This is a genomic window from Peribacillus folii (genome assembly GCF_030271255.1).
In the GTDB taxonomy this organism is placed as follows: Bacteria; Bacillota; Bacilli; order Bacillales; family DSM-1321; genus Peribacillus.
Window position 1 is genome coordinate 173,015 of sequence record NZ_JASJOM010000002.1, and the last position, 57,671, is coordinate 230,685.

A 57,671-nucleotide genomic window follows, 5' to 3' on the forward strand; every position below is an offset into this window, starting at 1 on the left:
GGATATATTTCCTCTGCCGCCTTTTCAATTTTAGCAAGGGCGATTTTCATGATATGACGATATTCATCATCGCCAAAATGCTCATAGAGCTTACAGTAATCATTGTATAAATCCAAAAGTCCATCAATCATTTCCTTTTTTTCATCTTTTGTCATTGTCATATCTCGCTCACCTTTACCAGGGTTGTTTTGTTTAGCAATGATAGCAAGCTCATTATTCTTTTTAGAAAGGAGCAGCCCTAATTTTTGAATGATCCCGTCTGCACGCTTCGCATCGGCAATTAAAGTCAATTCTTCTTCATGCGCTTCAAGCCATTCACCGTCTGATATTCTTGATAATTCATAGATGACATCTTCCCACGCATTTTCCTTATAGCGCCAAATTTCCGTTCGATAGCCGATGATCTTGAAATAGTCTTGTTCATATCCATCTACCTGGACTAAGTCACCTAATAAAAATTTATATTCAATATCGATTTGTTCCTTTTGATAAAGGATTTCTCCTTCATATTCATTTATCGATTGCAATGTTTTTTCGATATAAAGACCTTCACTATAATTCACTTCATACACATAAGCACCATCGAGAAATTTTATATCGGTTATATTCCCGACTGTCCCATACATTGTTATTACGACTGTTTCGCCTAATTTAAATTTCGGCTGTTTTTTTTTGCCCATAAGAGACATCCCCCAATATGGTCCTTATCGTTGATTAGTAAATTATATGCACAAACAAACAGGGTGGTTAATGGAAAAGCGAGGGCGCTTTGCTCATTTAAATGTGCAATTTGCCACTCTTGATAAGGGGTAGGACCGATTATTTCAGTGCCTTGGCACCCTAAGACTCTCGGGATTTGCATTTGGCCCGGTGAAGTCACTCCCTTCTGAGGAACGTTTCCTTTCCCGGGGACTTCTCTTGAACAACCGGTCCATTCATTTTTTTACCGCTTAATAGAATGGCTACAAAAGGAAAGGATGGGATGCGCCACTGTTTTCGAGAGGCTTTGATATTCCCCCCTCGCTCCGATGTGCTCCTTATTACGGTATGGGCTAGAATGGAATGAAATAAAGGACCCGGAATGTATGATTCCGGGTCCTTTTTGATAATAACCTGCCGTCTCACCTAATGAACCGGTTCGTAATCGGAATGATGAGGGTGACCCTCGTTCCTTTGAAGGAGGTGCTTTCAATTATGAATTTCCCTTTCAATTCCTCCATGATCTGTATGCACGTCGCAACCCCTAAGCCATTTCCATCCGGCTTTGTCGTATAAAAGGGCATGCCGATCTTTTTTAAATTCTCAGGACTGATTCCTTTTCCATCATCACTTACCATTAATTTTACGTATTGGGACTCGGAGGTTTGCTGTATTTCGATCCGCCCCCTTGAATTGATGGCCTCGCAGGAATTATTCAGCACATTCAGGAAAACTTGCCGAAGCCGGTTTCTGTCAGTGTAAACAAAGACCGTTTCTGCAACACGATTAATTAATTCTACATGATAACTCGGAATTGAAGGAGTATAGGTATCCAATATTTCGTCCAGGAAATCCTTAAGATCCAGCTTCTCCCATTCCAATTGATGCGGTTTGGCCAAATCCAAGAGCTGGCTCACAAATACATTGACCCGGTCCACTTCAAGCAGCATAACGTCACTATATTTTTCTATTAATGTTTTGTCATGATCCTGACTCTTCAATAGTTGGAAAAAACCCTTTATTGTCGTCAGCGGATTCCTGATTTCATGGGCAACGCCTGCAGCAAGCTGGCCTACATACTTCAACTTTTCAGTCCGGACGATTTCCTTTTCGCGGTCTTCTATAGTTTCAATCATCCTCAAAAAAGCAACGTTTAACTTTTCCATTTCCTCAAAGCTTCTTTGGTCGGAAGCAATGAAATCCTTTCCATCAATGAAAGCCTCCGTTGCTTCTACGAGATCATGGACGGGCCTGACGATCGATCTTGTCAGAAGATAAACGGCAAGGATGATGAACACAAATACGAGGCTATAAATCGTTAGATAGCGTGTCAAGAGGTCATTCAAAGGCTGAAACACCTGTTTCTTGTCTGCCCCAACCACTGCAAACCATCGATTTTCCGTCTGTGCCCCCGCACGAACAGGCTGAATGGAATAGATTTTCTCACCATTCTCTGCACTGTACAGTTCATTCGATAACGAAGCTTTCATTAATTCCTTTTTCGTTATCCCCATCTCATCCAAAGCCGAATCGTGAAGCACACCATGCGGGTCTTTCTTGGAAATCATGATGCCGTCTTGGTTCATCATGAAAAAATCGACCGGGTATTTATCGCTTACTTCATTAGCCTTTTTTTCCATCATACTCCAAAGCTCTTCCAAGCGGAAAGCGGGCGACACAACACCGATCAAATTCCCCGAAAGATCATGCACCGGGGCGCTCAAGGTAATGATCGGATCCTCGTATGCGCGGGTTTTATAAACGTCGGAAAGGAATTCATGCCCTTCCAGAGCCTCTTTAAACCAAATTCTTTTGGAAAGGTTATCTCCAATCAGATTATTGGAGGTATCCACCGTTACATTTCCTTCCAAGTCGAGATATAACACTCCATTATATTTCCCTTTTGCTTCAATGAACTTCTTAAGTTCAAGCGACTTATCTTCTCTTGGAGAATGAGGATCAATGATGACCGAATTTGTGCTCATCAGCTTCACATCAGTAATGCGTTCTTTCAAATAATTATAAGTTTCATTTACAATATTCAGTGAGCCTGCGTTCAAGGCATTATTCGCTTCTTTTTCCAATAATGACCGTTGTGATTCATAGGAAATGGCCCCCAAGATCAGGACAGGCACGCTTGCAATAAGTAAGGAATAAAGCAAAATGCGGGTTTGAAGGCTTTTAAGCATCCTTCTGTTCCTCCCTACTCCTGATTTCCCAGCAGGAGTCCTTCTTCAATTTGGACATATTTTTCCCACGCCTGATCAAATACGGCCATGCTTTCGAGGTAGTCTCCATTCAATTCCAAATAACTGCTCACTTCATTATAATCTGTCGAATGCTTCGGAAAGCCGTGATCCTCATAAGCATGATTGGCAAATGTAGTGATGGCATCCATTTCCTTCGGCTGCCGGAACTTCATTAAATATAGATAAAATGGTCTCATCGTGTCGAGCCCCCCTAATAAACGTTGATTTCTGATTAAATATATCGGAATCTTCCCTTTCCGTCCACTCTTTTGGAGTACCTTGTGATTTTCGTTCATGATATTAAACGGTTTCACCGATGGTCCGGGCTCCCATCAGTCCCTTCTTGAGCCAACGGTGGGAGAGCCTGACCGCTTTTGGAAGTTGCCAGCTCTTTTGAAAGGGAAAACCCCTCATTGGGGAAGGAATGGACGATGGACACTCCTTTTGTCCTAATGAGGGGAATTGCCAATGTGCTTATTCAGCCTCTTTATGAAAGGCTGTTTTTACAGCTTAGTTGTTATTCACCAGAAGTAATGCGGCGTGATGGATTACCCCTCCAATGTTTGCTTATGAGAGTTCTCGCCCTTCCGCTCCACAATTCCCCTTAATGGTTTCGTTTTAGAAACAACATCTTTACGAGAAGTCGAAATAGTTGCGTTTCAGCAGCCTTTTCATGCCCATTAGTTCACTGAACTTCGTCTGTTTTTCTAGCTGCTTCGAATCGATCAGGAATAGTTGATCCTCAATTTCCTTGACGATTTCATCACTTTGAAAAAGAGCATCGCAAAGCTCACAATGGGAGGAAGGCGTTTCGGTAATTTCTATCGCTCTCGTGCCATCCGGTAATTCCCAGTATACGGTGGCTTTAATCGCCTTCAGCCTTCCTTCCTCGCACCACGGACATATCTCCATGCTATTCATCCCCTTTTGGTGTGCTCTTATTTTGCTGGGCCTGGAATTTCTTTTCCTTTAACAAATCCCGTTTTTCCCGCTGGTTTTTCAATGAAGCGTGCTCTGGATTTGTCACATATTTCTCCCGTCGATTCATCCGTTTCAGTCCTTCAGGCACTAGATTGAATTGCTTGTCGGTCATTAAGCCGGATACGCCAATGTCAGACCGTTTTTCTTCCATATCCGGATAAACCCTTTTGAAATAATCATCCGCCAAACCAGGAGTATACTTTTCGGGTTCTGGATAGGTGGTTATCACACCTTCAAAATTGCGCAGGACCGTTTTCGTTGGAGATTGCGAAAGAATATAATTCGGTTGAAGCGTGATTTTCCCGCCACCTCCTGGCGCATCGACGACGAATGCAGGCACCGCATAGCCGGATGTATGGCCCCTCAGCCCTTCAATGATTTCAATTCCTTTTGAAATCGGTGCCCTGAAGTGCCCGATCCCTTCCGAAAGATCGCATTGATAAATATAGTAAGGACGGACACGAATCTTGACAAGATCATGCATCAGCTTCTTCATGATTGCGACACTGTCATTTATCCCTGCCAGAATGACGGCCTGATTGCCCACGGGGACACCTGCATCGGCAAGCATCTCACACGCTTTTTTTGACTCTTCGGTAATTTCTATTGAAGTGTTGAAATGGGTGTTCAGCCAAATCGGATGATATTTTTTTAAAATGGCACATAAATTCTCCGTGATTCTTTGCGGAAAGACGACAGGTGCGCGGGTACCGATCCTGATTATTTCAACATGAGGGATATCTCTTAAGTTTTTGAGGATATATTCAAGGATTGTATCATTGATCAGCAACCCGTCCCCGCCTGATATGAGAACATCGCGCACCGCTGGTGTGTCGCGTATATAGCCGATTGCCGCATCTAATTGTTTTTTTGGCACGCCCATGCCGATTTGACCGGAAAAGCGTCTCCGCGTACAATACCGACAGTACATGGAGCACTGATTCGTCACCAGGAAAAGAACTCGATCAGGATATCGGTGGGTCAAACCGGGCACAGGGGAGTCTTCGTCTTCATGTAGGGGATCTTCCATATCGTATTTGGTTTTATGCATCTCCTCCGAAATCGGGACCGATTGCATTCTGATTGGACACCGCGGATCTTCTTTATTCATTAATGAGGCATAATATGGCGTAATGTTCAGCGGAATGGTTTTTGTGGAAATCCTTACTCCTTCCTCTTCATCCGGAGTGAGATCGACCACTTTCTTTAAATCATCAACGGTACGAATCGTATTGGTGAGCTGCCACAGCCAGTTGTTCCATTGTTCTTCAGTTACATCTTTCCATAGCTCAATATCTTTCCAGTCACGTTCTGGCTTATATAAGTTAAATAACATGGTCATACCTCCTGAGTTATGATAGTAGTATTAAATGCAAGCGAGGTGCCAAAATGACCCAGAAATTTTCCATTCCCCATAAAAAAACCGGATTGCAGCGATTGCATCCGGTTTTTCGCCTTCAAATATGTTTCCTGATTTTATATTGCAGCGTCTGCCGCGGAATCTGCAATAGCTTTGATGCCTGAAAAACATTCCCATTCGTTTGATGGAGAGCAGCGGTAATCAATTTTGTTTCCATCTGAATCATTGCTTCCCGGAGCGGCAGGATTTCTTCATGTAAAACTGTTCGTCTCATCAATTGAGGTAGATCTTCATAAATCAAGCTTTCCCCATCTGTATGGTTCATCATGAATTCAATCGTATGTTTCAGCTCCCTTACATTGCCTGGCCATTGGTACTGCCTGAAAAAAACAGCGATCTCCTCATCGACACCTTTAATACCCATTCCTAATTTGCTGTTGTGAATGGAAATGAAATGCGCCGTAAGAAGCTCGATATCCTTTACTCGCTCCCTTAACGGAGGCAGCTCATAACTTAATACATTCAGCCGGTAAAATAAATCTGGTCTAAGTTTATTTTCCGTAACGGCCCGTTTAGGATCAACATTCATCGCTGCCATGATCCTGACATCCACCTGCACGCTTCCGGCGGCCCCGATTCTCCTGATGGTTCCATCTTCCAGCACGCGCAATAGCTTTGCCTGCAGGTCAATCGGCATCGACTGCAGTTCATCCAAAAACAAAGTTCCGCCATGGGCCAATTCAAATAATCCTTTTCGCTCCAAAGCACCCGTGTAACTCCCTTTCGCTGTACCGAATAGGAGTGATTCCAACAGTTCCCCGGGTAATGCTGCGCAATTTTGGGCAATGAAGGGCTCGTTTCTCCGTGCGGATTCCCGGTGGATGCTTTGGATAAAAAGCTCTTTTCCCACGCCACTCTCCCCATAAACCAAAACCGCAGACGAGGAGCGGGCAGCCTTCTTCCCTTTCGATATCAAGCTTTTGAACTGGTCATCGCATGTTAAGATCTCCGAAAAAGAATGCAAATGGCCAGACTCCGTTATCTTTTCAGGATGCTTACTGGTCTTGAAAGAGCCTTCCAGGTCCGCTACCCTTTCTGATAATCGCTTTATACTTGAATAGTCCTTGGCGATTTCAATGGCTCCTACGGTGACCCCGTCAACATTTAACGGGAGTGTCGTATTTTGCGTTTCAATGATCCGTCCATGTGCATTTATATATGATTGGTTATAATTGTAGATAGGTTTTTCGGATTTGATGACCCGCAGTAAGGTGGATGATTTATGATTCAATGAGGGAAAGGCTTCCAGCAATGGTTTTCCCAGCACTTCACTTCTTTTCATTCCATCATGATTGGCTGCAACACCATTATAAAAGATGGTATGACCTTTTGGATCGATCACATGAATTCCTTCATCTATGGTATTTAAGATAGCTTCCAATACTTCACGTGTATTATATGATTCATCCGGCAACATATCCCTCCTCATGTACATGCTTGCTACATGTATATGTGGAAATGCCGAAAACTTGCCAAGCCCCGCCTAAAATTGAGCAATCACGTATAATTTTTCACCCACAGGTTCATGTCTTCAAGTTTGTCGAAGATGTAGCAATTATTGGCCAAGCGCCCCCGATATGCATAGCCATGCTGATGCAGCGCCGCATTCATCCCAAATGAGAGCGACCTGGCAATCGAATAGATGCAATAAATTTCATGGGAAATTAGGTGCTCTTCGATATGGGCAATCAAATGCTTCATCAACCCATACTGCCGATGTTCCGGCAATGTCGCACAATCCGTGATTTCTGCATTATGGTAAAAAGCATCGATTTCAGCGGAAGCGGCACTTACAAGCTTGCCTTCATGGAGATAAATATAAAAAACCGTTCCTTTTTCCATGCATTTTCTCACATATGCCTGGTCATTCATCGGTGTGGGATACACTTCGAAAACCTTGCCATACAACTGTGCAAGCTGGCCGGCATCTGACAGTTCCGCTTTGCGGACTTGATATGCGGAAGGCGGTTCATCCAGCCCTGCCTTAATCGGCTGCTTCAAAATATCTGAGAGGATTTTATCTTCCTTTTGCCATTCGTCACTGTTACGCCGTTCATTGCTCATATATTTAACCAGGAAGAAGCAGTCGCTTCCCAAAAAGAACTTATCGATGCTGCCTTCGTATAAAAAACCATTAGAAATTAATTCCTGAAGGTTTTCTTTGCGTGCCTTGAATATGATTTTCTCTGCTGCCATGTCTTTGGCTGCCTTTAAAGCCTCCGCGATGCATTCTTGAAAATGACCGAGATAATCCTCCACCCTGACCCGCTTATTAAAATGATCAAGCGTCAACTGTATGGTGCAGCGCTGTTTTTGAATTTTTTTTTCAAAGATCCCCGTTTCCATTCCTCCCGCTCCTTTCACACCCAATTCCATTGTACCAAAAGGCCTGACTCTTATAGGAATCAGACCCTCGAAAAATGATTATTTCTGCTCGGCCCCACACCAATCGATAATGGTCAAGGCAATGATTTCCGCAGCCTCCATCATTTTATCCACTTCTATATATTCATTGGAATCATGAGCCAGCTTCGTTTCTCCCGGCCCAAAAACGACGACTGGAGTCGATCCCACCGTTGATAGATAGCCCCCATCCGTCGCCCATGGAGACGCTTCAACGATCGGCTTTTCCCCCTTCACCTTTTCATAATAAGTTCCGATCGTTCTCATCAGCGGATGCTCCGTTTCGAGACTTCCAGGCAGCCACCTGGCGCCAAACCATTCCACTGCAATCGGCTTTTCCTTGAACCATTCATCACCTTCATTGATGGCCTTTATCCGCTGTATCAGCGACCTTTGCGCATCCTCCATGGTCTCTGTAGGAGCAATCCCCAATCGCCCTTCAAGAACGGCGGTATCGGGCACGGAAGAAGGCCAATTGCCGCTTTTCATGCTTCCTATGTTAATTGGAATCGGGATGGGGACGTTTTCATAAAGCGGATGATGGAGTGTCTCATTTCGTTCTTGTTCAAGTTGCTTGATTTCCCTCATGACGTCCACCGCTTTATCAATGGCGCTTACTCCCTCATATCTTGTACCGCCATGGGCAGACTTCCCAGTTACGATCAGCCGAAACCACATCGATCCCTGCTGCAGCGGAAACAGCTTCATATTGGTGGGCTCCGGAATGATTGCCCCATCCGCATTGTATCCGCGCACGACTGCTGCCAATGTCCCGGCACCGCCGCTTTCCTCTTCAATCACACTCTGAAAAATTACATCCCCCTTCAATTGAATGCCCGATTCCACGATTGCTTCGATTGCCATCAATAAGGAAACATTGCCGCCTTTCATATCGGTCGTTCCCCTTCCGAACACCTTTCCCTCCAGCAGCCTGCCACTAAACGGTTCGTCTTGCCAAGCCGTATGATCGCCTTCTGGGACTACATCAATATGACCGTTTAAAATAAGAGACTTTCCGTTACCTGTTCCTCTTTTTATCGCGACAAGATTTGGATTTCCTTTAAAATCCTTGCGATCACAATAAAAATGAGGATGATTCCGCAACTGCTCATCCCCGATTTCCCACAAATCTATTTCAAGTCCAAGCTGCCTGCACTTCTCGACGACTATGGCTTGTGCACTCCCTTCCTGCCCTCTCTTGCTCGGTTCCTGGACCAGCTTTTGCAGTAATTGTATCGCCCTTGTCCGCGAATCATTCAGCCACGTTCTTATTTCGTTCTCGTACATATCCATTCTCCTCTCTCACTCTTGTAAAATATGGATGTTATCAGACACAGTAAAGGACCCTGCGGTCTTATTCCTGATTTCACTTATGCTTGAGGCTGCGAATATATCGGTCAATAGGAGGCCCGCTCTCGTTACAGAAAAAACGCCAAGCTGCGTGATGATCATATGTACGCATTTTTGTGCCGTTAACGGTAACGTACATGTTTCGACTATTTTAGACATTCCCGTATTATCCGTATGCTCCATCAGGACAATGACCTTTTTAGCCTTTGCCGCCAGTTCCATGGCACCGCCCATTCCCGGCACCCGGCTGCCGGGGACGATCCAATTGGCTAGGTCTCCCGCTTCACTGACTTGGAGGGCTCCAAGAATCGTAATATCCACCAAGCCGCGCCGTATCATGCCGAAGGCAATCGTGCTCTCGCAGTAGGAAGCCCCGTCCCTGATGGTGATCGGCTGTCCGCCTGCATTGCAAAGATGAGCATCTTCCTTTCCCTTGTCAGGGGCACTGCCCATTCCCACAAGTCCGTTTTCTGCATGAAACATCACATCATGAGCATGAATGAGATGATTCGGGATAAGCGACGGAATGCCGATCCCCAAGTTGACCAGCATTCCATTGCTTATTTCAGCTGCTGCCCGCTTCGCTATTTTATTTCTTTCTTTTATTCCCAAGCCCACTTCCAATCGACTCCTTTCGATGGAATGATATGATTGACAAAAGCTCCCGGTACAATGATGTCTTCGGGATCCATTGATCCCACCGGAACGATATGCTTGGCTTCGACAATCGTGATTTTTCCGGCCATGGCAACGATCGGATTCGTATTTCGGGCTGTTTTGTCAAATATCAAATTCCCATAGGAATCTGCCATTTCTGCATAAACGATGGCAATATCTCCTGTCAATGCCGGTTCAACCAGATAAAGTTCATCACCGAGCTTGACGGTCTGTTTGCCTTCCCGGACGATATCGGCATCGATGCCGATATCCGTCAGTATTCCGCCAAGGCCCATCCCTCCAGCCCTGATCCGCTCGGCAAGCGTTCCTTGCGGGCAGAATTCCACCTTCAGTTCGCCTTTATTCATCAATGAACCAGCGTTGGGGTTGGAGCCGATATGGGAAGCAATGATTTTTTTGGCGCGGCGTCCTGTGACCAGTTTGCCGATTCCTATATCGGGGAAGCCTGTATCATTACCTATCAAGGTCAGATGCTTAATACCTGTTTCCAAAATCAAATTGATCAAGCCCGGAGGCGTCCCAACCCCACCGAAGCCACCATAGAGTATCGACTGATGATCTTTAAACAGATGGGCAACATCTTCAAAACGGCAAATTTTCCCGAATGTGTTCGCTGACACGGCGTCTCACTTCCTTGTTAGGATGGCAACTTGCACAAGGTCTCATTGAATTGCTGAAAAGTTATATCTATCCTCATTAACAATTCTGCGCATTCCTCTTCAGTTATGGTCAGCGGAGGGGATATGATAATCGCTGAACCGGTTACACCGTCAAGTCCTGCTGCTGCAGGATAGAGGAGGATCCCATTTTTCATGCCTAATTCAATGATTGCATTGGTTACATTTACAGGATTGGGAAATGGGGTCTTCGCAACCTTTTCCTGCACGAATTCAAGTCCAATCAATAATCCTCTGCCACGAATATCACCGATAAAGGAATATTTCCGCGCCAGCTGCTTCAGGCCCCTGCTCAGGTCTTTGCCTCGATCGGCTGATTTCTCGACAAGTTCATGCTCCTCGACATAGTTCAATACGGCTAATGAAACGGCACACGATAAAGGATTCGCACTAAGCGTGTGACCGCCCATGATGGACCTTGATCCCCCCAATATTGGCTCCATCACTTCCTTGGTCATGACTGCTGCCGCTATCGGGGTGTAACCGCCGCTCATCCCTTTACCGAAAGTTACAATATCAGGCTTAACATCCCAATGTTCACAGGCAAGCATCTTTCCGGTCCGGCCAAAGCCGGTCATGACCTCATCTGCTATAAATAATATGTCATTCTCCTCGCAGATTTCCTTAAGTTTACGAAAGTATCCATCAGGCGGTACGATAGCCCCTCCCGCAGCACCGATGACAGGTTCCGCTATGAAGGCGGCTATATTGTCGCTGCCGATTCTGCGTATCGATGCCTCCAATTCCGAAGCACAGGCCATTCCGCACGAGTGTGCATCAAGTTGAAGCGGGCACCTGTAGCAATATGGCGGAGACACGGAAGGATATGATTCTAGCAGGGAAGTGAATCGTTCACGGCGAACCGGATGACCTGACATCGAAAGCGCGCCCATCGTGATACCATGGTAGCTCATCCATCGCGATATGATCTTTTGCTTTCGGGGTTTTCCTTTTTCCTGCCAATGCTGAATGGCAATTTTCAAGGCAGTTTCAGTAGCTTCGGAGCCACTGTTCACAAAAAAGCTATACGTCAGGTCTCCCTTTGTCAATTCAGTAATTTTCTTGGCAAGCTCCTCTGCAGCCTCGCTAGTAAACTGTGACCGATAAACAAATGAAACCTGTTTGGCCTGTTTGACCATCGCCTCCATGACTTCCTGAACACCATGGCCAATATTGGCGGTAACAGCACCGGAGGAGGCATCCAGGTAATCCTTTCCTTCTTTGTCATATAAATAAACGCCTTGACCATGACTGATGGTCGGATAGGCTCCCCCTAGGACCGGCTTAATTAATGAAGACTGCTGCATAAGCCCACACTCTCCTTCTCTAAAAAACACATGCAGTATAATAAAGTGTATGTCCTGCCGAAGGCAATCTTGCTAAGGAAATTGCCCTAAACACTTAAAGCGTTCAACTTCTTAGTTTCGTAGGATTGTCCAAAAAAGCAACAAAAAAAGTGTATCCACAAGAGATACACTTTTTTCTTACAATGCAGGTATTAGTTTTTGTTCACGAATTGATTCTAAAAAACTTTCATCCTTTAAAACAGCCAGCACATTTTTATAAAAAGCAGTTTTATCGATAACTGCAGTATGTACATATTCATACTCTTTTAATGACGGATGACGCAAAACATCTTTCATGCAAGAAAGACAAACCTTTTTGGTTCCTAGCTTATAGTAGTTCAAGTTGCTTGCATCCCCATTGGAAGTGTCTTCGTTACAAACGAAGCAAGTATGGCTCACTCGGCCCTTTTTATTATACTCGGCCAAAACACCTTCTAAACGAATGGATGCGGGAATTGTTAATAACACATAATCACCTTTTCTATTTTAAATCTCTTAGTATTATATCAGAAAAATATAGAATTTGAACAATTAGACTCATTTTCCCTAATAATGCTTATAAAACAGGTAAATTTCCAGTGCGGATTAGGTGCTGGTCCCCTAAAAAAACCATCCTGCCTTTCGGAACGGATTTAAACACCGTCCACCCATGAACGGTGCGTTACTTTGAATTCATGATTGGATATCGATCATGGCTTTTCCATTCTTCACACTTAAGACTGCCTTCGAACCGTTCGGCACCGTCACGAAAGGATGAACATGGCCAAAATTAGCATTGGCGATGACAGGTATGTCCTTTAGCTCTTGTTTGGTTGAAATGATTTCCTGCAACGCATAATCGGTCATGCCGGATTCCTTTTGGAAACGGCCGATGACGATGCCTTTGATCCCTCCTGCATCCGGCTGATGCAGCAATGATTGTAAATCCCTGTCAAAGCTGAATGGATGACTTTCTTCATCATCTTCTATGAACAGGATACGATTCTCAAGGGAAGGCATGAATTCTGTCCCCTGCAATAGGTTGAGTGTACAAAGATTCCCGCCAATGATCGTCCCGGCTGCCTCCCCTTCCTGGATGACCATATAGCCTTCATTCGGGTGGAAGGTGCGGTCATCCTGTTCCAAATGCCAAGAATCATCACTCCAGGTTTCACTTGGTGCTAAATGGAAGCCTTCATGTTCGATTACGGCCTTTTTGAAATGCTCCATCGTATATTCAAGCCCGGCCTTCATTCCAAATGTGGAAAAATGGGGACCGGTGTATGTAGTTAAGCCTGTTTTTTTATGGATGGCCAATAAAATGGAGGTTATATCACTATAGCCCATCAACACTTTAGGGTTCCTTTCAATCAAATCGTAGTCAATATATCGCAGTAATTGATTGGCATTATAGCCCCCGATGGCTGTAAAGATCCCTTTTACATTCCGATCACTGAATGCATCATGTAAATCCTCGATTCGATCATCAATCGAATTCGAAAAAAAATCATCATGGAACAATGCCGTTTTTCCATATGACACCTTAAAGCCAAGCTCCGTCAATCTTTCTTCCGCTAACCTCCGTTGCTCCCCCTTGACAATCGCTAAGCTTCTGGAAGGTGCAATGATGCGTATTTCATCCCCTGCCTGTAGACGGGAAGGTTTCATATTTATTTCCCCCTTCATTACATAACATAGTCGTTATTTTAGCAGAAATGGAGAATAAAGAACAATCAAGACACTTAAGTCGCTTGCACCGCAATGAAAGATAGCGTTTCCCTGTTTTCAACATGAAGAAAGACCAGTTTGTTCAACTGGTCCTTAGTTATTCACATTAGCAGCAGAATGAAGCACCGATGATAATCAACAGAATGAACAGTACAACGATCAATGCGAAGCCTGATCCAAATCCGCCACAACCGCCACCGTAGCCGTATCCTCCGCCATATCCACCATATCCGTACATAAAAATTTCACTCCTTTTAGAATTCTGATTTCTCTTTACACCTTACCATATGTCAATACGCCCGCCTTGGTCTGTGTATTTGCCCATTTTTCTTGATTTAGGAAAAAACTTAATGATCCATCCCTTCAACTTTCAAAGAAAATGCCCTATTAAATAACAAAGAAAAATGTCAAAAAACGTTTGTTATATTATTGTGTTCCTTTGAATTTGGGATATAATAAGAAAAAAACAATACGTAAACCTAAAAAAATATCCCATGATGGATACATAAAAGGTTAAACGGGGGAACACAATTGAAAAAGAACACAAAATCCTTCATCCCTTTCGCTGCAATCGCCACGATTCTTCTAATCAGCTATATCCTTCAAAAAGTTCCTAAAACATATGGATCAGATGATTCAATAAATGTCTATCAAAAATTCCAATCCGGACAGCCCATTCAGTACCTCGTTATCGGTGACAGTATCGGCAGGGGTTCCGGAGCTGAAAACCCAAGCCTGACATGGTTCAAGCAGCTAGAACATAAAATGAACGAAAATGATGGCTCCCGCATGCACGGAGATTATGTGGTCCAAAGCGGCTCCACTGCTTTTGAGGGTCTATTCAAACTTTCCCAAAGAAGGGTAAAGGAACATAAGGATTTGATTTTCATCGTATTTGGTGAAAATGATCGTAAATATATGAGTATCGATGATTTTGCCATGACCTATGAAGCATTGATCCGAAAGGCAAAACACCTCCACCCGCATGCAGAATTGTTTACGATAACGGAAAGTTCCTTGAAGCAAGATGAATTTGCTGTCACGATTCGCCGTTTATCCATCCATTACGGTGCAACCAATGTCGATATGCGCCCGGTTTTCAAGGATTCTGGTTATACGGAAAAACAGCTGACCAAAGATCTGGTTCACCCAAATGGCCTGGGCTATAAATTTTATGCCGAGACCATTTATGATCGCTTCCAAGATAACGCTAAACGGGAAAAGGCTGTAGCCTCGCTTCCCTCTAAGCTACACGACAATGCCGAATTGCATTTAACGGAGATTGAACACTATGAAACCTTGAAGGGCTTCCGTCCAAGGGGCGGCTACTATACAAGCAGTAAAAAAGGCAGTGTCATAGATTTTCATTTCAATGGAAGCATTCTTGGTGTAAAGCTGCTTAGAAGTCCTGATGGCGGAGAGGTTAACGTCTGGATCGATGGCAACGAAGTCACGACCCTGAATACATGGTGGCCATTCGCCCGGGAAAGGTATATTTATATCACAAACGGTCTACCTCCTGGGACACATACCGTTCGTTTTGAAGTAGCAGGCAAAATAAAAGCACTCGACCATGGCACCCTTCCCTCTGTCCGGATCGCATCGATCATCACCGATTAACATGAAAAAAACGAAGCCCCGATTACATTGATTGGGGTTTCGTTTCGTTTTATCTTCATCGTTTTCCTTCAATTGAACAGCTTTTTGTATTCTCCGTACCCTTCTTTTTCAAGGTCTTCCAGCGGTATGAACTTTAATGCTGCAGAATTGATGCAATAACGCAGACCGGATGGTCCCGGGCCATCATTGAAAACATGACCAAGATGGGAATCGGCCTTTTTTGAACGCACCTCGATTCTTCTCATCCCGTAACTCGTATCAAGGTTTTCCACGACTTCCCCTTCTTTAAGAGGCTTGGTGAAGGAAGGCCATCCGCAGCCTGAATCGAATTTTTCTTTTGAGGTGAAAAGAGGGTCACCTGAAACGATGTCGACATATAACCCTGTTTCCTTCAAATTCCAATATTCATTATGAAAGGCTGGTTCCGTTCCATTGTTTTGGGTGACTTCATATTGGATTGGTGAAAGCTTTCGTTTCAATTCTTCTTTATTTTTCATTTGTATCCCCCCAGTGTTTTTGTATAAAGGCTTTTCGTCCCGAACCAGTCGAGTATCTTTCATAATGCTCAGGCTGCTTTTTATAATAATGCTGGTGATAGGTCTCCGCTGGATAAAATGTAGCGGCTGGTATGATCGGCGTTACGATCGGTTTCGAAAATTTGCCGCTTGCCGAAAGCTCGGCTTTAGATGCTTCAGCAATTTCACGTTGCTTCTCATCATGATAAAAAATCGCCGTTTGATAGGAGCTTCCCCTGTCAAAAAATTGGCCGCCTTCATCGGTGGGATCGATTTGCTGCCAAAACAGCTCGATAAGTTTTTCATATGGATAGACTTTTGGATCGAAGGTGATCTGAACAGCTTCAAAATGCCCCGTCGTTTCAGAGCAGACTTCCCTGTATGTAGGGTTTTCCGTAGTTCCCCCGGTATAGCCGGAAATAACGGATTCAATACCAGGCTGCTCATCGAACGGTTTCACCATGCACCAGAAGCACCCGCCTGCAAATGTTGCTTTTTCAAACTGATTCGTCAAAAGAATTCCTCCTTTTTTATAAACGTTCATTGAATGCATTTTATCTCTTTTACTTTGCCCTGTAAAATGATATGCTATCTCGTTCTTTACCTTCATGCTCAGGCACACACACAGGCATTTCCCCATAAGCTGGAATCATGATGGAAAAATGCGAGGTGATTGGGATTGAACGAAACACAATCCTTTTTACAAAAAGCGGAAACATATGATTTACTCTCGTCTTATTATCAATACAGCAATCCAGAGCTACATGAATATTATTCCCATAAACACTTGTATAACCTTGAAAAAGCAGCACAGCTATTAAATCAGGAACAAATGAAAGTCAATCTCCCTGCCCAAGTGCGCATTTTACATGCAGCTTCAGCTTGCTCCCCAATTGATATTCATGTGGATGGTACATGCTTTTTCAATAAATTATCATGTAAAGATAGCAGTGATTACATCTCCTTGCCTGCTGGAACATATCAGTTGGACATCTATTTGAGCGAAGAAGCCCGTTCGCCCCTGCTCAGCCGGAAGATGTCATTCGAAGGCGGAACCTCTTATACACTGGCCGTCGCTTTTACCAAGGAGTCCTTTACACTCTCACCTTTCATTGATCTTCCCTTCGTTCCTCGACATGAAGCCAAGTTCCGCTTCATTCATATGTCAGTGTCCATGCCATCGGTCGATATTGCCGTCAAAGATGGCGATATCGTATTTGAAAGAGTTGCTTTCCAACAGGCAAGTGACTATCTCACGATCCATCCAATGCTCATTGATTTGGTTGCAAGGGAAGCCGGTACAAAACAAGTCGTTTCCTCATCGCTTAATGTTGAATTCAAGGAAAATACAGCTTCAACCCTTTATATACTTGGCTTGAACAACGAAACAAAGCACTTAGAGACCATAAAGTTGTCTCCATGAACGAAAAAAAACCAGGATATGAAGCTCCTGGCTTTTTTTTGGTTTTCACACGATTACTGGAACGATGACGGAATGGTCAATAAAAACGAAATGTCATCTTTTTTAAGATCGAAATTCTTTGCCTTGACCCTGACGTCGCTTTTCAATTCCATATCCTGTAACGACACATAGATACTTTCATCATTCGGCATGATGCTGACCCATTCAGGCATTTTATAGCGCTCGTTTATTAAACTCATTACATATGATACAGGAAGATTCATTCGACCGACGGCAATTGATTTTTGCCTCAAGACCAAGTCGCCATTCTTTTGGGCAATCGGTTCGAATGTTAATTTCATTTCCACTTCACGATTGAAAAACGGCATCGTTCCATACAGCTCGACCTCATCCGTCAAAAATACTTCGTAATGCATGGAACCTGTCAGCCCTTCCTTATCGAGATACTGATTGATTAATCTTGTCAAATCTTCCCGATTTGTGTGAATTTGAAATGAGATATCTTCCTCGTGGCTAACCTTTGGTGTGAGTTCTTTTTCTTTAGCGGGTAAATTAACTAAAATCAGAACGAACAGGATGACCAGGATGTTTATAGCTAAGAGGGAAAAAAACAAAGTCTTCCATTTGACCTTTGTCATTCTTGGTCATCATCTCCTTTGGCACTTGCTTCCAACGTGTCCTTTCCAATAGTGGTAATATCCATGTCATTATAAATTCTTGTCGCTATCAATTCATAACCACGGTCATTTGGATGAAAATAATCCTCAGCATAAAGCAAATCCTCATCGGAATTCTTGAAAATGTCTGCTATATCAATAAAATAAGCCGAATCATAATCTTCGATAATTTCTTTACCACTTTCATTCCAAGCATTCATGATCAGATCAAGTTCATAGAAATCCCCGAACCACTTGGAAAATGGATTATACACGCCTACAAGGTAAATTTGGGCATGATCATTTTCTGAGCGAACCTTATCAAGTATCTGCCTCAATCTTTTTTCATACCCTGTTTGTGCAGACTTAAACTGATTCAGTTCCAAATTCGAGAAATTTTTTTTAAAGACTTTCATGATATCATTGCCACCGATTGTGACAACGATTGAATCAGCTTGTTCAATGTCTTCCTTTATTCTTGCCTTATCCAGTCTTTTCAAAAGTTGGTCGGTACGATTTCCGCGTATACCATGATTGATCATCTCTACAGAAGTGATCGATGGTTCTTTTTCCAGCTTGTTTTGTAAATACGGCAGATACCCGCCATTATCTTTGCTATCACCGACACCTTGAGTCAAGGAATCGCCAATGGACACGATTTTCACAGGATCCGGAAAAAAGCTGGCGGGAATCGTTTCCTTTTCACTCAGCTTGACGATGCTTTTTTGCTGAACAGCTGGTTGGTTTGAAGCAATTTCAGTTTGACCGCAGCCAGAAATCCAAACTATGCATATGAAAAGACAGGTGATTCTGTATCTCATGGCCCTCACCTTCCTACCCATGTATTATATCATGTAGAAAACGAATGATTGCAAACAATATCCCTCGCTATAATTCAAGCTAGAGCCTTTCCTACCATATGATATGAAAAAAGCCGCGAATTAAAGCTAGTCCTATAAAATTTAGCATGTACTGAGCAAGTAAAAACATTCTTCGGTTTCTGGAAAAACCCAACGACCGTTTGAGGTTCCCCAATATTAAACGTAAAAAAAGAACAGGACATTTAATCCTGTTCAATAGTTCTGCAATATTTTTATATGCTTGATTATATCCTCAAATGGAATGTCCTGCAGACCTGTATAATCCCTGATGATCTTGCCTTCTTGATCCATGAGGAAAAAACTGGTTCCATGAATCACCTGATCATCTTGTTCTGGCTTTTTGACGAACGTCTTAAAATTATCCAGGGCAAATGTCTCGATTTCTTCCTGACCATACCCAGTCAAAAAGTGCCAATTTTTATAATCGACGTTAAATTGATCACCATACTTCTTCAATACATCCGGCTTGTCTATCTCGGGATCAACAGAAAAGGAGACGAATTCCACGTCTTTAATCCCTTCATCCTTCAATTGCTTTTGCAGCTTTGACATATTGGAAGTCATTGGTAAACAGACCGTCTCACAGCTTGTAAAAATAAAATCCGCTACCCAGACCCTTCCCTTCAGATCGTTTTTGGAAAAAGGTTTGCCCTCCTGATCGATATAACTAAAATCTTCAAGGTCCCAATTTTTCGCATCTGGTACACCATTCGATCCGCAGGCCGCCAAAAGCAATAAGATCGATGCCGCCATAGCTGCCATCAGCACATGCAGCTTTCTCATTTCCACCCCGTCCTTTATGTATAAAATATTCTGATACTTCATTCATTCTAACAGAACCTTTGCATCGAGGACAGTAACTCTTTCTATGGGGCGAAATCTATATGGAAAGGCAGAGCCCTGCCCGTCCGAGCCAGCTCAATCCCAATAATACATAATGGCCATGGCTCCCTCGCCTGTATGGGTACTGACAACGGCCGTTGTTTCTTCTATCTTTATATCCTGAAAGCCCGATAGTTCACTGATGGCTTGGCGGACTTTATCTGCCAATTCAAAACCATTAGCATGCACAAAACCAATACCCCTGATTTTTTTGCCTTCCGTATCTTCTTTGAATCTCTTCATGATGAACTTGACGACCTGTGATTGGCTTCTGGCTTTGGAGACTGGATGCAATACACCATCCTCCAATAGCGCTATCGGTTTGATATGAAGCAACGAACCGATAAACGCTGAAACCTTCCCGATCCTGCCTCCCTTAACGAGGTTATCAAGGGTTTCTATGACAATGATCAGGCTTGACTGCTTCTTGATGAGTTCCAGCCTTTCGATTATTTGCGCCACGGATTTTCCTTCTTTGGCCATCTTTGCGGCTTCGATCACCTGAAATGACATAGACTTGGAAATGAATTTCGAATCAAATACGGTCACCTTCGCTTCGGACATGCTTGCGGCACTTTCCGCAGACCGTACAGTCCCGCTCATACCGCCTGTCATATGGATGGAAAGGATCTCCGTGCCATCATTGCCCAGTTCATTATAGACCTCCAAAAAAGTTCCTACCGCAGGTTGTGAGCTTTTAGGAAGTTCTTTAGAGCGGTTCATCCTTTTCAGGAATTCCTCTTGGTCGATTTCGACCTTATCCAAAAAGGTTTCCCCATCAATGAAGATCGAGAGAGGAACCATCGTGATGTCGTAATATTCCAGTTCTTCCGATGTCATATCCACCGTGGAGTCTGTAACTATCTTTACTTTGTTCAATCAATACACATCCCTAAATTAACATATCTATTGTATTATACCTACCCAAGGTAGGCATTTAAACCTAAGGTCCTTCTTGTCATTTTGAAGCCCCTCGAAAAGATGACACAAAAAAAGACCATTCCACACTCTACCCTTAAACAAATGCCGCTTCATTCGTTATGTCATGGAATTCGTGGCATCTCTATTGTCGGATTAGTGAGCGATGGAACAGTCCGCATCAAGCATTATTAAGTAAATTCGCAGGAAAAATTGTGTTATATACCGGCCATTTGAGCACGGATGCTAAATATTGCTTAAATGAGTAACTGTCTTTATGATCTTTATTGGCAAAAACCTTCTTTACAAATACCTCCAAACGCATGGTCAACATAAAAAAATTCGGATCACTTGGCAGTAAAACAGGTATTTCTGAAATGGTAACCTTATGTCCAAAACAATCTTTGAATTCCAAGCATTTGAACATCAAAATATCAATCCTCATTTTTAACCGATTGTTTACATTATACACAATAAATCCAAAAGTATAAATATTCAAATGTGTAAAAAATCGGACAAATATTTTTGTTTTCCACACATAAAAAAGGCCCATGAAAGACAGAAGCCTTCATGGGCCTTTTTCATATTCCTTCCCCAATGTTGCCATCTCGCAAACTTTCACGTTTCACTTTGCGTTTATAGACGACCTTTGATAACGATATGCTGATTTCGTACAATAACAGTAAAGGAACCATCACCAAGAAATCTGACATAAAGTCAGGCGGAGTGATCGATACGGCGATGACCACGAGGACAAAGTACGCATACTTCCTTAGCTTTTGCAGAACATACGGATTGATGATGCCAATCGAAGTCAAAAACATCGTAACGACGGGAAGTTCGAACAAAACAGCAAACGGAATGGTCATATTGAAGACGAAGGAAAAGTACTTATCCGCCGTGAAACTCGTTATGAACATCCCATCTCCCAATTCAATCAAGAATTGGAGGATCGTCGGAAAAATGACGAAATAACCGAACGCCAGGCCTGCAATGAATAGAAGGAAAAGTGCCGGTATATAGGAAAGTGTCGCCCTCACTTCATTCGGCATCAAGGCAGGCTTTACGAATAACCAAATTTGCAGGGCAATTATCGGAATCGTTGCCGCAATGGCCACTACACCTGAAAGCATGAAGTAGATCCAAATGATATCACTTGGGCCAAGCACCATCAGGTCAAAATCAAGATCCTTCACGAACCAATGATAAATCTCTTCAACATAAATAAAGCTGGCGATGAAAAAGATGAGAAATGCCACAGCCGTTATGATGAGCCGTTTCCTTAGTTCATCGAGGTGATCGATGATATTTAGTTCTTTATCTTCCAATATTGATCACGCCTTTGAAATCAGTGTCTTTGTTCCAGCATAAAGGCGCAAGACGAATCCATCTTACGCCCACCAATCAATCATTCATGATTTTTTTGTTGTAATTTCTTATCTTCTTCATATTCGCCTTTAGTTAATTCACTCGTGGATTTTTTGAATTCCCGAAGCGTTTGTCCAAAGGCACGGCCGATCTCTGGAAGTTTCTTCGGACCGAATATTATTAATGCCAATACGAGGATGAGAATTAGACCAGGTACTCCAATGTTCGACATGGATACAACCCCCTTGGTGTTATAATTAAACATACCTTGATTATAATACCATTTCCAACCAATTGAAAGTAAACCGACAATCCGTCATATAATGGTAACATTTATCGACAGGATAATCCTCATGACCGGAAGTATTATTCTATCCTAATTTATCATGTTGTCGCCGATTAAATCAACAGATGAAATAAATTACTGTCCTTATTGACCTCAACGAAGGAAAAACCTTTTTTATTCATTCTTTGGATAAGCCCTTCATAATCGTTCTTACCCTTCAATTCGATCCCGACCAAGGCCGGCCCGCTTTCTTTATTGTTTTTCTTGGTGTATTCAAAGCGGCTGATATCATCATTTGGCCCCAGCACCTCGTCAAGGAATTCCCTTAAAGCCCCGGCTCGTTGCGGAAAATTCACGATGAAGTAATACAAAAGCCCTTCATACAACAAAGATTTCTCCTTGATTTCCTGCATCCGCCCAATATCGTTGTTCCCCCCGCTGACCATGCAGACGACCGTTTTGCCTTTAATTTGTTCTTTGTAGGAATCCAAGGCCGCTACGGAAATGGCACCTGCCGGCTCCGCGACGATCGCATGCTGGTTATATAAATCAAGTATGGTCGTACAGATTTGCCCGGCAGGCACGACCACGATGTCTTCCAGGTTCTCTTTGCATAATCGATAGGTTTTTTGCCCCACACATTTGACAGCAGCGCCATCCACGAAGGTATCTATGCTCTCCAGTTCGGTTACCTTTCCTTCCTTGAACGAATTGTCCATCGACGCTGCATCAAGCGGCTCCACACCAATGCATTTCGTATTTGGTGAAACCGATTTGAAATAACTTGATACCCCGGCCATCAGTCCGCCGCCGCCAATTGCCGCAAAGACATAATCAATTTCATCTTCACAGTCATTGAGGATTTCAACCGCCGTCGTCCCTTGTCCGGCAATTACTTTATCGTCATCAAACGGATGGATGAAAGTGCGCCCTTCTTTTTCACAGCATTCCATCGCCATTGCGAATGCATCATCGAAAGTATCACCTGCGAGGATGATTTCGACGTTATCCTTGCCGAAAAGCTCCACTTGATCGACCTTTTGCCTTGGCGTGGTAGCTGGCATGAAAATTTTCCCATGGATCCCTAATTGGCTGCAGGAAAAAGCAACCCCTTGTGCATGGTTGCCTGCACTGGCACATATGACCCCGCTCTTCGTCTCTTCGTAGCTCAAGCTCTTCATTTTGTGGAATGCCCCTCTTAATTTAAAGGAGCGCACATGTTGCAGGTCCTCGCGTTTTAAATAAACATTACATTCATATTTATCAGATAATCTCTGATTTTTTTGTAGAGGAGTATGTAGAACGATGTCTTTCAGTTCTCTGTAGGCAATTAGAATATCCTCCAATTGGATCCCCCTGTTCATTGATGCAGTCTGATTCATAACAATCCCTCATTTCCTTCCTAATCAATTCAATCATTATAGCACTTTACTGTCGTTAATGTAATTGATTTTTCTAAAAATTCTTTCTTTTATCTTTTCATGCAAAAAAATCCGGTCATGAATATGTCCCATAACCGGATTTGCCGTTTATTTTTTTTGCAAGATAATGAAATCATGTGCAAAGCGATTCTTTTCATCCACGGTCCCTTGGATTGAGGAAATCTTTTCCCACACATTTTCATCAATGACAGGGAAAAAGGTATCCCCTTGAAATGTTTCATGGATTTCCGTTATATACAATCGATCGGCAAAACGGAGGACATCCTTGAAGATTTCGGCCCCGCCGATCACGAATACCTCCCCGTCCCGATCGTCCGCATACGTTTGGATTTGTGAAATGTCATGCAAGACTACACAGCCGGTCCCTTTGAAATCCCGATTGCGGGTCACGATGACATTTTCCCTGCCAGGCAGCACCCTGCCAATCGACTCGAATGTTTTACGTCCCATGATGATGGGATGGCCCAGCGTCACTTTTTTAAAATATTGCAAATCTGCCGGCAAATGCCACGGAAGTTGATTATCATTGCCAATCACCCGATTTTGATCCATGGCTACTATCAAGGAAATCATATACTTACCTCACCCTTAATATGGGGATGTGCCTCATAATTTTCCAGAGCGAAATCATCGAACGTAAAATCGAAGATATTTTTCACTTCCGGATTAATTTTCATGGCAGGTAAAGGTTTCGGATCACGAGTCAATTGCAGCTCCACTTGATCAAGATGGTTGGAATAAATATGAACGTCGCCAAAAGTATGTACAAATTCTCCGACCTCCAAATCACACACTTGGGCGATCATCATCGTCAAAAGTGCATATGAAGCTATATTGAAGGGAACCCCTAAAAAAACATCTGCGGAACGTTGATATAACTGGCACGAAAGCTTGCCGTCAGCCACATAGAATTGAAAGAAGGCATGACAAGGCGGCAAGGCCATCTCGTCCAATTCCCCCACATTCCAAGCGCTCACTATCAATCTTCTTGAATTGGGATTCGTTTTGATTTGATCGATCAATTCACTGATTTGGTCAATTTGCCTTCCATCAGCCGTTCCCCATGATCGCCATTGATGGCCATATATCGGGCCAAGTTCACCATTTTCGTCAGCCCATTCATTCCAGATTCTCACGCTATTTTCCTGAAGGTACCCTACGTTTGTGTCTCCCTTCAGGAACCACAGCAACTCATGGATAATTGCCTTTAAACTAACCTTTTTCGTCGTAAGGACAGGAAATCCTTTTTGCAGATCGAACCTCATTTGATAGCCAAACGTACTGATCGTTCCCGTTCCCGTACGATCGCCCTTTTGCGTTCCATTTTCCAGGACATGCTTACATAAATCCAAATATTGCTTCATGCTCTACCACCTTTTCTACATTCATTCATCTTATTTTAACGTAAGTCCGATGTTTAATCTAATTGTTTAATGAATTGATATGTCTCGGGTGCTTTTCGTTTAAGTAGGTGATTTTGTTCCGCATTTACATAGAACATGGCAAACGTTTCAGCAAAGTATTCTTCTGGGTAATTTGTAAAATATGACTGTCCGGGAAACAACCCGTCCACTTCCTTCCCCCAGATAGCCAAATAATCCACATTCTCCCGAATTCCATCAAATACGATAGTATCGATTGAATGGGCAAGCTCATGGAGCTCCAAATTTACCGAGCCATGGCCATTTCCCTTATCGCTCGCTCCGATCTTGACCAATACCGTATGAGAACCGCCCATGCCAGGCACATCATCCCAAGTCGTTTTTTTATTCAAATATCCCCGTGGCGTCTGTCCCTTCAATTTAGCTGCCGATTGGTTTTCTGTTAGACTGCCTTGAAATAATTTGATCCTGACACCGCTCTCAGCCGTTTTTTCCAATAGTGAATCAGGCAGTCCATCAATCTTTTCCCCGATTCTCAATGCTTCCTTTTCATCGAAATCCTCTTCCGGAAATAAAAAGATACTTTGCAAGACTTTATGGCCATTGAACAATTCAGCTTGTCTTAAAAGGTTATCCTTAGGCAATTCGCGCCATTTCATACCATCTTCCCTGGCTAATGAATAGGAGAGCATGGATAAAAAAAAGATAAACACTGCACTTATGATTAGCCACTTTTTCCCTTGCATGAACCTCTCCCCTTCCACAATCTCACTGAATAATCTCTTAAAAACTATTATTCTAGTATAACATAGACACAAGAAGCGATAACTTCATGTTTTATTGGGAATTTTGGAAGCGTCTTCTCACATGAGCAACATTGCGGAAAACTTTTCATATATCAATTATATAAAATAAAAGGTTTAAGGTGATTTCATGGAACCCATTAATAAAAATGACCTTTTGAATGAACAACGGGAGATCGCTGAAGAGGTACTTGATATCTACAGTTTAAATGTGTTCATCATTCTCGACCTTTTGCTATTCTCCATCTTCCTAGGCATCCTGCTGCACCCTTTGCTTCCTTCTCTCTGGCTGAACCTTTTATTGCCAGCAGGCTTCTTCCTTTCCTTCACAGCACTGCTTCAATTTCTTGATAGGCTCCATAAAAAAGGCTGAAATCAAAATGATGTCAGCCTTTTTTATGGTTTACGATCAGGCCTCCGATTGTAACGAGAGGCACTCGCTCAATTAAGTGCCGGTCATGGGAGCCTCCTCGGCTAGTTCCTATCCGTACACCCGTTCCAATCCACTTCACTGTAACTCACGTATAGATCCCTTTCCGTGTTGGGGAAGCTTCCAAAACATAGTCCATTCTGCTAAAACGACTTGGCGCAGAGTAGCAGTTAAAAAAAGAAAAAACTTAAGAATCATTTTTTCATATAATGAAGCATAGCAAGTTGACCTAATTTTTCCACTTTAGTTAATGTATAATTTTGAGCAATCTCATTTCCACTATAAAGGGAGATTCCATTCCCTAAAATAATAGGGGCAATGGCCAGTTGGAATTCATCAATTAAATTTCCCTTGAAAAATTCCTGCGCCAAGTTTCCTCCACCAATGAGCCAGATATCTTTACCAGGCTTTTGTTTTATATTTTTAATGAAGGTTTTGACATCTTCATTGATGAAAGAAGCATATTCATCTGATCCAGTACTCGATTGGGAAAATACATAATTTTCATATGCACGATAAGGATAATCCATTTCAAATCCTCGAATGACATCATAAGTTCCTTTCCCCATTATAACGGTGTCGATCCTTTCCAGAAGTGAATTGTAGCCAGAGTCCCCTTCTACTTCTGTTGTTTCTAACCATTCCAACGTACCATCTTCACTTGCAATATACCCGTCAATGGAAGTACCAATATATAAAATGACGCTACGGTGTTTATTCACCAACTAACAGCTCCCCCCTCTATAGATAAATTTGATATTTCTTCCTAGCATTACTGCTGTCTCGAGTCAAGGTACCACTTGTATGGAAAAATTACTTGCACTTGATTTGATTTTGAGTGAGGCCACCGAAACTTTTAGCACAAAAAGCTGGCATCATTATTTGATGTCAGCTTTTTAGGATATTGCTCAACCCTCTTCCTTAAGCCTTTTCTTTTTCAAATGAACGACAATCGTTGTGCCGAAAATCAGCAAAATGAAGGCGAAAAAGATTGCGGGGGGGATTTCGATTCCCACGACGGCAATTAGCATTTTAATGGAAATGAACCCGATAAGCACATATGCCGCCGTTTCCAGTTGCGGAACCTTATCGATCAATTTCAAGAATACACCTGCCACGCCTCGCATCATCAGGACTCCAATCATCCCGCCAGTCAGGAGAACCCAGACTTTTTCACTCACTCCAAAGGCAGCCAAGACGCTATCGACGGAGAATGCGATATCCATCAGTTCCACTGACGCTACTGTTCCCCAAAACATACCGAAAATTCGGATCAGCAGGCTGTTTTTGCTCATTCCCTGGATCGCTTCATCGTCCCCGGCTCGTTTTTTTCTTTTATTTCGGAAGTATTTAAATGAGAGCCATGCCAGGTAAACTGCTCCAATCACTTTCACCCACCATAGTTTAATGAGGAAGACACCGATCCCAATCGCCACGAACCTAAAAGCATATGCGCCCAATAAACCGTAAAACAGCGCTTTTTTGCGCTGTTTTAACGGAAGATGCCTGACCATCACAGCCAATACCAAGGCATTGTCCGCTGACAGCAACCCTTCCATTAAAACAAGCGTTCCTATCAGCCCCCAGCTCACTGGGTCCGACAAGACCTCCACCCACATATGCCAGTCAAAAAATTGGGCATATGTTTGAATGATGTTATTCAACAACTCTGACATGAAAAAGACTCCTCTGCTCCTATTACAGCATGATCATTGGCCATTTACCATTATTCCCACTAATGCCGGGGATAATATCTACATTTTAAGCGGAAAACAAAATAAATACGTTGCATGCAACGTATCATTCACTGCTTATAGGATTTTATCCTCATCTTACTCCTGCGCTGAAAAAAAATCAATCAAACCAGCCTAGGAGAGCCTTTGTTGTTTGCTTGTCCATTCAGGGGGTGTGTTTTTATCCCAGTATATTTTCCCAAGGTCATGGTGGGTGGCAAACGAATCATGATAGGTATGATAATGGAAATCAAACCAATATCCTTCAAGCGGGGGGTTTTCCTGCCTGACGTGAAAGCGGATTATATCCTTGCCGCTCAATGAATCATAAACATGAAAAATTTTCTCTGCCCTGCCAGCACTGGGTTGCTCCGTGACCGTCAATTGCTGTAGTTGTTCATCAGGGAATTGGGCGGCCATTTCCGTTAGGGCCTCCTCGATTTTAGGTAATATCGCCAGTTTGAATTCATCGCCGATTTTAGGATTGATCTTTTCGCCAAATTTCATATATGCGCTTTCCTCTGCTTTATCCAGTATGCCTGATAAAAACTCTTCCCGGTTGAATCGCTCTTTCGTTTCGGCCGAATTCTGTGAAGCAAGATAGGCTAATCCTTCTTCTTCGACCAATCCTTTTTTCGTATCCTTTAACGAATCGGCTTCGGCAAGCCATGCCAAATCAGAAGGGGTGACAAGACCGAACGTCAAAACCGACACCAAAATGACGAGACTTTTCCTTAACCACGCCGTTGCTTTCAACTCACACTCCCCCTTCTTGATTATATTTTCATTATATTTAGTATACTTTTATTTTTTGGTAATTACGAATATATAGTGTCCTATGTTTTAAATATTTTAAAAACGGATAAATACCTATATACATGATATGTACCCTAACTTTTTCACTAATTGTCCGAGACCTATAATTTAAATGAAGGATTTTGACGATATTTGGAGAACTTAATTAGATTCAAGTCTTTTTAAGGAGGGGTCTTATATGGCTTTGACCACAATTGCCATGGTGGCTTTATGTCTTGTAACATTAGCATTTTTCGTATATTTATCATTTGCCGATTAAGAATAAATGAATACTTACGAAAAAGCTCCTTGTCATTCACCTACGATGGCAAGGTTTTCTTTTCACATGAGCTGCACGTTGTGGTATTAAATGGACTTGATACTGGAGGAATGACCTTGGATAACAATAATGGTAACACCAAAGAAGAAAATTATAAACGGGAAACGGCAACAGGTAACGCGGGAATGGTCGTAACGGCACACCCCGTAGCCACTTCCATTGGGGAAAAAATATTACGCGAAGGCGGGAATGCCGTTGATGCGGCGGTTGCCATCCAGTTCGCCCTCAATATTGTAGAGCCGATGATGACAGGAATCGGCGGCAGCGGTTTCCTGATGGTATATCACGCAAAAGAAAAATCGACAAAAATATTCGATGGTCATGTAAGGGCCCCTCAAGCGGCACATCCGAACATGTTCCTGGATGATGATGGTGAGGTCATTCCATTTAGAGAACGTTCGATAAAGGCCACGGCGGTAGGCGTTCCCGGTATCCTTAAGGCGATGGATGAAGCTCTTTCAGAGTATGGGAGCAAGCCACTCGGTGATTTGATTGAACCCTCGATTGAATATGCCGAAAAAGGCGTTCCTGTCAATTGGGTGCTTTGTGATGCTCTTGAAAATTTTGAATATCGATTAGGGGAAGAAGCCCGTAACTTCTTTATGCCAGAAGGGAGACGCTACAAAGCTGGCGACTTGCTGATAAAGGAAAAATTGGCGAATACCTATCGTATCCTGCAACGCGAGGGAATAGCCGCTTTTTATGACGGCGAAATCGGAAAAGGCATCATATCCTGCATCAAGGAACTAGGCGGATTCATGGAGCTTTCCGATTTGCAGAACTATAAAGCCACCATCGATGAACCGATGTTTGGAACCTATAAAGATTATTCCATTGCTTCATCGATGGCACCAAGTGCGGGCGGCTTCACGGTCATTCAAATCCTGAAAATTCTGGAAAGCTTCCATATAGAGCAATATGACGTTCATTCCTGGGAAAAATATTATTTAATAGCGGAAGCAATGCGTCTAGCGTTCACGGACAAAAAGGCGTTTCTTGCCGATCCGGAATTTGCCGAATTGCCGTTGAAAGGCCTCATGCATGATGACTATATAGCGAAACGCCGTTCGTTCATAAATTTCAATTCACGGAATAATGCCATCGACTACGGTAACCCTTGGATTTATGATACAGTCAAGAAAAGTGAAGTGATTCCGCAGCCCAATGACGAAGATATCAGTGAAACGACACACTTTACGGTACGTGACAGATGGGGCAATATCGCCGCTTGCACATCAACGGTCGAGCACCCGTTCGGATCTGGAATCATGGTTTCCGATTATGGCTTCATGCTGAATAACGAATTGACTGATTTCGATTCCGTTCCGGGCGGCATGAATGAGGTGCAGCCGAACAAGCGGCCTGTCAGCTGTAAAAGCCCGACGATCATTTTTAAAGACGGCGAGCCGATCTTAACGCTGGGATCACCTGGAGGCCCAACCATCATCAGTTCAGTCGTTCAAACGATCATCAATGTGCTCGATTTGAAGATGGACTTGAAGGACGCAATCGAGGAGCCTAGGATTTTCACGCCGATGGGCCCGCATATCGAATGGGAAGCAGGCATGGACATGACCAGCAAAGGGCATTTGGAAGCAATGGGGTTCGCCTTCAATGATGTGCCCCATTCCATCGGAAACGTCCAGGCGATACAAATCAACAGTGATGGCACTAATTATGGAGCTGCCGATTCAAGCCGCGAAGGCTGTGCCATGGGGCTTGATAAAACAGATTATGAGACATGATCACGAAATGGATATATAGCCAAAATGGAATTTGGCCGTTTTTCTCTTTTGTACATTAAAATCAAATTCCTCAAAGCGGGTGCTGCGGAAGTGGTCTTTCAACACGACTCTCTTTCGTGCCACCCGCTTGGCTTGTCCAATTATATCCATCGAGAGCCCCTTCCCCTCTGCAAAATGAGTCAAACCCTTGATACCGTGTGATTCGTTGATTGTTTCCTCAAACATGGGATCGAAATAAACCACATCAAAATGATTATCCGGCATTGCTTTCAACATCTCATAATGATCGGCATGAATGACCTCTATGCTTCTCATCGCTTCAATCATCTTTTCCTCGGCATCACACCATGTCTTCAAACCATGTTTCACTAGAAGAGCCAAATATGGATTGCCTTCCAATGCCACGATTCTTCCTTCTGCCCCGACTGCAAAGCTCGCAACAATCGCATCAGAGCCCAAGCCCAGCGTGCAATCCAGCACGGAACTGCCTCCCTTAATATCTCCTGCCATCAGAAAAGGGTCACTCTCCCCCCGGATGAGCCTTTTCATGCGGATCATGGCAAGGTTCGGATGAAAGAAGAAGGGTTCCTTTTCGCTGTACCGATATAACTCCATTCTTTTTTTCCCATATACAAGACAGTCTTCTTGCCCGTTTTCGATTTGAATATCGTGCACCGAGCGTTTTTTCCGCGCTATATAGCGAACTTGTAATTCTTCCGCTACCCTTTTTGCTAACACAGCCGTTTCTTCGTCGGCTTTTCCAACTGTAGTGACAAACATGATCAATCCCCTTTTTACGCGCTTAAATTTGAAAGGAATGCCCCGTTGCCGGGACATTCCAATTTATCACTTATTTACTTGGCCGAATGCTTTTAGTAAATTCTCCATTATGGCTTCCATTGGCTGCCCTTCAATATCATGGCGAGGAATGAAGTGGAGGACCTCTTTCCCCTTCAAAAGAGCCATGGATGGTGAAGAAGGCTCTATTCCCGAGAAGTATTCCCTCATTTTAGCAGTTGCTTCCTTATCTTGACCCGCAAAAACCGTCACAAGATGATTTGGCTTCCCCTCTTCAGCCTGAAGCACGGCCTGGGTGGCAGCCGGACGGGCTAAACCGGCGGCACAGCCGCAAACTGAATTGACGACCACCAATGTCGTCCCTTCTGCAGTTTCCATGAAGTTTTCAACCGCTTCAGCAGTTTCCAGCTCCTCGAAGCCTGCCTGCACCAGTTCCGCACGCATTGGCTTCACCATTTGTTTCATATATTCATCATATGCCATCGACATAAAAAAAACCTCCTCATACAAATCTTCAATTTGTTTAATCATACTATATATTTGCTCAATTATGCAAAAATGGCGCTTACTTTTCATGGTAAACAGTACATCACCTGAAGCCCTGCTGCATCCGCATCCATTCCCAATTCACGGAGAGTCCTTAATTCATATAAAAAATCAATAAGGGTACCTTAACCATTAACACAAAACCAAACGAAGAGGTGCATGTATGAAAGCATTGCTCGTGATTCTATTATTTTTCTGCGCCTCCTTCATCCACTCTCCCCATTCGCAAGCAATGGTGCCTTGCAGCATAGTATTGGAGCCGATTGATGGAAAACTAGCAAACGCAAAGGGAGCGGCTTTGATTTACAAAGTGCAATTACGGCCGCCAAGCTCTGCACGAACTAGTGTAAGCATCCTTGGAGTGCACCTGCCCACTCCATCTTCCTACGGAAATTATGATGGATATGAAGGCTTTGCATTTATACCTGGCGTGATAAGTTGGCAATTCACACTCTTTCCTTCCCCAGAAGAAGAAAGTCCGACCTGGGCTGGGAGATTTGATGAGATAACCGCGGAAATGCAAAATGCCAAGGTGCAAATCCGACTTTCCAATTCAAAGGCCGCTAAGCTAGGACCGGCTATCTTGGAAAGTGATATCAAAAACTGCGATTGATACGTTCGTTTCCATTAGCAGGCAAATTTCATGGATTCAAAGGAAAATGGGCTCGGAATTTTTTCATTCCGAACCCCTTTTGAAGTCCATTGCCTATTAAAAAATAATGGGCATCATCCCAAACTAAACTTTCATGACACCGCCCGAGCTTGCATTCGTTACAAGCTTTGAGTAACGTGCTAAATAGCCTGTTCTCACTTTGGACTCGAAGCCTTTCCAATTGGCTTTCCGTCTTTCGAATTCTTCATCGGAGATTTCCAATTGGATGGTCCTGTTTTCCAAATCCAACTCGATGATATCACCATCTTCAACAAATGCGATTGGCCCCCCCTCTGCTGCTTCTGGAGAAATATGGCCGATGCTGATGCCGCGGGAAGCTCCTGAAAAACGTCCATCCGTGATCAAACCGACTTTGGCCCCGAGACCCCTTCCGACGATTTGGGAAGTGGGTGCCAGCATTTCCGGCATGCCTGGACCCCCTTTTGGTCCCTCATAGCGGATGACCACTACATTCCCTTCTTTTACCTTTCCAGTTATGATGCCGGAGAGCGCATCTTCTTGGGAATCGAAGCATATCGCTGGTCCCCTGTGATACCCACCGACAGATGCGTCAACGGCTCCCACCTTGATGATCGAACCTTGCGGGGCAAGATTCCCGAATAAAACCGCAAGACCCCCACGCTCTGAATGCGGGTTATCCAAAGGATGGATGACATCCTTGTCCAGGATTTCACATCCTATAACATTCTCACGGAGCGTTTTGCCTGAAACGGAAAGGCAGTCGCCATTGAAGGCACCTGGTTTTTTGAGCAGCTCGTTGATGATGGCACTTACACCGCCTGCATTATGTACATCTTCAATATGATAATCCGATGCAGGGGCAATTTTGGCTAAATGCGGCACCCGGTTCGCGATTTCATTGATGCGTTCCATCGGATATTCAAATCCTGATTCATGCGCCAATGCAAGTGTATGGAGAACGGTGTTAGTCGAACCGCCCATTGCCATATCCAATGCAAATGCGTTATCGATGGCATCTATCGTCACAATATCACGGGGCTTGATGTCCTGCTTGATGATTTCCATCAATTGCTTTGCCGATTTCTTGACGAATTCTTTACGTTCCTCGGCGACGGCCAAAATCGTTCCATTTCCCGGAAGTGCAAGTCCCAGACCCTCAGCAAGACAGTTCATCGAGTTTGCCGTGAACATTCCCGAACATGATCCACATGTCGGACATGCGACTTGCTCGATTTCCTGCAAATCCTCTTCATTGATATTCCCAGCTTGATAAGCGCCCACTCCTTCGAATACGGAAGTCAATGAAAGAGATTTACCGTTTTTGTCTTTACCTGCTTTCATTGGACCACCGCTTACGAAAATGGTTGGGATATTGACGCGGAGAGCGCCCATCATCATTCCCGGCGTTATTTTATCACAGTTTGGAATGCAGACCATTCCGTCAAACCAATGTGCAGATACAACCGTTTCCACCGAATCCGCGATGATTTCCCGGCTTGGCAGGGAATAGCGCATGCCGATGTGGCCCATAGCAATTCCATCATCTACTCCGATCGTATTGAATTCAAAAGGTACCCCTCCAGCCTCACGAATGGCTTCCTTCACGATTTTTCCGAATTCCTGAAGATGGACATGTCCCGGAACGATATCAATATAGGAATTACAAACCGCAATGAACGGTTTGCCGAAATCTTCTTCCTTTACTCCCGCTGCACGCAGCAAGCTTCTGTGAGGAGCACGATCGACTCCTTTTGTTATCATGTCACTTCTCTTGTTTGATGTAGACATTTGCTGTACCCCCAATTTCACCCAAATGTTTGATAATTCAGATAATATAATTTTTAGTATACTCTAAAAATTCTAACATATTTACATACAAATGCAACCATTGATCGGTTAATTTTCTATAAAAATCACTTTTCTAAAATAATAGAGCGCGATAACATTTTCAGGTACCGCCATAGCTTGATAAAAATGGCTACCCTATGCTACCCAAAATTTGTAGAAATCAAAAAAGGCATGGGGTCTATCACCCCATGCCTGAATCCCTCTTACCTTTCATCATTCGGTTGTCTTGATTCCGTCATTTGCTTCCAAACCGAACCTTTTGCCTCTTCACCATTTTCAATCCGATCGATCGCCATCTTGATCTGCAGGGCGACTTCGAATTCAGGATCTTGTTCCGCTTCCTTTAAGTATGGGAGGGTCGATTCATCCCCAGCTTCGTATAAAAACATCGCAGCCCTCCACCTGACCAATTTGTTTTTATCCGTAAGCGATTGTGACATCTCTCCCATGGCTTCTTCAAAGCCAAGGTCGGATAAACAGTCACCAGCCGTCCGTCTAACGGCAGCACTCTTATCCTTCAATGCTTTATATAGGCTTGGAAGCACCTGCCTATCTTCGATCATGCCAAGATAAACGACAGCCAGCCTTCTGATCGAAACCTTGCTATCGGCAAGGGCCATATCCAATACCGGGATATCAGCGACGGTCGGATCTTCCATTTGCTCTAACGCCTGATACCGTTTTTCCCAACTTTCATCACTGAGCATTTCGGCAGTCAATTTGATTTTGGGACGTTTCACAAATGCTTCTCTTTTATCGGTCATTTGATCAGCTGCCGCTGCAAGCTGTTTAATCCGTTCCTCCGGATACGCGGCGATTAGCTCGTCCGATACCTCCTTGACGATATCTTCCATTTCTCCATATCTTACACCGTAATCCTTCCATTTTCGAAGCATGACCACGTTATCATCTTCTTTTTGTGCGGCGGCAATCCCCTTCAGGAAATAATCGGGCAAAGCAAAACGTTTTTCGTGCTGGCTATCACTCGCTTTGATTTGCATCGGAATGCCTTTGAATTGTTGGACGGCAACCGTCACTTCACCATAATGTTCATTTAACACCGTTTGCTCGTTCTGTTCTTCGGTTTTTTCACCGAACACCTGACGGATCTGCACCAAAATATCTTTCCAATCATATTTCGCATTACGCTCGATCGCCAGGAAATCCGCAACATGATAAACACCCTTCACCCCATCGATCGTGAATAACTCCTTGATCAACTGTGGTGCCTGCTCAGCTTGATCCTTCTTATAATTATTGCTTTTACCTGCTGAAAGCTCTTCCGTCAGGTTGATTTTCATTGTATTCGGACTTGGTGTCGGTTCGATTGATTTAATTTTCAAAGTATATCTCTCCTTTTACAAAACGTTTCCATGTACTTGATAGTATCACAACGGCCCCTGTTTCTCATGCAATTGGGGCTGACGAAAAAAAGACTGGTCCAAGTTTTCTCCCTTGGGCCAGTCCCCGCTTATTCCTCTTCCAATTTCTCGGCTAAATAGGTCCATCTTTCAAGCATATACTCCAGCTTTTCCGTTAAATCCTTTTCTTCTTCAAGCAGAAGACGAACTTGTTCAAAATCGCTCCCGGCTGATGACATCTCTGCCGTGATATCTTTCAGTCGCAGTTCGACTTGCTCCATTTTCCCTTCTATCTCTTCCCATTCCTTACTTTCGGCATAGGTCAGCTTTTTCTTTTTCTTTTCTGTCCGATTCTGCTGAGGTTCAGGCGTTTTAACCGGTGCCATCTCTTCCGTCTTTTCTTCCAGGAACTCGGAATAGTTCCCATAATAAAAATCAATCTCCCCTTTTTTCCTGAAGACCAGAAGTTGATGGCACGTCTTTTCAAGGAAATACCGATCATGTGATACGGTGATGACGACACCTGAAAACGTTTCTAAGTAATCTTCCAGGACGGTTAAGGTCTGCGTATCCAAGTCATTTGTCGGTTCATCCAACAGCAGGACGTTGGGTGCACCCATTAATATATTCAGGAGGTACAGACGCCTTTTCTCGCCACCGGAAAGCTTGCGGATCGGCGTTCCATGAGATCCCATCGGAAAGAGGAACCTTTCAAGCATCTGTGCGGCGGAAATGAAGCTGCCATCTTTAAGGGCAATCGAATCTGCCGTTTCACGGATATACTCGATCATACGGAGGTTCTCATCCATATCAACGCTTTCTTGCGTATAGTAGCCGATTTTAACAGTTTGTCCCATTTCCACGTTTCCTTCATCGATAGGCTCCCGTCCGGCCAAAATATTCAACAGGGTTGATTTTCCGCTGCCATTATTGCCAACGATCCCGATTCGGTCACCGGGCTTGAAGAGGAAGGAAAAATGGTTGATGATCGACTGCTGTCCAAAGGATTTGGAGACATCCTTCAGCTCGAGTACCTTCTTTCCAAGCCGGGCGCCACTCAATTCCATTTCCAGGCTCTCCGTTTTTTGCTTATCCTTCACACCTGATTCCAATGTTTCGAAGCGTTGGATTCGTGCCTTCTGTTTTGTTGTACGAGCCTTCGCGCCTTTACGGATCCAGGCCAGTTCTTTTTTGAATAAGCTTTCTTTTTTCGATCTCTCGGCAGACTCGTTTTCTTCACGAATGGCTTTCGACTCTAAATAATCCGCATAGTTTCCCCGGTATTCAAAAAGCTGCGTTTGGGCGATTTCCCAAATTTTATTGGATACCCGGTCAAGAAAATAGCGATCATGGGTTACAAATAAAACCGACTTCTGGTATTTCGCCAAATATTCTTCCAACCAAGTGATGCTTTCAAAATCAAGATGGTTCGTAGGCTCGTCGAGGATCAGCAAGTCAGGCGTTTCGATCAGCGTTTTTGCCAGGGCCGCGCGTTTTTTTTGGCCTCCTGACAGCTCACCCAGCTTCCGTGAGTGGTCAGGCAGGCCTAACTTGGTAAGTATCGTTCTCGCATTGGCACTCGTATCCCAGGCCCCAAGCGTGTCCATATCCTGCTGCTGCTTCAGCAAACGATCCTGTATAGCGCCATTCTGAGGGTCGAGTTGGAGTTGAACCAACGTCATTTCATACTCCTTGATCAGCGAGAATACCGGAGTCGGGCTTTCGTACATATATTCCATGATCGTCAATTTCTCATCAAAATGCGGATCTTGTGATAGATAAGAAATTGTGTAATCATTCGGATGATCCTTTATTCCCAGATCACTATCTTCCAATCCCGCAATGATATTCAACAAAGTGGATTTACCGGTGCCATTAATACCGACGATCCCGATTTTTTCCCCTTCAGTAATTGAAAAAGAAACATCCTTGAACAGGAGTTTTTCCCCTTGGGTCTTCATTACATGTTCCATGCTAAAAACTTTCATAAGCGTACATCCCATTCCTTATAAAATTCCTTTAAATACCCAACCATATATTCATGTCTCTCACGAGCAATCGTCTTCGCCGTACTTGTATTAAGCAGCTCCTCCAAGCGAAGTAATTTTTCATGAAAGTGATGAACGGAAGAACTTTTCCCGTTCCTATATTCCAGCTTGGTCATATTTTCCCTTACAGGGAGCCCAGGATCATACATGGGCTGCCCCATCTTTCCCCCAAAAGCAAACGTCCTGGCAATCCCGATGGCGCCCATTGCATCCAAACGATCCGCATCCTGAACGATTTCAGCCTCGATGGAAGGCAAATCCCGCTGCCCGGAACTATACGAAATGGTACGGATGATCGCTAGAATGGCCTTCTTGCTAGCATCATCGAGCTTTAAATCCTGCATCCATCCATTCAGCTTATCCCACCCTGCTTCAACAACGTCATTGAGCTTATCATCCGGAATATCATGAAGGAGCGCGGCCATTTCAATGATGAACGCATTTCCCCTTTTTTCTTCTTTGGCAATATGTAAAGCCAGTTTCCGAACACGATCGATGTGGAACCAATCATGGCCGCTGGCATCAGAATTCAATTGATCGAATACATAATTCTCCGTTAAATCAATCATCGTTTGCTTCATTTCACCACTCCATGTCCTCTCCATTTTACCATGGTTCTCATTGTAGTTGTGCTTTTATCTTCTTTGGCCCAACTGATTTCTAATCCGCCGATCGAACCGTAATGGCAAATCCTCAAATGTAGATTCAATTTAGCCATTAACGATAAGGGACCACAAAAAGAGCCCAACAGATCATGCTCCTTCTGATGAACTCCAATTGATTTTTCATAATAATTTTTTTATATCACTTTCAAGCTCCAAGGGTTTTGTTTTGGGAGCATATCTACTGATGATCTTCCCATTACGGTCGATCAAGAACTTCGTGAAATTCCACTTAATCGATTTCGATCCCATCAATCCCGGAGCATTTTCTGCCAGATATGTGAACAAAGGGTGAGCGTCCTTTCCATTGACATTCACTTTGGCAAACATCGGGAAAGTGACGCCATGATTCAATTTACAATATGAATCGATTTCCAAGTCATCTCCCGGCTCTTGGTTCAAAAATTGATTGCACGGAAATCCGAGAATGACCAGTCCCTGACTTTCATATTGTACATAGAGACTTTGCAGATCATCATACTGTGGCGAAAATCCGCATTTGCTCGCGGTATTCACTATAATCATCACTTTGCCCCTGTATTCCTCAAGCGAAATGGTTTCGCCATTGATTTTATTGACGTTAAATTCGTATATGGACATGTATGATCTCCCCTTTAATATGATGCTGTCATTTTACCGTAAATCGCGTTGCATTTACCAACTTTACTAATCATCTTTCACCATCATTCCTGAATCCTCACCGCTTGTATCGATTGTATCAAATACTCCACCATATCTTCCAAATCTTCCATTTGTTCTTCTTTGACCAACCTTCCGAAAGAAACCTTGCAGACAGTGGCATAATCGGGCTTCTCCTTTTTACGGACCGTTTTGCTGGTCTTGAAGGTTATGATCCTCTGATCTCCCCAAATCCTTTCCAGCTGGTCCAAAAGCTCCCGGGCTAACATTTCATCGAGCTTAGCCGGAATGGAGATGAATATATCGACCGTGCATCCGGCATGTGTTTCATTAATCTGGGTATCAAGTAACTCGGCACTGAGGTTTTCGATTCCCGCATGGATCTTTATCGCGCCGCTAATGGAAATTGGCGCCACTACTTGCTTCAGTTCCAGTTCAATCTTGTATGTTCTCGACATGGTAGAGAGATTCACGATATCATCACGGCTGATGACTGTTATATCGCCGACGAAATCACGGTCATAAACCGCTCCTTCCAATACCACCTTCATATTTTCGAATGCTGTAGGATCGAACACCCCTCATACACCTCCAATTTCTTACGTTTATCTGGATCATTGTCATCCCATCTTACCATTAACGTGTCATTTCCTTCTTCGATTTACAACAAATTATTAAAATACCTTTTCTATTCAGGAATTTTCTATATAATGAAAATATTATGATTTTGGTGAAGGAGGATAATCATGCCAATCAGAATTCCGGAACAATTGCCGGCTAAGGAGATTTTAGAACAGGAAAATATATTTGTGATGGATGAGGAGAGGGCTACCAGGCAGGAAATCCGCCCATTGAATATATTAATCTTGAACCTGATGCCCGAAAAAGAAAAAACAGAGGCACAATTACTGCGCTTTCTTGGCAATACACCAATTCAGGTAAATATTTCATTCTTACGCTTAAGTACACATGAATCCAAAAACACAAGCAAATTTCACTTGGATCAGTTTTACAAATCCTTTAATGATATAAGGACAAAGCGATTTGACGGCATGATCATAACAGGTGCCCCTGTCGAGAAATTGAATTTCTCGGAGGTGAATTATTGGGAAGAACTGCAAAGCATCATGGACTGGTCCACGAAAAATGTTACGTCCACCTTACATATCTGTTGGGGAGCCCAAGCTGCCCTATATCACCATTATGGAATAGGCAAATATGAGCTTCCCGAGAAATGCTTTGGCATATACAGGCATGAGGTACTTGAACCGAAAGAAAATCTGGTCCGCGGGTTCGATGATTATTTCATGGCCCCACATTCACGTTATACGGATATTGACTATCAAAAGCTTGTCAGCATTCCCGAGTTGAAGATCTTGGCTCAGTCCGATCAAGCCGGGGTTTTGATTGCCGCTTCAACCGATGGTAAAAGAATCATGGTGACCGGCCATTTCGAATACGATGCCGAAACCCTTGGAGAAGAATATAAGCGTGATAGGAAACGCGGAATTGATACGCACCTGCCTGAAAACTATTTTCCTGATAATGACCCTTCCAAGGTCCCGCTTCACCGTTGGAAGAGCCATTGCAGCCTGATGTTTTCGAATTGGCTCAATTACTACGTCTACCAATCTACCCCATATGAGTGGGATTGAAAGCGAAAGGGAAAGGTTGGTTATGCTTACGTTAAATAGTTTTTTGGTGCAGCCAACTTTCATATCTCCTTTAGGAAACAAAAAAACCTGAGGTTTTAGCCCAGGTTTTTTGTTTCATGACTCTTTGTTTCCGAAATAAACCTCTTCAAATGGCTGGACGACCACGAACCCCTGACCCTCGAACTTCATTTGGACGGATTCGCCGCTACCCCGTCCGAAAAAGGACTTTAATGAAACATCTGTCACGAATTCTGGCTGAAGGTCCCCGGACCAGGCAACTGTGGCATTTGGGTCCGTATAAACCGGATTCCCACGTTCGACAATTAATGTGAGTGGGTCATAATGGGAAGTGAATGCGACCATCCCTTTCCCCTCGAGCCTGACATTGAATAATCCTCCCGCGAGTAAACCGGCAATGCGCCGCATCATTTTTATATCCCATTGAATGCCCGGTTCAAAGGCAAGTAAATCATTTCCGTTGACACAGATGGATTCGCCATTTAACTGTAAAATGGAAATCTTCTTCCCTTGATCCGCAACATATAGCTTGCCGCTCCCGGTCGCTTTCATTAAAGACGCACCCTCGCCAGTTAACGCTTTTTTGAAGAGCTTGCCTAAACCATGCTCAAAGATTCCTTCCCGTTCGAATTTAATCTGGCCCCGATAAGAAACCATCGTCCCCATTTTTGCCCAGATTTGCTCTTCGAGGTTGATTTCCAAAATTCGTTCCGTTTCTAACTCAAATAGGCCCTGCCCTTTATCCTGCTGCTTCGTCTTTTCGACGAATTGATTAATTCGATACTTCTCCATCAACCTGCCACCTCTTTTTGAAGGAGGAAAACCCACATGAACGATACCGCTTGCTTTAAATCCTTCGAGAAATGCCCTAGTTTAGTATAGTCCACCCCTCTCTTTGCAACTCCGGTATCGGCGACTGTTTTCCATCCTGTTTCCGTTGCCAATTTTTCAAATTCCCATGGCAACATGGTATTCATGATCACATCGTTTCCTAATAATCGTTGATAACTGAAGTTTTTCCGCGGTTCCGCCGTCGGACCGAGTATCCCAAAACAAACATGACCCCCAGGCTTCATTACCCGCCAGATTTCCTTCATCACGGTTAAAGGTTCGCCCGTATATTCCAACGAATTAATGACCATTGCCGCATCCATTTCTTCATCCTTGAATGGCAGGTTATACAAATCTCCTTGAATAAATGAAAGATTGGGATGATTCGCCGCCTTTCCTTTTGCAAATTCAATCATCACACTTGATAAATCGACACCAATTACGTCATATCCGGCTTCGGCAAGTTTTAATGAACCCACTCCATCTCCACAGCCTATATCGGCCACTTTCATTCCCGAATGCACATGGCTCGAAAAAAAAGGAATTATTTTTTTCCGGCTGCCCGTCTCCCACATTTCTTGCGATTTCTTCACCCACATTGGGGCAAAGTCATCCCATTCCTTTTTCGATTCCTTATGCCAAGTATGTATATTCATCAGATAAGCTCCCTTCCCCTTCAAAACATGGCAGAAACACACAAATACCAAGGATATCCTCCATCACGAACCCAAAAAATGCACGGTTCTGATTATAACTATTCTGTTCCTCATCCATGAAAACCTTTTTTTAGACGCATTGTCATAAATGGATAAGGAATATGTCAATAAAAGCTCTCGATCTAATAGCTACACTTACATGACGGGATATACTTTTTCATGACTTTTGGAAGGGCTTAACAAAAAATGCTTTTATCAAGTGTTCTTGAAACTATAAAATCCGTTACTATCATACATAGCTTTAAAAAAGACTGGCAGAAAAGCTGCTTCTACCCTTGCAAATGCACGGTAAGGTTGGTTTCCCGTTCCATGCTCGCTTATCCAGAGGTCCGGCCGTACACCCGGTCCAATCAAACCTTGCTATCTGATTTTTAAAATGATTTTTCCTTTGGCTCTTCCCGACTCCGCATACTCCATCGCTTTTTGAGCATCAGTGAAAGGAAAAACCCTATCGATTATAGGTTTGATCTTACCAGATTCAATAAAGTTTGCTAGTACACTCAATTGATCTCCGCTCGGTTTCATGAACAAAAAAGAATATTGAACATTATGATTTTTTTCAAGTGAAGTAAGCTTATTACTCGCTGCCCTGAACAATAAGGTTTTAAAAAATCCTGAACCATATTCCTTAGCGAAACGGGCATTTGGCATTCCTGAAACGGAAACGATTTTTCCTCCGTCTTTTATAACCTGGAAAGACTTTTCGAGCGTCTTGCCCCCGAGTGTATCAAAGACTGCATCGTAATTTTTCAGTATGTCCTCAAATTTTTCTTTTTTGTAATTGATTATTTCATCTGCACCGAGAGATTTCACTAAATTTGCCCCAGCATCACTGGCAGTCGTGGTAACAGTGGCCCCCATCAGTTTTGCCAATTGAATGGCAAATGTACCAACTCCGCCAGCCCCAGCGTGGATCAAAACCTTTTGTCCCTTTTGCACTTGCAGTATGTCATGCAGAGCTTGATATGAGGTCAATCCAACCAATGGGATGGATGCAGCTTCCTCAAAGCTCAAATTATGAGGTTTCAAGGCTATGTCATTTTCATGAATTGAAATATATTCGGCAAAAGTTCCGATTTTACTTTTACGTGGACGGGCATATATTTCATCCCCGACCTTGAAGCGGGTTACTTTTGTTCCGACCTTCGCCACGACACCAGAAAAATCATTACCTAAAATAAGTGGCAAATCATATTTTATTAACAATTTCACTTTCCCATCACGTATCTTAAAATCTATGGGATTTATACTAGCTGCATGAATTTCTGCAAGCACCTCATTTTCACCAATAACAGGGGCGGACACTTCTTCCAGGCGCATCGGGACTTTCCCATACCTATCAATAACCATTGCTCTCATTGCCTATACCTCCAACACGTTTAGGTTATTTCCGTAATCTCAATAAAAATCCTTCATGAACTTTTCAATATCCAACATGAGGGTTTTTAATAAATCTAATTTCGAACGTACATCAATATAATAAAAATTTTTCGTGCCTTCTTTCCGCATTAAAATGACACCGGCATCTCGCAATACTTTAAGATGATGTGACACCGCTGGACGGGAAAGATGCGTTTGTTCTGTGATTTCGCCTACACGCAAACCTGTTTCACAGTCAGTCCCCATCAACACTAATAAGATGGATTGACGTGTTTCATCGCCAATCGCCAAAAGCACTTTCTGACAATTCATAAAATCTTCCCTAATACGATTAAGTTGGACCTGTTTACTCATTTGAATGTCTGCCTCCCATACTCAGTTCAAAGGTTTAAGTTGACGAACCATATCAACGTTCGATACAACGATATAACATTAATATATCCGGTGCAATATTGAGAAAGTAAATCGAGGCAGATCAAATCATAGTAGCGGTAAATCTTATAAGTTTATGCCGGTTTGTGACCAAGTTAAGGAGGCTTTGCTTGATGAGCCGCTTGCAACAATATTTATTGAACGCACATAAGTAGTTTACCGCATTGAGGGTTACTCGTTCTGCCTTCGCCTTTCGTTCAATAAGAAAGGGGTTGTTATCGCTACTCCCTAATCATTGCGGTACTGCAACACATCTTCGTTATCCCTGGTTCATATCGGGTTACTTTGCACAAACAATGAAACTATTCAATGAATGATCATTTCCATCTGAAGCGTTCATCAATTCGTAATAACTGGCTACCAACGTTTGGAGCATCGGAGGTACTTTAATGAATTCTGCACGGATATTGTTTGCATGATTTTTTTCCCAATGACCGTCATCTAAAAAGCGTGCTTCGACTGTAAGTTGTTTTACCACTTCAAAGTTTGCTTGCTGGAGCAGCTGCTGAATTTGAGTTTTATGAAACAAGTTTTGGATATTCCCATCGTTTTTTACGAAGTTTGAATACAAGGCTGAAATGGAAACTGCAAAAAAATGGGGGCGTTGCGTAATGGAGGTAAAGTCGAGGTCCCATTCTGCAAAACATATATGTTTTGCCAATCCACGGATTTTCTTAAAATAAAGAAATAAATCGCGTGGTTGCCTGAAATACCATGAACAATGGGATAATACCGCCACATCAAAAGGTATAGTCGATTCAAAAAAAGAAAAATCCATCTCAAAATGGAAATCAATACGTTCTCCTAGCGGAGACTTCTTAATCCGTTCCGCTGCCTTACCTATTGTTACTGGTGCCCCATAATCAGGAGCAGCAATATCTATTGCCACAACATATCCGTTTTCTCCTACTGCATCCGCTATCGCAACTGTTGTATCACCTTGACCACAGCCTATTTCCAATACACGCATTCCTTTTTTAATCCCAAAGGCTTCTACTAATTTCATGCGGTGCTGCAACTGAGCTTGCTGTATCGAATCATCTTCGAAAAGTTGATATTTCGACAAAAAAGTTCTTGTGTTTTCACTTAGTTGAAATGATTTCATTATGTTTCCCCCTATTTATTGTGTATTGGCTGCCTCAGCAGCCTTCCATATAGATTTTTTGGGCCAGAAGCTATTCAAACATTAAGAAAAAATGGCCGCTAATTGGCGGCCATGACTATTCAATTATTCAGGTTTTTTTGCGGAAAGCTTAAGATCATGAATCTTTCTGCTTTCCACTTTCATTCCAGGAATAGTTTTCAACAATTTCATCTGAAGGCATTGGTTCCTTAACTGCTGTTATGCTGAAATCAACCCCAATCAGGTCATTTATTCATGTTTTCAAACCATGCTTTTTCTCGATCAATAGGTCAGCGCAATCACTGCTTGCTTAATTGATTTACATGAATGCCTCTCCACAAAATGATGCGGAATGATAGAACCAGCCGGAGCATCTCCTGTTTGCAGTTTTTGAATGATGCTTTTCGCTGCCTGATAGCCTAAATCGAAAATATTTATGTCTACAGATGATAAGGCGGGTAATGAGAGTTCAGGGAAAAGAACCTGATTGAAGCTGACAATCGAAATATCTTCCGGAGTCCGTACGCCCATTTCCCGAAGAGAATGTACGACACCAAGCGCCATAAAATCATCACTTACTACCAAAGCAGTGGGTGGTTCGGCGATTGACAGTAATTTTTTCGCAGCTGCTTGTCCACCTTCATGTGAAAACTCTTCATGAAGGGTATATTCCTTGCTAAGGACGATACCAGCCCTTTTCAATGCACATTCGTATCCAAATAAGCGATCTAGAGTCTTAACAAAGTTTATATCGTCGGCAATGAAACCAATTTTTTCATGTCCTAATTGAATGAGGTAATCAGTTGCTTGTTCGGAGGCCAAGATATTATCGTTATCCACATACGTTATCTCTTCAATGAAGTCATAAGGTTTCCCGATACTGACAAACGGAAAAGCCCGATCTCTTAAATAGTTGAGAATATGATCACTAATCCTTGAATACAAAAGGATTACACCATCTACCATTCCCCCTTGAACCATTTTCACGACTTCCTCGTAGATTTCATCTTCTGTTTTTCCTGTACTTAGTAATAGGGAGTAATGATTTTCCTGAGCTCCTTCACTGAGGCCCTGGAGAATTGCAGGAAAAAATAGATTTTGATAAGAAAAGTTCGACGAACTTGGGAGTACCAAGCCAATGATTCTGGTTGATCGTTTGGCAAGACTGCGAGCTATAAAGTTTGGATGATACCCTAACATTTGCATAATATTTCGAACACGGACCTTTGTTTTCTCACTTATACGAGGATCATTTGAAATCACTCGTGAGACCGTTGATGGAGCAACATTCGCCCTTTGTGCCACATCTTTTATCGTGATGGTCATGCGCTGTTTCCCCTCTCCCCTCTTTAGCATTTATAGACTTCATATTTAAAATATCTTTTCTCACTGAGAGTGCCATTTATTTTCGTGTTAATAAACTGTAAATACTTTATATCGTTTATCTTATTCAAAACATTTTATTTTTTCAATCTCTTTTTATCCTCATATGAAAAATAAATTATTTTGAGTGGCAGAGTCATACAGATAAGTAAAGTGAAGGGTCATTTCTTACTCAAGGATACACGCTTCAGTTTTTCGAATTTTCGAAAATTAATATTGCGTAAAATAGGCAAATCAAATAAAATCATTTTAAGGTAATTACACTTTTATTACCTTAAAACTCAAAATGGAGGGCTTTTTAAATAAAGCTAAGCTTCCAGCTTATTAACTAAAATATTCGAAAGGAGCACTGTGCATCACTTTTCATCCTTCTGTAGCTATTTAAGAATCATTATTCTAGTAAATTATTATACCCCCATTTAAGAGAGAGGGAATTTCATGAATCAAGAACAATATTTGAAGAAAAAGATGGGATTTTGGTCACTAACTGCATTATCTCTTGGAGGGATCATAGGTTCGAGTTGGCTTTTCGGACCATGGAATACAGCCAAAATGGCCGGGCCAGCAGCGATTATGTCTTGGATCATCGCTGCATTCGTCATCACTCTAATAGCTCTTGTTTATGCTGAATTAGCAAGGGTAAGGCCAGAAACCGGGGGATTAGGTCGTTATCCCCTCTATTCTCATGGAAGATTGCTCGCAACTGTGACCAGCTATTCGATTTGGCTTGGCTACTGTGCCACTGCACCCGTTGAATCAGCTGGAGTCATTCAATATGCTAATGAGTTCTGGCCAGGACTATATGATCTATCAAAGGAACAATTAACGACAACCGGCATTTTGGCAGCGACTGTTTTAATGGTATTCTTTGTCGTGGTGAATTATTTTGGAGTGAAACTGTTTGCAGTCACGAATACCATAATCACGACAATTAAATTTTTAGTACCTGTTTTGACCATCATTGCATTTATCATGACAGGTTTTCACGAAGAGAATTATACAAGTCATGGGTTCGCCCCTAATGGATATGGCGCTGGATTAAGCGCCATCTTGACCAGCGGGATATTTTTTGCCTATACCGGATTCGGGAATGTGGTTATGATGAGTGGCGAGGTGGTAAACCCAAGACGGAATATACCACTTGCTCTTATCACATCACTGTCAGTCTCAGCCATTTTATATGCTTTACTTCAAATCGTTTTTATAGGTGCCGTGCCGCCCGAAATGCTAGCCAATGGTTGGAGTGGCATTAAATTCGACTCTCCGTTTGCGAATTTAGCACTTATGGCAAATATGGTTTGGCTGTCCTGGACCATTACGGCAGACGCAATGATTTCACCGACTGGCTCGGCGCTTGCTTATACTGCCGGTACATCAAGACATGTGTTCGGAATGGCTAAAAGTGGATTCCTGCCATCTTATTTCGGAACGATCAATAAAAAATTTGGAGTTCCTACACGTGCTCTTACCCTCAATTTCCTTATTGGGCTGCTTTTCTTATTTCCTTTAAAGAGCTGGACGGCAATCGTAGCGATTGTCGGATCGATCGGTATATTCAAATACGCTTCAGCATGCGTCACAGTAATGGTGTTTCGTAAGGTCGGTTTAACAAAAGACAACGGTATCCCCGGCATGAATGTCATTGCTCCCTTAGCCTTTGTATTTGCCACCCTCCTCATTTACTGGACAAATTGGAGCAGGATTCAACTTGCCATTTGGGGACTGGCGATTGGAATTGCGGGATATTTGATCACTCATTTTATCAATAAACATAAATCGATGGAAATCATCGGTGGAATCTATCTTATTATTTATATTTTGATGCTCGTTGCTGTTTCATCAATCGGCAATTTTGGCGGTAAAGGTCTTATTCCAGAGCCATTCATGTCTTACATCGTGGCAATCATTGGATTCCTTTTTTACTACTTTGCTGTTTATAACGGAGTTTGGTATATGCGAAACAAGGGGAACGTTCAAGAGTTACAGGATATGGATAAGACGGATATTTAGAAACCATTTCATATTATAAAGGGAGAAATGATGATGAAGCTTTGGGGCGGACGTTTCAGGGAAGATGAAAATAAATTGATGGAGGACTTTAATCGTTCTCTTCATGTTGATAAAAGACTATATTTCGAAGATATTAAAGGAAGCATTGCACATGTAAATATGCTTGTTAAATGTGATTTGCTTACCAGGAACGAAGGAGAAAGCATTAAGAGGTCACTTCTTTCCATATTGGAAGATATTGAGAGCGGAACATTACCGATCGAAGGCGATTTTGAGGATATTCATAGTTTTGTTGAAGCTACTTTGACAGAACGAATTGGAGAAACAGCAAAAAAACTCCATACAGCAAGAAGCCGAAATGATCAAGTCGCTTTGGATACCAGACTTTACGCTAAAAATAAGGCGCTGGAAGTTCTCGAGCAGATTGAAGACCTTCAACATAACCTCGTAGAAAAAGCCAAAGAAAACAATGTGATCATGCCAGGATATACCCATCTACAGCGGGCACAAGTAGTAACACTTAAGCATCATTTAATGGCCTACTTCAGCATGCTGGATAGGGATAGAAAAAGAATTCTTAATGCGATTGAAATTTTGGACGAAAGTCCGCTTGGCTGCGGAGCATTGGCAGGGACGACTCATACGATCGACAGAGAAATGACTGCTAAGGAGCTAGGATTTTCTAAGCCTATGAACAATTTCCTCGATGGTGTTAGTGATAGAGATTACCTGTTGGAATTAACGTCTGGTTTTTCCATCATCATGATGCATGTAAGCAGATTAAGTGAAGAGCTGATTTTATGGAGTAGTCAAGAATTTAAGTTCATCAGTATCGATGATGCATATTCCACAGGCAGCAGCATCATGCCTCAAAAGAAAAACCCTGATGCAGCGGAGCTCATTAGAGGTAAAACAGGACGGGTATATGGTTCACTTACCTCACTTTTAACAACCATGAAAGGCTTGCCACTGGCTTATAATAAAGATATGCAGGAAGATAAAGAGCCATTTTTTGATGCTTTGGATACGGTTTTATCTTGTCTGAAAATCATGTCCAAGATGATTTCCACCATGAAGGTCCATACTGAAAATATGAAAAAAGCTGTAAACGATGGCTTTCTCAATGCAACGGAAGTCGCTGACTATTTAGTTAGCAAAGGCGTTGCATTTAGGGATGCCCACAGCATTGTCGGCTCGATTGTCATTTATTGTGAAGATCATGATAAACCAATAGAAGAGTTGACACTAGCCGAATTGAAGAGCTTGAATCCATTGGTCGATGAGGACTTATATGAGTTTATCGATTATCAAAATATACTGAATAAAGGCATTAAGGTGAACCTGTTGAAGTAATCAAATTTATTCCCAATAAAGAGCCGTTGGCATAGAAGATACGCACACTCTATGTCAATGGCTCTTTTAAGATTTATTGAATACTATCCTATTAATGAAACAAAGGGATAAAGGAATTTTCATTAGTAGATGGTTTAAACTTTTATTTGCTTTCTATTAAAGATACTATTAAAGTAAGTAAAATTACGGTAATAAGGAGAAACCAATGTATAAAATTGGAGTAGTCGGTCCTGATTCATCTGTTGAGCGCATTATAGACTTGGGTAAAGAATACGCGTCAATCATGGAATTTAAAGCGTATCCATATGAAGATTTCAGGGAAACTGAAAAAATCGTTTCGACATTCAATCAAGATGTGGATTTCTGGTTTTTTTCAGGTCAAATTTCATATATGGTCGCCAAAAACACGGTAGGAATAGGGGATAATCTATTATATATCGATCATACTGAATCAGGGATTTATAAAAGTCTTTTGCATATGGGATATTTTCAACAGGAATTTTTAAGTAAAGCTAGCATTGATGAAATTACGACAACCCATTTGGAGCAGGCGTTAAAACAAATTGATATTACACCAAAAGAAATGTATATAAAGAACTTCAATATTAATTCAACAACGGAGGAATTAATCGAATTCCATCTTGATTTATGGAAAGCTGGAAAAACGGAAGGTGCACTAACCTGTTTCGAGGCCGTATATCTACATTTAAAAGAAGCAGGTGTGCCCACCTATCGAATATCTACAACAGATATGGAAATTCGCCAATCATTAAGAATCCTTGCAGAAAAAGCGCGAACTTTCTACTTTAGAGACACCCAAATTGGTGTCCAAATCATTGAAATCGAACATTTCGAGAAAATATTTGAAAAAGCAAAAAGCTCCTATCATCTGCAATTTTTAGAGATAAAATTAAAAGAAACCCTTCTTAAATTTTGCGAACAATTAGAGGGATCATTAGTTGAGAAGGGAAACGGCCGTTATTTTATTTTTAGTACACGAGGTACGATTGAATCCAAAATAAAAGATTTAAAGGATACTGTCTTTTTGTTGTCAAATGAATCCAATGCTACTGTTACCGTAGGAATTGGGTATGGGCAAACACTTCACTCTGCAGAAATATACGCTCAACGCGCCATCCAACTTTCAAAAGAAAAGTCAGAGAAGGGCATCGTTATCGTACAAGGGGATGGAACCATGATCCAGTCGGTGGGAGAAGAAAAGGAATTACGTTTTTCTTACCGGATTGATGACAAGGATTTTATGGAAAAACTAAAAAAAGCCAAAATTAGTGTGAAAAACTATAATAAATTATATGCTTTAGTTAATAGATTAAAATTGAACGATTTTACAATTAAAGATTTAACAACTCACCTCTATTGGGATGAAAGTAATGCACGGCGTATCGTAGTTAGTTTATGTGAAGTTAATTTAGCAGAGATCATTGGTGAGGAATCTTATTCTTCTCGCGGGAGGCCAAGCAAAATTTATCGTCTAAAATAAGTATGCCTCCTTCGGGTTTGCATTTTAGCTCGATGTCCTTGGACTTTCGGATCTTGAATTCCTAATCTGCTTTAAAGTTGTTGAGAAGTCATGGTTCACATTCCACCCCATATTTGCGTAGAAAAAGGAGCTGTTGAATAGCTCCTCGCAGGGGCATTTTATATTTATTTTCCTATTCCAACAATCGTCCGATATAACAAATAAAAAGCTTTTTCCACTAAGACTTGCAGCTGTACCTTTAGTCCATTAAGAAAAAAAGCCATCCACCGGTTGCACCATGATCTCAACTAACGAATCTGCTAGTTTAATTATCTGTAAATCTCCCCATAAAAAAACTGCACATCATTTATTGGATGGGGGTATGCTCTGCGGAAAATGGAATAAATTTTTGGGATCATATTTCGCCTTTATTTTTTGAAGTTTTGCAAAGTTTGAGCCGTAATATGCTTTACCAAAATTTTTAATATTTTGGTCTGGAACATTAACATATGAACCTTTTACATATGGTTTTATTAGTTTACGCACTCTTTCAACTGATTCAAGATTCATAGCTTCTTGTGATTTCTTTTCCCAACTAGCGTTCCATTCCACATAAAACAATGGATTACGCCAAAAGAAGGCTGTTTTATCGTTAGGTACTCTGCTTAAAGCCCCACCCCAATTGATAAAAAAGAAATTGGATTCTGTCCCAGTCGCTTCCTCCAAGAACTTCCTCATGATTGAAATTGGTTTTTCCGGCCAAAGACTAAGTCCCCAGGCCGAGGAGAATTTAACATTCTGATCAGATCTACCAGGGATTGGTTCATCGGGGTCCAAGAAATCAATAGCGTCTGGATAGGATAATGTTTCTATAACGATTTTCGTTGGTGTTCCAGAAATCATTAAAGGCTTCAATAATTTAATGAGCTCGGTTTTTGAACCGAGGAAAATTCCTTCGGCATGACACAAACCATTTACTTTGCTGAAAATTTCAAGAATGCACCCTAATCTTTCATCTACGAAAGGTGCCCACTTTTGCCAAGCACGACATACTGTCTCCAATTGTTCCCACGGCCAAATGATATTGAAGACGGTTGCAGTTTGAGGGGCACGGCGAACTTTAAATGTGTACTCGGTATTATATCCAAAATTACCTCCCCCTCCTCCTCTGGAAGCCCAAAACAAATCCTTGTTTTTCTTCTTATTTGCACAAATGATCCTGCCTTGTGCATCCACAGTTTTCAGTGCGATGAGGTTGTCACTTATAAGACCAATCGATCGTGACAATACTCCAAATCCACCGCCCATCGTAATTCCTCCGATGCCAACGGTTGGACTGTCCCCAAACGGAGCCATAAACCCTCTTTTAGCTAATCCTTTTACGAGCGGACCTACGTGAATTCCTGTTTGAACGGTAGCCATTTCCTTTTTTTTATTTAGATGCACCTTTTGCATATCACTTACATCAATTACAATTCCCCCCTTCACGACTGAGAGGTCCTTATCAAGGGCATGACGGCCGCTTCTTACACGCACGGGTGCCTTATTCTTACGTGCCCATTTAATGGCATTACTTACATCAACGGTATTTTGTGCAAAAACAAAGACCAAAGGAAGAGTATCAACATAAGGATTCCAATTCTTGATCGCTTCTTTGTAGCCTGGCTCTCCCATGTAGATTACTCGTCCTGTTAACTCTCTAGATCTCATGCATGCCACTCCCATTCAAAACTTTTGTAGATTAATAATTGTATGAATCAGGAGTTCATACTATGAAGAATATTTAGAGATAGGAATTTCCTTCTTCCTTTAATCTTCCCCGATATTGCAACTTGTTTTATTTCGTTATACTTCTGCTCATAAAGAAACTCTTCCAAAAGGTACTGGACCAATAACAGACTGGAGTTCTTGTCCAACGATAGCTTTTCAGCCATCATCACCTCTTTTTTTATATCTACTATTTTGGGGTTGGTAATACCTGCGTCAAGATTTGAATTGTTGCTCCGCTTATTCAACTTTATGATTTTGCGATTGATGTTATATCCTTTGCAACTTGAGCATTACGGATGTTTCAACATACAGCATGGGAACAACTTATTGTCGTCCTGCAAAATCAATAAAAAAAGCTTACGTTAGATCGACTGGTGCCATCGAGCGATTTTGTTCGCAACATGCGAGGCTGCCCTGAATCTACAGAAGAAGCCAATTGGAGATGTCAAAGTCAAAAATGCTCCAATCTTGACTTTGACCGAAAATTAAAAAAGAAGTTCGGAATATTTAATTCCGAACTTCTTTTTGTTTACAAACTGAAAGCTGCCCTTGGCAGCTTATTTAGGATTGTCTTCATTTCTTTTTTGGATCTTGCGTAAATCCTCGACACGGTCAGGAGCTTCTTCGAAGAATTCCACCAGGTCACCGATCCTATCAATGGCATTCCAGCTGAGGTGGTGTTCGATTCCCTCCACATCATGGTATATGTTTTCTTCCTTGACCCCAATCAGCCTGAGCATCTGTTCCAATAGTTCATGACGATATACGAGCCTTTTTCCAACTTTTTTCCCGTTTGCCGTTAAAACGAGCCCGCGATACTTTTCGTATATCAAATATTTTTCTTGATCGAGTTTTTGGACCATTTTTGTCACAGAAGATGGATGGACGGAAAGATTCTCAGCGATATCGGAAACCCGTGCATACCCTTTTTCTTCAATAAGTAAATAAATTTGTTCTATGTAATCCTCCATGCTTGGTGTAGGCATTCGGAATCCTCCCATTTCAAAAGCATATCTAAAAATATTACTATATAAACGTCCCTGAAACAAGCCGTTATCGTCTCAGGGCGCCATTAAATGCAATTTCAGCTCAAGCTTGTTTGACGGCTTGTCCTTCCGGGAATACGAAATTGATTTTCTTCTCCGATTCGGACCAGGATAAAATCGCATCAAAGGTCTTTTCGCCTTTTTTGAACCCGCTTATCAAGTCCGTTTCCCCGCTCGCCAGCAGCTTTTTTATATTGGCTTGACTAATTTTTTTATTGAGGATTTTTTTTGAAATCGTAAAGCTGCACTTTGTTTTTTGATAACTTACGCATCCATAGAATTCGCCTTTATCGACAATTTTGGAACCGCATAACTTACAATTGCCCAAGGATGCCGCGCTCCTCTTTTTTGAGCCTCTCCTCTGGATCGATTCAGTATCCAGCCCTTGGAAATCCCAGCTTTCCGATGACTCCACAGCATCACTGATGATTTTTGCTGCCATCTTTTTAACGGCTTCCATAAAGGCTCCGGCTGACGCCTTTCCTTCTCCGATTTCCCTTAGACGCTGTTCCCATTTGGCTGTCATCTCAGGTGAGGCGAGGATTTTCTCGCCAATGGCCGTAATCAGCACTTTTCCCTTATCCGTTGCAAATACCTGATTCTTTTTGACATCAATGTATTTACGATCTTTAAGCATGGTAATGATGCCGGCCCGTGTGGCTTCGGTGCCTAGGCCTTCCGCTTTCATCAGGACCTTTTCCAACTCTTCATTATCGAGGTGTTTTCCTGCCGTTTTCATCAAGGTGATCAGCTGACCCTCCGTATAGCGCTTCGGCGGCTGCGTTTTTCCTTCTTTCACCTTGATCTTGGCTACTTTACCGGAATCACCTTTTGAAACCTGCGGCAATAAGACATCGTCATCTTCCTTATCATTCTGGAAAATCACCTTGCGCCATCCTTCTTGGATCTGTTGCTTGCCCTTTGAAATGAATTCGGCCCGCTTATCAACAAGCGTCTTAATGGTCGTATAATCAAAGATCGCCTTCTCATAATGGGCGGCAATCAGCCTGCGTACCACCAAGTCATAAATATTGCGTTCTTCAGCGGAAAGACGTTTGGGATCGGTAACCTGTTCCGTCGGAATGATGGCATAGTGATCCGTCACTTTCTTTTCATTTACATAGCGCTTATTATTCATGATGCTTTGCTGCGGCAAAGGATAAAGGGATTCATATTCCGAAAAGCCGCTTAGCTTCTTCAAGATATCGGGAAATGTCGCGGCCTCCCCCTCTGTCACATAGTTGGAGTCTGAACGGGGATATGAGACGATTCCTTTTTGATATAGACTTTGAACGATATCGAGCGTCTGCTTCGGTGAATATTTATATATCTTATTCACGGTTGCCTGCAATGACGATAGATTGAACAGCAACGGAGGCTGGAATTCCTTTCTTTCCGTAGCCATTTCGGCTATTTCCGCTTCCTTGTCCTTACAGAATGCGGCAATCTTTTCTGCAAGCTCTTTCGTTTTTATTCTTGAATCGTTGTTCTGCTGCCATTTGCCCTGATATTTCTTGCCATCCATCTTGAAGTCCGCGAACACTTCCCAGAACGGTTCAGACTTGAATTGTTCAATCTCCAGTTCCCGCTTCACGATCAACGCGAGGGTCGGTGTTTGAACCCGTCCAGCTGAGAAAACGTCCGATACGCCCTTCTGCTTCAATAAAATGCTGTAAGCCCTGGATGCATTCATACCAACAACCCAGTCTGCACAAGCCCTTGTGTACGCTTCATGATAAAGCGGCCTAGTTTTTTCTTCACTGATCAGGTTCTGGAATCCTTCATAAATGGCTTTCGGGGTCAAAGAGGAAATCCATAAACGCTTCATCGGTTTATGGATGCTGCATAGATTAACGATGTTCCGTACAATCAATTCTCCTTCACGCCCGGCATCGCCAGCATGGATGATTTCATCGACATCCTGCTTCCTGAGCAAAGTCTTCACGACATTGAATTGCTTTGCCTTTTGCCGGGTCACTTCATATTGAAACCTTTCTGGAATCATCGGTAACGTATCAAGTGACCATTTCTTCCAATTCGCATGATACGTTTCCGGCGATACAAGTTGACATAGATGTCCAACTGCCCATGTTACATAAGCCCCATCAGGGAAAAGTTCGTTCGGCATGATTTCTATATATCCCTGTTGCTTCTTCGTTTTAAATTGTGCTGCCAACGTTGAACCTTGATCCGGTTTTTCCGCTATGATTAGCTTCATGTTCATCTTCACCTAATCCGTAACAAAATATCTTTCCCTATTATTATACCTTAATTATTGCAATCGGCTAGAGATGAGTTCGGTTTAAACAGTAGGAAAATGATGATTCAACATTCACAAAACTCAGTCAGATTTCAGAAAAGCTATCTGGCTGAAAGGTTCATGATAGGCCCCGATTTAGCCAAAAGAAGTAAAAAAGAGAGTTCCTTGAACCCTCCTTTTCTACACTATTTTAGTTGGTCCAATGCTACATTCAACTTTAATACATTCACCCGCGGGTCCCCGAATATTCCTAATGACCGTCCTTCTGTATATTCAACAACAAGTTTATCAAGCCTTGTTACAGATACACTTTGATACACCTCGCTCTTTAGCTATGCGCGATACCTGTATTTTAGCCCCTTGGGGTGAAATATTTGGGTCAAGACCCGAACCAGAATTTGAAAGTAAGTCAGCTGGTACCTCCTCTTGTTTGACAGTAGGGTTCTCTTTTGAAAATGCTGCCAACTCTTTTTTTGTGCGCTTGATCATGTCCTCGTTGGATGGAGCATAATTGGGTGTACCTGAGCCTGCCGCATCATATTCTATAGAAAAAACACGACCATGAATGTTACCTCGTCTTATAAATCAACAAGGCATGGATAAAGTCCAAAAGGTCTGCTTAACGTCCGGCAAGCGAAGTTGCTTCTTTCCGAACTGTCGCCCATTTACCAAGGTGAAGGTTTACTGACAGCAGGCACGATTTCCGTCTATTCTACGTATACCAAGACTAGTTATAAATCAATGTATTGAAAATTTGATTTTGCTGGATTCCCCATATTTTCATATAGTTAACCACTGTCATTCGTTGCGTAAGCAAAGATAGAGCACCAGTAAAATCTAAAGCATTCTCTTAAAGAATTCAGGAGATTGTCATGATATCGAAAAGATCATGGTTGACATTCTGGCGAAAAGTAATCCATGATTACTTATGTCACGAAGCAGCCTTCCA

At 42.5% G+C, this 57,671-nt stretch carries 58 protein-coding genes (1 of these 58 cut by a window edge); 9 read left to right on the plus strand and 49 right to left on the minus strand.

Annotated elements, in window-relative coordinates; genetic code table 11:
• From QNI08_RS03450 to QNI08_RS03515, 14 genes are all read right to left on the minus strand, one after another.
• A protein-coding gene (locus QNI08_RS03450; RefSeq protein WP_285766037.1) for a hypothetical protein crosses the window boundary here: on the minus strand, window positions 1-680 show its 5' portion. It extends 28 nt beyond the left edge of the window; only the first 680 of its 708 coding nucleotides appear in the window; its start codon is at window positions 678-680; its stop codon lies off the left edge, out of view.
• A 441-nt stretch (window positions 681-1,121) separates the two neighbouring features.
• Entirely contained in the window at window positions 1,122-2,888 is a 1,767-nt protein-coding gene (locus tag QNI08_RS03455; RefSeq protein WP_285766038.1) for an ATP-binding protein, read from the minus strand.
• Between the two features lie 14 nt (window positions 2,889-2,902).
• On the minus strand, window positions 2,903-3,145 hold the full coding sequence (locus tag QNI08_RS03460) for a YozE family protein (RefSeq protein WP_285766039.1): 243 nt from the start codon (window positions 3,143-3,145) through the stop codon (window positions 2,903-2,905).
• Between the two features lie 436 nt (window positions 3,146-3,581).
• Complete coding sequence (locus tag QNI08_RS03465) at window positions 3,582-3,860, minus strand: YokU family protein (RefSeq protein WP_285766040.1); 279 nt, start codon at window positions 3,858-3,860, stop codon at window positions 3,582-3,584.
• 1 nt (window position 3,861) lies between these two features.
• Window positions 3,862-5,265: a lysine 2,3-aminomutase gene (gene kamA / locus QNI08_RS03470; protein ID WP_285766041.1), complete on the minus strand. Its 1,404-nt coding sequence runs from the start codon at window positions 5,263-5,265 to the stop codon at window positions 3,862-3,864.
• 121 nt (window positions 5,266-5,386) lie between these two features.
• The gene (locus QNI08_RS03475) at window positions 5,387-6,766 is read right to left on the minus strand and encodes a sigma-54 interaction domain-containing protein (protein WP_285766042.1); all 1,380 of its coding nucleotides are present in this window, start codon (window positions 6,764-6,766) and stop codon (window positions 5,387-5,389) included.
• Window positions 6,767-6,846: 80 nt separating this feature from the next.
• Complete coding sequence (ablB, locus tag QNI08_RS03480; protein ID WP_285766043.1) at window positions 6,847-7,695, minus strand: putative beta-lysine N-acetyltransferase; 849 nt, start codon at window positions 7,693-7,695, stop codon at window positions 6,847-6,849.
• Window positions 7,696-7,773: 78 nt separating this feature from the next.
• The gene (locus QNI08_RS03485; protein ID WP_285766044.1) at window positions 7,774-9,045 is read right to left on the minus strand and encodes a peptidase; all 1,272 of its coding nucleotides are present in this window, start codon (window positions 9,043-9,045) and stop codon (window positions 7,774-7,776) included.
• A 9-nt stretch (window positions 9,046-9,054) separates the two neighbouring features.
• The gene (locus QNI08_RS03490; RefSeq protein WP_285766045.1) at window positions 9,055-9,720 is read right to left on the minus strand and encodes a 3-oxoacid CoA-transferase subunit B; all 666 of its coding nucleotides are present in this window, start codon (window positions 9,718-9,720) and stop codon (window positions 9,055-9,057) included.
• On the minus strand, window positions 9,705-10,376 hold the full coding sequence (locus tag QNI08_RS03495) for a CoA transferase subunit A (protein WP_285766325.1): 672 nt from the start codon (window positions 10,374-10,376) through the stop codon (window positions 9,705-9,707). The genes QNI08_RS03490 and QNI08_RS03495 overlap by 16 nt, the downstream gene beginning before the upstream one ends.
• 41 nt (window positions 10,377-10,417) lie before the next feature.
• A complete protein-coding gene (locus tag QNI08_RS03500) occupies window positions 10,418-11,764 on the minus strand; it encodes an aspartate aminotransferase family protein (RefSeq protein ID WP_285766046.1) in 1,347 nt (448 codons plus the stop codon).
• 177 nt (window positions 11,765-11,941) lie between these two features.
• Window positions 11,942-12,271, minus strand: coding sequence for a hypothetical protein (locus QNI08_RS03505; protein ID WP_285766047.1), 330 nt, complete (start codon window positions 12,269-12,271; stop codon window positions 11,942-11,944).
• A gap of 204 nt (window positions 12,272-12,475) precedes the next feature.
• Window positions 12,476-13,450: a S66 family peptidase gene (locus tag QNI08_RS03510; protein ID WP_285766048.1), complete on the minus strand. Its 975-nt coding sequence runs from the start codon at window positions 13,448-13,450 to the stop codon at window positions 12,476-12,478.
• A 166-nt stretch (window positions 13,451-13,616) separates the two neighbouring features.
• Window positions 13,617-13,748 (minus strand): YjcZ family sporulation protein, encoded by a 132-nt coding sequence (locus QNI08_RS03515; protein ID WP_285766049.1) that lies wholly within the window; start codon window positions 13,746-13,748, stop codon window positions 13,617-13,619.
• Between the two features lie 293 nt (window positions 13,749-14,041).
• Here QNI08_RS03515 and QNI08_RS03520 point away from each other — a divergent pair, with 293 nt between their 5' ends.
• Complete coding sequence (locus tag QNI08_RS03520) at window positions 14,042-15,130, plus strand: SGNH/GDSL hydrolase family protein (protein ID WP_285766050.1); 1,089 nt, start codon at window positions 14,042-14,044, stop codon at window positions 15,128-15,130.
• A 68-nt stretch (window positions 15,131-15,198) separates the two neighbouring features.
• Here the strand turns inward: QNI08_RS03520 and msrB are convergent, their stop codons facing one another.
• Window positions 15,199-15,627, minus strand: a complete 429-nt coding sequence (gene msrB, locus QNI08_RS03525) for a peptide-methionine (R)-S-oxide reductase MsrB (protein ID WP_285766051.1) — start codon at window positions 15,625-15,627, stop codon at window positions 15,199-15,201.
• Complete coding sequence (msrA, locus tag QNI08_RS03530; protein ID WP_483313742.1) at window positions 15,617-16,108, minus strand: peptide-methionine (S)-S-oxide reductase MsrA; 492 nt, start codon at window positions 16,106-16,108, stop codon at window positions 15,617-15,619. The genes msrB and msrA overlap by 11 nt, the downstream gene beginning before the upstream one ends.
• Before the next feature lie 216 nt (window positions 16,109-16,324).
• Here msrA and QNI08_RS03535 point away from each other — a divergent pair, with 216 nt between their 5' ends.
• Window positions 16,325-17,068 carry a DUF4397 domain-containing protein gene (locus tag QNI08_RS03535; protein WP_285766053.1) on the plus strand — a complete coding sequence of 248 codons (744 nt, stop codon included), beginning with the start codon at window positions 16,325-16,327 and terminating at the stop codon, window positions 17,066-17,068.
• Between the two features lie 53 nt (window positions 17,069-17,121).
• Here the strand turns inward: QNI08_RS03535 and QNI08_RS03540 are convergent, their stop codons facing one another.
• The 11 genes from QNI08_RS03540 to QNI08_RS03590 all read right to left on the minus strand — a co-directional run bounded on the left by QNI08_RS03540 (window position 17,122) and on the right by QNI08_RS03590 (window position 25,629).
• On the minus strand, window positions 17,122-17,706 hold the full coding sequence (locus tag QNI08_RS03540; protein WP_285766054.1) for a YpmS family protein: 585 nt from the start codon (window positions 17,704-17,706) through the stop codon (window positions 17,122-17,124).
• A complete protein-coding gene (locus tag QNI08_RS03545) occupies window positions 17,703-18,545 on the minus strand; it encodes an SGNH/GDSL hydrolase family protein (RefSeq protein ID WP_285766055.1) in 843 nt (280 codons plus the stop codon). Before QNI08_RS03545 ends, QNI08_RS03540 begins: the two co-directional genes overlap by 4 nt.
• Before the next feature lie 252 nt (window positions 18,546-18,797).
• Window positions 18,798-19,388, minus strand: a complete 591-nt coding sequence (locus tag QNI08_RS03550; RefSeq protein WP_285766056.1) for an SCO family protein — start codon at window positions 19,386-19,388, stop codon at window positions 18,798-18,800.
• A gap of 135 nt (window positions 19,389-19,523) precedes the next feature.
• Entirely contained in the window at window positions 19,524-20,366 is an 843-nt protein-coding gene (locus tag QNI08_RS03555; protein WP_285766057.1) for a DegV family protein, read from the minus strand.
• 220 nt (window positions 20,367-20,586) lie between these two features.
• The gene (locus QNI08_RS03560; protein ID WP_352231192.1) at window positions 20,587-20,958 is read right to left on the minus strand and encodes a DUF2535 family protein; all 372 of its coding nucleotides are present in this window, start codon (window positions 20,956-20,958) and stop codon (window positions 20,587-20,589) included.
• A 28-nt stretch (window positions 20,959-20,986) separates the two neighbouring features.
• Complete coding sequence (gene tatC / locus QNI08_RS03565; protein ID WP_285766058.1) at window positions 20,987-21,733, minus strand: twin-arginine translocase subunit TatC; 747 nt, start codon at window positions 21,731-21,733, stop codon at window positions 20,987-20,989.
• 80 nt (window positions 21,734-21,813) lie between these two features.
• The gene (tatA, locus tag QNI08_RS03570) at window positions 21,814-22,005 is read right to left on the minus strand and encodes a twin-arginine translocase TatA/TatE family subunit (RefSeq protein ID WP_285766059.1); all 192 of its coding nucleotides are present in this window, start codon (window positions 22,003-22,005) and stop codon (window positions 21,814-21,816) included.
• A gap of 167 nt (window positions 22,006-22,172) precedes the next feature.
• Window positions 22,173-23,441: a threonine ammonia-lyase IlvA gene (gene ilvA, locus QNI08_RS03575; protein ID WP_285766060.1), complete on the minus strand. Its 1,269-nt coding sequence runs from the start codon at window positions 23,439-23,441 to the stop codon at window positions 22,173-22,175.
• Window positions 23,442-23,588: 147 nt separating this feature from the next.
• On the minus strand, window positions 23,589-24,074 hold the full coding sequence (locus tag QNI08_RS03580) for a dihydrofolate reductase (protein ID WP_285766061.1): 486 nt from the start codon (window positions 24,072-24,074) through the stop codon (window positions 23,589-23,591).
• Complete coding sequence (locus QNI08_RS03585; protein WP_285766062.1) at window positions 24,071-24,865, minus strand: thymidylate synthase; 795 nt, start codon at window positions 24,863-24,865, stop codon at window positions 24,071-24,073. The genes QNI08_RS03580 and QNI08_RS03585 overlap by 4 nt, the downstream gene beginning before the upstream one ends.
• Before the next feature lie 53 nt (window positions 24,866-24,918).
• A complete protein-coding gene (locus QNI08_RS03590) occupies window positions 24,919-25,629 on the minus strand; it encodes an anthrax toxin lethal factor-related metalloendopeptidase (protein WP_285766063.1) in 711 nt (236 codons plus the stop codon).
• Window positions 25,630-25,816: 187 nt separating this feature from the next.
• Between QNI08_RS03590 and QNI08_RS03595 the strand changes: the two genes are divergently transcribed.
• The gene (locus tag QNI08_RS03595) at window positions 25,817-26,059 is read left to right on the plus strand and encodes a hypothetical protein (RefSeq protein WP_285766064.1); all 243 of its coding nucleotides are present in this window, start codon (window positions 25,817-25,819) and stop codon (window positions 26,057-26,059) included.
• 251 nt (window positions 26,060-26,310) lie between these two features.
• On the opposite strand, the gene QNI08_RS03600 is transcribed toward QNI08_RS03595, so the two are convergent.
• From QNI08_RS03600 to QNI08_RS03610, 3 genes are all read right to left on the minus strand, one after another.
• Window positions 26,311-26,838, minus strand: a complete 528-nt coding sequence (locus tag QNI08_RS03600; protein WP_285766327.1) for a dihydrofolate reductase family protein — start codon at window positions 26,836-26,838, stop codon at window positions 26,311-26,313.
• 186 nt (window positions 26,839-27,024) lie between these two features.
• On the minus strand, window positions 27,025-27,792 hold the full coding sequence (locus QNI08_RS03605) for a TerC family protein (RefSeq protein ID WP_285766065.1): 768 nt from the start codon (window positions 27,790-27,792) through the stop codon (window positions 27,025-27,027).
• A 192-nt stretch (window positions 27,793-27,984) separates the two neighbouring features.
• A complete protein-coding gene (locus tag QNI08_RS03610; protein ID WP_285766066.1) occupies window positions 27,985-28,605 on the minus strand; it encodes a YpjP family protein in 621 nt (206 codons plus the stop codon).
• Between the two features lie 435 nt (window positions 28,606-29,040).
• On the opposite strand from QNI08_RS03610, the gene ggt reads away from it, so the two are divergent.
• The gene (gene ggt, locus QNI08_RS03615; protein ID WP_285766067.1) at window positions 29,041-30,729 is read left to right on the plus strand and encodes a gamma-glutamyltransferase; all 1,689 of its coding nucleotides are present in this window, start codon (window positions 29,041-29,043) and stop codon (window positions 30,727-30,729) included.
• Here ggt and QNI08_RS03620 read toward each other — a convergent pair whose 3' ends face one another.
• Both QNI08_RS03620 and QNI08_RS03625 read right to left on the minus strand, forming a co-directional pair.
• Window positions 30,730-31,509, minus strand: a complete 780-nt coding sequence (locus QNI08_RS03620) for a class I SAM-dependent methyltransferase (RefSeq protein ID WP_285766068.1) — start codon at window positions 31,507-31,509, stop codon at window positions 30,730-30,732.
• Between the two features lie 66 nt (window positions 31,510-31,575).
• On the minus strand, window positions 31,576-32,016 hold the full coding sequence (locus tag QNI08_RS03625; protein WP_285766069.1) for a BrxA/BrxB family bacilliredoxin: 441 nt from the start codon (window positions 32,014-32,016) through the stop codon (window positions 31,576-31,578).
• 220 nt (window positions 32,017-32,236) lie between these two features.
• On the opposite strand from QNI08_RS03625, the gene QNI08_RS03630 reads away from it, so the two are divergent.
• Window positions 32,237-32,686 carry a YoqH family protein gene (locus QNI08_RS03630; protein WP_285766070.1) on the plus strand — a complete coding sequence of 150 codons (450 nt, stop codon included), beginning with the start codon at window positions 32,237-32,239 and terminating at the stop codon, window positions 32,684-32,686.
• Between the two features lie 123 nt (window positions 32,687-32,809).
• On the opposite strand, the gene ilvD is transcribed toward QNI08_RS03630, so the two are convergent.
• The 6 genes from ilvD to QNI08_RS03660 form a co-directional block, all read right to left on the minus strand.
• Window positions 32,810-34,495, minus strand: coding sequence for a dihydroxy-acid dehydratase (gene ilvD / locus QNI08_RS03635; RefSeq protein ID WP_285766071.1), 1,686 nt, complete (start codon window positions 34,493-34,495; stop codon window positions 32,810-32,812).
• 263 nt (window positions 34,496-34,758) lie between these two features.
• A complete protein-coding gene (locus QNI08_RS03640; protein WP_285766072.1) occupies window positions 34,759-35,898 on the minus strand; it encodes a conserved virulence factor C family protein in 1,140 nt (379 codons plus the stop codon).
• 128 nt (window positions 35,899-36,026) lie between these two features.
• Window positions 36,027-37,904: an ABC-F family ATP-binding cassette domain-containing protein gene (locus QNI08_RS03645; RefSeq protein WP_285766073.1), complete on the minus strand. Its 1,878-nt coding sequence runs from the start codon at window positions 37,902-37,904 to the stop codon at window positions 36,027-36,029.
• Window positions 37,901-38,545 (minus strand): HD domain-containing protein, encoded by a 645-nt coding sequence (locus QNI08_RS03650; RefSeq protein ID WP_285766074.1) that lies wholly within the window; start codon window positions 38,543-38,545, stop codon window positions 37,901-37,903. The genes QNI08_RS03645 and QNI08_RS03650 overlap by 4 nt, the downstream gene beginning before the upstream one ends.
• A 204-nt stretch (window positions 38,546-38,749) precedes the next feature.
• Window positions 38,750-39,226 (minus strand): glutathione peroxidase, encoded by a 477-nt coding sequence (locus tag QNI08_RS03655; protein WP_285766075.1) that lies wholly within the window; start codon window positions 39,224-39,226, stop codon window positions 38,750-38,752.
• A gap of 83 nt (window positions 39,227-39,309) precedes the next feature.
• Window positions 39,310-39,843: a hypothetical protein gene (locus tag QNI08_RS03660; RefSeq protein ID WP_285766076.1), complete on the minus strand. Its 534-nt coding sequence runs from the start codon at window positions 39,841-39,843 to the stop codon at window positions 39,310-39,312.
• Window positions 39,844-40,011: 168 nt separating this feature from the next.
• Here QNI08_RS03660 and metA point away from each other — a divergent pair, with 168 nt between their 5' ends.
• Complete coding sequence (gene metA, locus QNI08_RS03665; RefSeq protein ID WP_285766077.1) at window positions 40,012-40,920, plus strand: homoserine O-acetyltransferase MetA; 909 nt, start codon at window positions 40,012-40,014, stop codon at window positions 40,918-40,920.
• 114 nt (window positions 40,921-41,034) lie between these two features.
• Here the strand turns inward: metA and QNI08_RS03670 are convergent, their stop codons facing one another.
• From QNI08_RS03670 to QNI08_RS03695, 6 genes are all read right to left on the minus strand, one after another.
• Window positions 41,035-41,730, minus strand: coding sequence for an AIM24 family protein (locus tag QNI08_RS03670; RefSeq protein WP_285766078.1), 696 nt, complete (start codon window positions 41,728-41,730; stop codon window positions 41,035-41,037).
• Window positions 41,730-42,425, minus strand: coding sequence for a class I SAM-dependent methyltransferase (locus tag QNI08_RS03675; RefSeq protein WP_285766079.1), 696 nt, complete (start codon window positions 42,423-42,425; stop codon window positions 41,730-41,732). The genes QNI08_RS03670 and QNI08_RS03675 overlap by 1 nt, the downstream gene beginning before the upstream one ends.
• A 420-nt stretch (window positions 42,426-42,845) precedes the next feature.
• Window positions 42,846-43,844 (minus strand): NADP-dependent oxidoreductase, encoded by a 999-nt coding sequence (locus tag QNI08_RS03680; protein ID WP_285766080.1) that lies wholly within the window; start codon window positions 43,842-43,844, stop codon window positions 42,846-42,848.
• Window positions 43,845-43,883: 39 nt separating this feature from the next.
• Window positions 43,884-44,219, minus strand: a complete 336-nt coding sequence (locus tag QNI08_RS03685) for an ArsR/SmtB family transcription factor (RefSeq protein WP_285766081.1) — start codon at window positions 44,217-44,219, stop codon at window positions 43,884-43,886.
• A gap of 358 nt (window positions 44,220-44,577) precedes the next feature.
• Complete coding sequence (locus QNI08_RS03690) at window positions 44,578-45,402, minus strand: SAM-dependent methyltransferase (protein WP_285766082.1); 825 nt, start codon at window positions 45,400-45,402, stop codon at window positions 44,578-44,580.
• A gap of 300 nt (window positions 45,403-45,702) precedes the next feature.
• Window positions 45,703-46,746, minus strand: a complete 1,044-nt coding sequence (locus tag QNI08_RS03695) for a LacI family DNA-binding transcriptional regulator (protein ID WP_285766083.1) — start codon at window positions 46,744-46,746, stop codon at window positions 45,703-45,705.
• Window positions 46,747-47,241: 495 nt separating this feature from the next.
• Between QNI08_RS03695 and QNI08_RS03700 the strand changes: the two genes are divergently transcribed.
• The 3 genes from QNI08_RS03700 to QNI08_RS03710 all read left to right on the plus strand — a co-directional run bounded on the left by QNI08_RS03700 (window position 47,242) and on the right by QNI08_RS03710 (window position 51,667).
• On the plus strand, window positions 47,242-48,813 hold the full coding sequence (locus QNI08_RS03700) for an APC family permease (protein ID WP_285766084.1): 1,572 nt from the start codon (window positions 47,242-47,244) through the stop codon (window positions 48,811-48,813).
• A gap of 27 nt (window positions 48,814-48,840) precedes the next feature.
• Entirely contained in the window at window positions 48,841-50,166 is a 1,326-nt protein-coding gene (gene argH, locus QNI08_RS03705) for an argininosuccinate lyase (RefSeq protein ID WP_285766085.1), read from the plus strand.
• 205 nt (window positions 50,167-50,371) lie between these two features.
• A complete protein-coding gene (locus tag QNI08_RS03710) occupies window positions 50,372-51,667 on the plus strand; it encodes a hypothetical protein (protein ID WP_285766086.1) in 1,296 nt (431 codons plus the stop codon).
• A gap of 342 nt (window positions 51,668-52,009) precedes the next feature.
• On the opposite strand, the gene QNI08_RS03715 is transcribed toward QNI08_RS03710, so the two are convergent.
• The 5 genes from QNI08_RS03715 to QNI08_RS03730 form a co-directional block, all read right to left on the minus strand.
• Window positions 52,010-53,356: an FAD-binding oxidoreductase gene (locus QNI08_RS03715; RefSeq protein WP_285766087.1), complete on the minus strand. Its 1,347-nt coding sequence runs from the start codon at window positions 53,354-53,356 to the stop codon at window positions 52,010-52,012.
• Between the two features lie 617 nt (window positions 53,357-53,973).
• Window positions 53,974-54,402, minus strand: coding sequence for a transcriptional regulator MntR (gene mntR, locus QNI08_RS03720; RefSeq protein WP_285766088.1), 429 nt, complete (start codon window positions 54,400-54,402; stop codon window positions 53,974-53,976).
• A 103-nt stretch (window positions 54,403-54,505) separates the two neighbouring features.
• Window positions 54,506-56,680, minus strand: coding sequence for a DNA topoisomerase III (locus tag QNI08_RS03725; protein WP_285766089.1), 2,175 nt, complete (start codon window positions 56,678-56,680; stop codon window positions 54,506-54,508).
• Window positions 56,681-56,907: 227 nt separating this feature from the next.
• Window positions 56,908-57,042: a potassium-transporting ATPase subunit C gene (locus QNI08_RS22485; protein ID WP_352231193.1), complete on the minus strand. Its 135-nt coding sequence runs from the start codon at window positions 57,040-57,042 to the stop codon at window positions 56,908-56,910.
• The gene (locus QNI08_RS03730) at window positions 57,011-57,304 is read right to left on the minus strand and encodes a potassium-transporting ATPase subunit C (RefSeq protein WP_352231195.1); all 294 of its coding nucleotides are present in this window, start codon (window positions 57,302-57,304) and stop codon (window positions 57,011-57,013) included. Before QNI08_RS03730 ends, QNI08_RS22485 begins: the two co-directional genes overlap by 32 nt.
• Window positions 57,305-57,671 lie beyond the last annotated feature (367 nt).

Coding starts and splice junctions, on each gene's coding strand:
- metA (WP_285766077.1), top strand. CDS start 40,012: ATGCCAATCAGAATTCCGGAACAATTGCCGGCTAAGGAGATTTTAGAA.
- ilvA (WP_285766060.1), bottom strand. CDS start 23,441: ATGAATCAGACTGCATCAATGAACAGGGGGATCCAATTGGAGGATATT.
- QNI08_RS03560 (WP_352231192.1), bottom strand. CDS start 20,958: ATGGGCCTTTTTTATGTGTGGAAAACAAAAATATTTGTCCGATTTTTT.
- QNI08_RS03605 (WP_285766065.1), bottom strand. CDS start 27,792: ATGTCAGAGTTGTTGAATAACATCATTCAAACATATGCCCAATTTTTT.
- QNI08_RS03680 (WP_285766080.1), bottom strand. CDS start 43,844: ATGAGAGCAATGGTTATTGATAGGTATGGGAAAGTCCCGATGCGCCTG.
- msrB (WP_285766051.1), bottom strand. CDS start 15,627: ATGAAAAATAAAGAAGAATTGAAACGAAAGCTTTCACCAATCCAATAT.
- QNI08_RS03580 (WP_285766061.1), bottom strand. CDS start 24,074: ATGATTTCCTTGATAGTAGCCATGGATCAAAATCGGGTGATTGGCAAT.
- msrA (WP_483313742.1), bottom strand. CDS start 16,108: ATGGTGAAACCGTTCGATGAGCAGCCTGGTATTGAATCCGTTATTTCC.
- QNI08_RS03710 (WP_285766086.1), top strand. CDS start 50,372: ATGTATAAAATTGGAGTAGTCGGTCCTGATTCATCTGTTGAGCGCATT.
- QNI08_RS03685 (WP_285766081.1), bottom strand. CDS start 44,219: ATGAGTAAACAGGTCCAACTTAATCGTATTAGGGAAGATTTTATGAAT.
- QNI08_RS03485 (WP_285766044.1), bottom strand. CDS start 9,045: ATGGATATGTACGAGAACGAAATAAGAACGTGGCTGAATGATTCGCGG.
- QNI08_RS03540 (WP_285766054.1), bottom strand. CDS start 17,706: ATGACAAAGGTCAAATGGAAGACTTTGTTTTTTTCCCTCTTAGCTATA.
- argH (WP_285766085.1), top strand. CDS start 48,841: ATGATGATGAAGCTTTGGGGCGGACGTTTCAGGGAAGATGAAAATAAA.
- QNI08_RS03690 (WP_285766082.1), bottom strand. CDS start 45,402: ATGAAATCATTTCAACTAAGTGAAAACACAAGAACTTTTTTGTCGAAA.
- QNI08_RS03715 (WP_285766087.1), bottom strand. CDS start 53,356: ATGAGATCTAGAGAGTTAACAGGACGAGTAATCTACATGGGAGAGCCA.
- QNI08_RS03475 (WP_285766042.1), bottom strand. CDS start 6,766: ATGTTGCCGGATGAATCATATAATACACGTGAAGTATTGGAAGCTATC.
- QNI08_RS03650 (WP_285766074.1), bottom strand. CDS start 38,545: ATGAAGCAAACGATGATTGATTTAACGGAGAATTATGTATTCGATCAA.
- QNI08_RS03585 (WP_285766062.1), bottom strand. CDS start 24,865: ATGAAGCAATATTTGGATTTATGTAAGCATGTCCTGGAAAATGGAACG.
- tatA (WP_285766059.1), bottom strand. CDS start 22,005: ATGTCGAACATTGGAGTACCTGGTCTAATTCTCATCCTCGTATTGGCA.
- kamA (WP_285766041.1), bottom strand. CDS start 5,265: ATGTTATTTAACTTATATAAGCCAGAACGTGACTGGAAAGATATTGAG.
- QNI08_RS03545 (WP_285766055.1), bottom strand. CDS start 18,545: ATGAGATACAGAATCACCTGTCTTTTCATATGCATAGTTTGGATTTCT.
- QNI08_RS03695 (WP_285766083.1), bottom strand. CDS start 46,746: ATGACCATCACGATAAAAGATGTGGCACAAAGGGCGAATGTTGCTCCA.
- QNI08_RS03675 (WP_285766079.1), bottom strand. CDS start 42,425: ATGAATATACATACTTGGCATAAGGAATCGAAAAAGGAATGGGATGAC.
- QNI08_RS03700 (WP_285766084.1), top strand. CDS start 47,242: ATGAATCAAGAACAATATTTGAAGAAAAAGATGGGATTTTGGTCACTA.
- QNI08_RS03510 (WP_285766048.1), bottom strand. CDS start 13,450: ATGAAACCTTCCCGTCTACAGGCAGGGGATGAAATACGCATCATTGCA.
- QNI08_RS03595 (WP_285766064.1), top strand. CDS start 25,817: ATGGAACCCATTAATAAAAATGACCTTTTGAATGAACAACGGGAGATC.
- QNI08_RS03500 (WP_285766046.1), bottom strand. CDS start 11,764: ATGCAGCAGTCTTCATTAATTAAGCCGGTCCTAGGGGGAGCCTATCCG.
- QNI08_RS03515 (WP_285766049.1), bottom strand. CDS start 13,748: ATGTACGGATATGGTGGATATGGCGGAGGATACGGCTACGGTGGCGGT.
- QNI08_RS03590 (WP_285766063.1), bottom strand. CDS start 25,629: ATGCAAGGGAAAAAGTGGCTAATCATAAGTGCAGTGTTTATCTTTTTT.
- QNI08_RS03625 (WP_285766069.1), bottom strand. CDS start 32,016: ATGTCGATGGCATATGATGAATATATGAAACAAATGGTGAAGCCAATG.
- ilvD (WP_285766071.1), bottom strand. CDS start 34,495: ATGTCTACATCAAACAAGAGAAGTGACATGATAACAAAAGGAGTCGAT.
- QNI08_RS03550 (WP_285766056.1), bottom strand. CDS start 19,388: ATGAGAAAGCTGCATGTGCTGATGGCAGCTATGGCGGCATCGATCTTA.
- QNI08_RS03670 (WP_285766078.1), bottom strand. CDS start 41,730: ATGGAGAAGTATCGAATTAATCAATTCGTCGAAAAGACGAAGCAGCAG.
- QNI08_RS03630 (WP_285766070.1), top strand. CDS start 32,237: ATGAAAGCATTGCTCGTGATTCTATTATTTTTCTGCGCCTCCTTCATC.
- QNI08_RS03655 (WP_285766075.1), bottom strand. CDS start 39,226: ATGTCCATATACGAATTTAACGTCAATAAAATCAATGGCGAAACCATT.
- QNI08_RS03725 (WP_285766089.1), bottom strand. CDS start 56,680: ATGAAGCTAATCATAGCGGAAAAACCGGATCAAGGTTCAACGTTGGCA.
- QNI08_RS03460 (WP_285766039.1), bottom strand. CDS start 3,145: ATGAGACCATTTTATCTATATTTAATGAAGTTCCGGCAGCCGAAGGAA.
- QNI08_RS03620 (WP_285766068.1), bottom strand. CDS start 31,509: ATGTTTGTCACTACAGTTGGAAAAGCCGACGAAGAAACGGCTGTGTTA.
- QNI08_RS03645 (WP_285766073.1), bottom strand. CDS start 37,904: ATGAAAGTTTTTAGCATGGAACATGTAATGAAGACCCAAGGGGAAAAA.
- QNI08_RS03465 (WP_285766040.1), bottom strand. CDS start 3,860: ATGGAGATATGTCCGTGGTGCGAGGAAGGAAGGCTGAAGGCGATTAAA.
- ablB (WP_285766043.1), bottom strand. CDS start 7,695: ATGGAAACGGGGATCTTTGAAAAAAAAATTCAAAAACAGCGCTGCACC.
- mntR (WP_285766088.1), bottom strand. CDS start 54,402: ATGCCTACACCAAGCATGGAGGATTACATAGAACAAATTTATTTACTT.
- QNI08_RS03455 (WP_285766038.1), bottom strand. CDS start 2,888: ATGCTTAAAAGCCTTCAAACCCGCATTTTGCTTTATTCCTTACTTATT.